Genomic DNA, 57,671 nt, shown 5'->3' on the forward strand with positions numbered 1-57,671 from the left:
CGAGGTAGATAGGCTGGGGGTGGAAGTGCAGCAATGCATGGAGCTGACCAGTACTAATCGGTCGAGGGCTTATCCAATAGCAAGTTGTAATTCGCATGTTTCGTTTCGAATCTAGTTTTCAGGGAGCAATCCTTGAATGATGTTGAAGATTGTTATTTGGAGAGATACCCAAGTGGCTATAAGGGGACCCTCTGCTAAGGGGTTAGACTGCGTAAGCGGTGCGAGGGTTCGAATCCCTCTCTCTCCGCCATCTTTACCTAAAGGTGGACAAGCAATCGAGACACAATTAATATGGCGGTGTAGCTCAGCTGGCTAGAGCGTACGGTTCATACCCGTAAGGTCGGGGGTTCGATCCCCTCCGCCGCTACCATATTACCCAGGAGGCTTAGCTCAGCTGGGAGAGCATCTGCCTTACAAGCAGAGGGTCGGGGGTTCGATCCCCTCAGCCTCCACCATATACGCCGGTGTAGCTCAACTGGTAGAGCAACTGACTTGTAATCAGTAGGTTGGGGGTTCAAGTCCTCTCGCCGGCACCATTAATGCCTGGAACCGTGGTGTAGTTGGCCTAACATGCCTGCCTGTCACGCAGGAGATCGCGGGTTCGAATCCCGTCGGTTCCGCCATTAATCCTAAAAATTAAATATGGCTCGGTAGCTCAGTCGGTAGAGCAGAGGACTGAAAATCCTCGTGTCGGCGGTTCGATTCCGTCCCGAGCCACCTTTAATCCCTGGAGGATTAGCGAAGTGGCCAAACGCATCAGACTGTAAATCTGCTCCCGTACGGGTTCGGTGGTTCGAATCCATCATCCTCCACCAGTTTTATGAGTCATTAGCTCAGTTGGTAGAGCACCTGACTTTTAATCAGGGTGTCGAAGGTTCGAGCCCTTCATGACTCATCTTTAAGAAAAGAGTGATTAATCATTAATTTGATTAGTTGCTCTTTTTTGTTATGTAATTTTCACGGAATATGGATATTTATTAATGCTGTGCAAGATATGATAAACTAATAGAAAACATGCAGAGTGGTGACGTTCATTATATGAAGCTCATACCTGATCTAAAACAGCAAATTGAAGTCATTATAGGCACAACTTTGGACGAATATGAAATTACAATAGAAGAATGGATGCAATCCGTTGCCAATCTGGTTGGTAATCATGAAAATTCAGAGACCGTTGGTCATAAAGGTGAGCGTCAGGAGGTATCTGATCAATCTGCAACTCCAATTTCATCCGATGTGATCAGTCTGAATACGGGAAAGCGTATATTTTTTAAGGTTCGGATGAATGAGCAAGAAGAGACTGTTGTGTGTTGGGGATGCCCTGCAAAATCAATTACTGTGGAAACACGACAATTGATTGAGCTTTTAATCCGTACTAACACGGCTCTACCCGATGAGGTACAACCTGTTGTATATGAGAATGATAGGGAGCAGTATTTGACTGAATTGGGTCTCTGGCTTAAAGAGCAGATCGAAGAACCAACCAAGCAGGAATCTGAAGCGGTTCCTGATCGCTTTGTGGTGCCCGCAGGATTAAATGCTGAGAAGATTCTATTTTTGCTGCAAGGGGATACACCGGATGCACATCGTTTACGATCCAAGGAACTCAACAAGTTGCTTGAGAGTTACTTTGGCGAGGAAATTGTCTTGATTCCTTTGGGGGAGCAAGAGTGGATTTTCATGGGTGATAAAGAAATTGTTACAGAAGAAGCCGAGGAAGATACAACGGAGGCCAAAAAGGATTCACTGAACGCTTTTTGTCTGGGGTTGCATGAATTGGTTGCCAGTGAGTGGGCTGGGGTGTTCCATCTGTCTGCATCTCTGCCATGTATTCCTGCACAACAACTTGTATCGGTCACAACTCTTCTTAGAGAAAGTGTTCACTTAGGGAGAGCATTCCATGTTACGCAGCATATTCATCTCCCATGGGATCTGCATCTGGAACGGTTGGTAGCGAGCATTCCAGATGATCAACGTATACGTTTTATAAAGGAAACTGGCAAAGACACGTTAATCTTCAATGACAGTGAGACACTTGCTACGCTGGAGACTTTTTTTAGCCTGGACTGTAATGTCAGCGAGACAGCGAAACGACTTTTCATTCATCGTAATACGTTGGTATACCGTCTGGATAAGATCAAACAGGAGATAGGCTATGATGTGAGGCACTTCGAAAGTGCTGTTCTAGTGCAGTTTTTACTACTAATGTACAAAGTGACGAAAAAGCATTGATATTTTTGTGCAGTTTGCGAATAGTCAAACCTCACGTTGATAGGGTATTATAAAAATACAAATTGTATTCGATTACAAAATGATCTCTGAGGAGGCAACAATCATGGCTGGAGTACGTTTAGAGCATATTTTCAAAAAATACCCGGGTTCTGATAAAGCAACTGTAGTTGACATTAACCTGGACATTAAAGATAAAGAATTTCTGGTACTGGTAGGTCCGTCCGGTTGTGGTAAATCAACAACACTTCGTATGATCGCAGGCCTTGAGGAAATTTCTGAAGGTAAACTCTATATCGGTGACCGTGTCGTTAATGATGTTGCACCTAAAGACCGCGATATCGCGATGGTATTCCAATCCTATGCCTTGTATCCGCATATGAGCGTATATCAAAACATGGCGTTTGGTTTGAAGTTGCGTAAGGTTAAAAAAGATGAGATCGACAAACGTGTACGTGAAGCAGCTAAAATCCTGGATATCGAGCATTTGCTTGAGCGTAAACCTAAGGCATTGTCCGGTGGTCAACGTCAACGTGTCGCTTTGGGACGTGCGATTGTCCGTGATCCACAAGTGTTCTTGATGGATGAGCCTCTCTCCAACTTGGATGCCAAACTGCGTGGTCAAATGCGTGCAGAGATCACTAAACTTGCGAAACGTTTGGAAACAACTGTTATCTACGTAACGCATGACCAGATCGAAGCTATGACGATGGGTGATCGGATCGTTGTTATGAAGGATGGTATCATCCAACAAGCAGCTTCTCCGGAAGAGTTGTATAACCTGCCGGCTAACCTGTTCGTAGCTGGTTTCATCGGTTCCCCGACAATGAACTTTATCTCGGGTAAACTGGCTGAGCAAGGTGCTAACCTGCACTTCGTAGCTCCAGGCGTGGACGTTGAAATCCCGCAAGGTAAAGCACAAGTGTTGAAATCTAGAGGATACATTGGCAAAGAAGTGATTCTGGGTGTTCGTCCAGAAGACATTCACGAAGAGCCAGTATTCCTGGAAGCATCCCCGAACTCGGTATTCTCTACACACGTAGATGTTACAGAGAACCTGGGTCACGAAATGCTCCTCTACTTGAGCGGTGTTGGTAACGATACAACAATCGCACGTGTAGACGGACGTTCTAACACTCGTGATGGTTCGACAGTTAAAATGGCCATCGACATGAACAAGGTTCATATCTTTGACAAAGAGACTGAAGTGAACGTACTTCTTCAAGACTAATATTACTGGGATTCCTCGGTGACGATGGAACCTGACAGTTAATGCAATTATACATTGTAATGAGAGCCCCTTCCGTTATTGCTGGAAGGGGCTTTTTTAAGATTATTGGAACTATAAGTTTCGGCGGAGTTGAAGGATTAATAACCGTAAGAAAAACAGCCGCTAAACTACGAATGTAATATCCTAGAAGGTGCTTCGATCAGAGGACTTTTCTTACTAATGGTTGTCGGAGGCTGCGATTGCATTCATCCCGGAATTCATTTAAGATTATTTGAAGGTCTGTCTTCATATATTTGAGAGAATCGACTGTTGGAAGGGTATGCAGGCTGTACCCCATGTTGTGAATGCGCTAATAATGGAAATAACTGATACACGATCTGATGTACATAGAGGGACAGCTAATGCTGAAAGGAAGAGACAAATGGCGAAAAAAGTGAAAGTATCTGAACTCGTGCAGCAATTTCAGTTGGAGGTTGTTTCTGGATCTCACGGATTGAAAAGAGTCATTACGGTAGATGACCTGAACCGTCCTGGTCTGGAAATGGCCGGTTATTTTGAATACCATCCACAAGAACGGGTACAGCTACTTGGAAGAACGGAGTTAGCTTTCTTTGCAATGTTACCTGAGCAAGAGCGGCGCGATCGTATGCAACGTCTTTGTACGGAAGAGACGCCTTGTATCGTTGTCACGCGTGGACTGGAAGTTCCGCAAGAGCTGATTGATATTAGTGAAGAACAGAATCTGGCTGTACTTCGCAGCAACATGGCTACAACGATTTTATCGAGCCGGATTACGGGATTCCTGGAAAAGAAATTGGCACCAACAGCAACCATTCACGGTGTACTTTGTGATGTCTATGGCGTAGGTATGCTGATCACAGGTAGTAGCGGTATTGGTAAGAGTGAAACAGCACTTGAACTGGTGAAACGTGGACACCGACTGATTGCCGATGATGCGGTAGAGATCCGCCAAACGTCAGATTTTCAGCTGCACGGTACTGCACCTGAATTGATCCGCCACTTGCTCGAAATTCGAGGTGTCGGTATTATCAACGTCATGACATTGTTCGGAGCTGGTGCGGTTCGGAATAACAAACGAATTACTTTGGTTGTGCGTCTTGAAGCATGGCAGCAGGATAAACAATATGATCGTCTGGGTCTGGATGAAGAGACTACACGTATCATTGATACGGATGTACCTCTTGTTACGATTCCTGTTCGTCCGGGACGGAACTTGGCGGTTATCATTGAAGTGGCAGGTATGAACTATCGTCTGAAACAGATGGGTCTGAATGCTGCACTGCAATTCACAAACAAGCTGACAGCAACCATCTCGGAAGATATGGAAGACATGGATTAAGAAATATTTTATACAAGGAAATGAAGATAAATGGTTGACATGTACTGCTTCTCTTAAGGCGCAGTGTATGCCAACCATTCGTCATGCGTGCGATTGATTGAATAAATAGGAGTGTGAATGAATGGATACATTATTACTGTTGAACCCGATTGCGTTCTCTATTGGAGCGTTAAAGGTTCACTGGTACGGGCTTATTCTTGGTGCCGCGGCGCTTATAGGACTCCTGCTCGTAATCCGGGAGGGCAAACGATACAATATTCCACAGGAAGTGTTCATGGACATGGTCCTGCTGGGTGTGCCTTCTGCCATCATTGGTGCCCGCATCTACTACGTCGCATTTAAGTGGGAAGATTATAAGGATAATTTCTGGGATGTCTTTAAAATATGGAATGGCGGTATCGCCATTTATGGTGCCCTTATTGGTGCAATCATCTGTGCAGTTATTTTCTTCCGTCGTAAAGGGTATAACTTCTGGCGTATGGCCGATATCTGTGCGCCTGGACTGCTCGTTGGACAGTTGATCGGACGCTGGGGGAACTTTGTGAACCAGGAAGCCTACGGCGGTCCTGTAGAAGAATCATTTTTGAGAGACAAGCTTCATCTGCCGGACTTTATTGTGAATCAAATGAACGTAGAAGGCGTATTCCACCATCCTGCATTTTTGTATGAATCGATGTGGAGTCTCGTTGGTCTGGTCTTGCTCTTGGTTCTGCGTCGTCAGAAGTTTCTGCGTTCAGGTGAACTGTTCATGTCTTATTTCATCTGGTACTCTATCGGTCGCTTCTTCATTGAAGCTCTACGTACGGACAGTCTTGGCTTCCAGGCTCCGCAATGGGTTGCTTCATTAGTGAACGGGCTGTGGTCTCCAATGACTGCAATGGGCTTTGAACAAGGATATCTGGATCCTGCTTATGGTAATGTAAGAATCTCGCAACTGCTCGCGATTGGTATCATTATTGTTGCTGTTGTATTCATTGTGGTGAGAAGAGTGACAGGTAAAGCAGATGTTCGTTATAGTGATCCGATTGTATCGTCCAAAGTTACCTCAGATGATATGGAGCATACGGGAACAGTTGCTGGCAAAGAGAATAAGGTAACACCTCCAGCCAAAGATGATCCAAAGCAAGTTGATGATAAAAAGGAGTAATGCAACATGATTGACACGGTATTGTTTGATCTGGACGGAACGATTATTGATACCAATGAGTTGATTATCAGCTCATTCCAGCATGTCATGGGGGGATGGGATCATTCAGCGCCATGGACACGTGAACAGATTATTCCACATATGGGTGGAACACTGGAGCAGCAGATGCGCACCTTCTCTGGCCAGGAGGAAGTCTCCGAGTACGTGAAAGGTTACCGTGCTTATAATGATATCCATCATGAAGCAATGGTTCGACCTTTTCCGCATGTTATTGAGGTAGTAGAGGCGCTGCATCAGGCTGGCATTGTGATGGGTGTAGTCACAACCAAAATTCGTCCATCTACACTAAAGGTACTAGAACGTTTTGACCTACTGAAATATATGAAGACGATTGTAACAGTGACCGATGTAACGAATCCGAAGCCACATGCTGAACCGGTACTGAAAGCCATGACGGAACTGGGTGCAGATCCTGCCAAAACGTTAATGGTGGGTGATAGTCCGGTGGATATCCAATCGGCACAGAATGCGGGCGCTCTATCGGCGGGGGTTGCATGGTCTCTTAAAGGAGAAACGATCCTGAACGGATATGGACCCGACCATATGTTGCATGACATGAGAGACTTGTTGAAACTCATCCGTATTGAAACGGGACGTTCATGAGAAAAGTAACCCGCTATCCGGTAGAGGACCAGAATGCACTTTGGCATATCTACAAGACAGTGAGTCCGTGGAAGGGCGTTCGTAATTTTATCTGGATCCAGTTGTCACGCTACTGTCCGATTCTATCGGTGAAGAACTGGATTTACCGCCGAATGCTCGGCATGAAGGTGGGAAAACACACGGCTTTTGGCCTGATGGTGATGGTGGATGTGTTTTTTCCGGAGAAAATAACTGTCGGCGAAAACTCGGTCATCGGTTACAACACAACGATTCTCGCTCATGAGTATCTCATTAAGGAGTACAGGCTCGGTGAGGTGATTATCGGGGAAAATGTGCTGATTGGTGCCAACACAACGATTCTGCCCGGGGTAACCATAGGAGATGGAGCCGTTGTGGCTGCTGGAGCTGTCGTACATAAGGATGTTGCCCCAGGAGCTTTTGTTGGAGGTAATCCACTGCGTGATTTATCCCGTGCGGCAGCTTCTACGGAAGAGACTGTCTTTAACACGGATGATTCTTCTCAGGGTAGTGTGCATTAAGGCAATAAAGTAATGAATGAAGATGGTTGAAGTAAAAAGCTGCTTATGGCAGCTTTTTTCGTATATAAATACCGATTGGTGAGCGTAACGGTGTGTATATAAAACGATATGTCGATCCAAGGGCAATCAAGCTTGGGTATTGTTGACGGTAGTGCGGATTTCATGTTATCATATCCCATATCCTTTAGTTTGTTAGCACTTTACCATGTGAAAGCATTCTTGGAGAAATGAAGCATGATAAAGATTGAACTAAACCAATAGTTTGAAGGCTTATGCGATAATACTGTGATTCAAGTTTATAAGATAGAATGGGGATTTACACTACATAAATCCTGTTGAAATAGAACGAGTGCGACTCTTAAACTACTGACTCGGGGTGAATATTACCAATGTCCAAACCAAAAGGTTTTGAAAAACCGACCGGATTCCGCGACTATACACCACATGTAGTATCCAAGCTGCGGACGATTGAACGCAATGTACTGGAATGTATGGAACGCTGGGGTTACCGTCAGATCATCACACCAACGATTGAATATTACGATACGGTCGGTGTAGCAAGCTCTACATCAGATCGCAAATTATTTAAATTGCTAAACAGCCGGGGAACCACGCTGGTACTCAGATCGGATCTAACGGCTCCAATTGCACGCGTAGTTTCATCGATGCTTAAAGATGAGCAGTTGCCGCTGCGTCTGTCCTATCATGCGAACGTATTTCGTTCCATTGAAGAGGAAGCTGGGCGTGAGGCTGAATTTTTCCAGACGGGCGTGGAGCTGGTTGGAGACGACTCACCTGAGGCGGATGCAGAAGTTGTTGCGCTTGCGATTGCCTCTTTGCAGGCAGCGGGCGTGTCTTCTTTTAAAATAGCGATGGGTCATATGGGATTCCTGAACGGATTACTGGAGGAAGTGATTCCAGGCCAGACAACGGAGCAGGAGCAATTGAAGGAAGGGCTGCTCGGACGTGATTATGTGGGCTATCGCCAGTCCATCGAAGCATTAAATCTGGAGCCTAAGTTGAAAGAACAGCTTGAAGCGATCCTGCGCCTGCGCGGTGGCAAGGAAGTATGCACACATGCGGTAGAGCTAAGTTCAAGTGCTGAAGCGGCGCAGTCGATTGCACATCTGTGTGCGGTATTCGAAGTGTTGGAAGCGTACGGTGTATCCGAGCATGTGCTGATTGATCTGACGATGATCGGTGATTTCTCCTATTATACGGGCATGACGTTTGAAGGATATGCAGCAGAACTGGGATCTCCGGTATGTAGCGGCGGACGGTATGATAATCTCTTACAACAGTTTGGGCGCTCGTTGCCAGCTACAGGGTTTGCACTGAAAACCAACCGGATTATTGATGGAGTTCACGGCATTACCATTGAAGAGAAAAAACCGGTGCTTATCCAATATAGCCCGAAACGTCGGGCGGAGGCATTAACTGAAGCGGCAAGATTACGCAGTCTGGGACAAAATGTAGTGACACTCCTTCTTCCTGAAGACGGGGTTGGGGCAAGTGCTGTATCTGCTGGAGCAACAACCGTTCAGGCTGAGCAGGTTATTACTTACGGATCTGAAGAAGGAGGACGCTGAGATGTCGGATATTCTGAAGGTGGCCATGCCGAAGGGCCGAATCTATAAAAAAGCCTCCAAATTGTTTCGTGAAGCGGGGCTGGATATTCCAGAAGACGTAGACGATACACGCAGATTGGTCATTGAAGTGCCGGAAGCGGGAATGGAATTCATTATGGCGAAGCCAGTAGATGTTCCAACGTATGTGGAGTACGGTGTTGCCGATATCGGAATTGTTGGTAAAGACGTGCTGCTGGAGGAAAATCGCGACGTGTACGAACTGTTGAATCTGGGAATCGCCCAGTGTCGTATGTCTGTGATCGGACTTCCAGACTGGAAGCCAGGCATTCAGCAACGTGTTGCTACGAAGTACCCGAGGATTGCTTCACAGTATTTCCGGGAGCAGGGGCAGCAGGTTGAGGTTATCAAGCTGAATGGTTCCATTGAGCTTGCACCCCTGATTGGTCTGGCAGACCGGATCGTCGATCTGGTGGAGACCGGTCAGACACTGCGTGAGAACGGATTGGTGGAGATGACAGGCATTCTGGACATCACCAGCCGTCTTATCGCCAATCGGGTAAGTTATCGGATGAAAAATGCACGAATCCAGGCTTTGTGTGATGCACTTCAGCAGGTAATACCGGCATCGAATGAGATATCGGCGGGAAGCTTTCGGGGATAAACTATTGCGTCAGAAATATAGATGAGAAACATGTAGAGCAGAAGCAGAAGCAAAAGCAAGAGTAAGAGTAAGAGTAAGAGTAAGAGTAAGAGTAAGAGACATAACAAAGAAACGAATTGGCCATAAAAAGGCAGGCATTACAGGGGATAAGGAGGTTGTACGTATGAAAATTGTACCTGCACGGGAGTTTGATCTGAAGCGGGAAGTGGAGTATGGCACGCCAGAGCAAAATGAAACGGTACGGCGCATTGTCAGCGACATTCGCCGTGAGGGTGATGCGGCACTGCTGCGTTACACGGAGCAGCTGGACCGCACAAAGCTGACGGCCGCGGAATTGCGCGTGCCGCAGGAAGAGCTGCAGGCGGCTTATGCAGCCGTGGAGCCATCCTTTGTGACGGCGATTCGGCAAGCCGCCGCCAACATTCGTGCGTTTCATGAGAAACAGAAACGCAACTCGTGGATGGATTGGCAGCCGGACGGCAGCCTGCTGGGCCAGGTCATCCGACCGCTGAAGCGGGTCGGGGTCTATGTACCTGGCGGCAAAGCAGCGTATCCATCGTCTGTGCTGATGAATGTGATTCCGGCACAGGTGGCAGGCGTGCCGGAGATTGTTCTTGTGACACCGCCGTCTACGAACGGTGGCGAAGGTATTAACCCGTACATCCTCGTTGCTGCTGCGGAAGCAGGCGTGAGCGAGATGTACCGGGTTGGCGGCGCTCAAGCTATCGCCGCCCTGGCTTACGGCACGGAGAGTATTGCACCGGTCGACAAGATCTGTGGACCGGGCAATATTTACGTGGCGCTCGCGAAGCGCGAGGTGTACGGTGCGGTCGATATCGATAGTATCGCCGGACCGAGTGAGATTGTGGTGCTCGCCGATGATACGGCGAATCCGGTGTATGTCGCCGCCGACCTGTTGTCGCAGGCGGAACATGACGAGATGGCATCGGCCATTCTCGTCACGAATTCGGCCACGCTGGCGGAAGCCGTGCAGGGCGAAGTGCAGCGGCAGCTTGAAGTGCTGCCGCGGCGCGATATCGCTGCTGCTTCGATAGAGCAGTATGGCGCGATTATTGTGGTTGATTCCATCGATGAGGGAATCGATGTGGTGAACCGGCTTGCACCGGAGCATCTGGAGATCATGGTGCAGGAGCCTATGGCTTACGCTGGCCGGATCGAAAATGCCGGCGCGATCTTCCTCGGCCCGTACAGCTCGGAGCCAGTAGGAGATTATTTTGCCGGACCAAACCACATTATTCCGACCAATGGAACTGCACGGTTCAGTTCACCGGTGGACGTGGATGATTTTATCAAAAAATCGAGTCTGATCTATTATAGTAAAGAAGCGCTGCTGCAGAACGGAGCGGCTATTATAGAGTTGGCCCGCCATGAGGGTCTTGAAGGGCATGCCCGTGCAATCGCTGTACGGTTAGAACAGGAAGGAAAGGCGGAATCGGACAATGGATAAGCAAAATAATGGTGTGGAACTTGAAAACAAAGGTGCAGTGCGCCAAGCAGAGGTGGACCGCAAAACTAATGAGACCAATATCCAATTGGCCTTTACTGTAGATGGCGCAGGACAATCCACGATTGAAACGGATGTACCTTTCCTGAACCATATGCTGGATCTGTTCACGAAGCACGGACAATTCGACCTGAACGTGCAGGCCCGTGGAGATATTGATATCGACGATCATCACACGGTTGAAGACATCGGAATCTGTCTGGGACAGACATTGCGAGAAGCGTTGGGTGACAAACGCGGAATTAAGCGTTACGCCAGTGTTTTTGTACCGATGGACGAGGCACTCGCTCAGGTTATTATTGATGTGAGCAATCGGCCTCACTTTGAATATCGTGCAGAATACCCTTCCCAACAGGTAGGCAGTTTCTCCACGGAGCTGGTACATGAATTCCTGTGGAAATTGGCGCTGGAAGCTCGGATTACGTTACATGTCATTGTACACTATGGTCAGAACACCCACCACATGATTGAAGCGATCTTTAAGGCATTGGGACGTGCACTGGATGAAGCTACGATGATTGATCCACGTGTAACGGGTGTGCCTTCCACGAAGGGAGTGCTGTAGACGATGGCGATTGCAATTGTCGATTACGGTATGGGTAACCTGCACAGCGTCGGCAAAGCGGTCGAACGTCTTGGCTACGAAGCGCTGGTCACGGGTGACCGGGAAGAGATTCTTGGTGCAGATGGTGTTATTCTGCCAGGCGTAGGTGCTTTTGGTGATGCGATGGTTCATCTGCGGGAGAGTGGACTGGATACGGTGGTGAAAGAAGCCGCTGCCGGGTCCAAGCCACTGCTCGGGATCTGTCTGGGGATGCAGTTGTTGTTCAGCTCAAGCGAAGAGCATGGCGAGCATGAGGGACTGGATATTTTGCCAGGTAAAGTGGTGCGATTCGCACCAGGAGAACTGAAGGTTCCTCATATGGGATGGAACCGTTTGGAGTTCCTGCACGCGGAAAACCCGCTATTTACGGGGCTTGAGGCAGGTCACGTCTATTTTGTCCATTCCTATCATGCGCTTACTGAAAACAGGGACGATCTGCTGGCGGTAACGGATTACGGACATCCGGTGACAGCCATTGTAGGCAGAGGGTTCAACTTCGGCATGCAATTCCACCCGGAAAAAAGTGGAGAGCTTGGCATGAAGCTGCTCGGCAATTTTCTGGCTCTGACAGGAGCGCCTGTACAAAGGTAAAGCATCATCTCTTCTTAACTATAGAAAGCGCACAAATCTAATTCATATTCAGGAGGCCTTGTATGTCATCTTTTATCCTATATCCGGCGATTGATATCCGGGACGGCAAATGTGTAAGACTGGTGCAGGGAGATTATAATCAGGAGACCGTGTATAACGATGACCCGGTTCAAGTGGCTCTATCCTGGGAGAAGCAAGGCGGTACATACGTTCATCTGGTGGATCTGGATGGTGCGAAAGCAGGGCATCCTGTTAACGATGAGCTGATCGGGCGGATTGCCACAGCTGTGAACGTACCTGTTCAGGTGGGCGGCGGACTTCGTACAGTAGCGGATGTAGAGCGTTTGCTGGGTCTGGGTGTTAGCCGGCTGATCATTGGAACAGCAGCGATTGAGGATCGTGCTTTTACAGAGGAAGTATTGGGACGTTACGGCGATAAAGTGGCAATTGGCATCGACGCTCGTAATGGTTACGTAGCAACCCGCGGATGGCTTGAAACATCGGAAGTACAGGCAGAGGTACTCGCGAAGGAATTGGCGGCGTATGGGGCAGAAACGTTTATCTTTACGGATATTTCCCGTGATGGCATGATGCAGGGTCCTAATGTGGAAGCGATTGTGTCTCTAGCCAAGGCAAGCGGACGGACGGTTATTGCTTCCGGCGGTGTGAGTGTAATGGATGATCTGCTTCGTCTGAGTCGTCATGCGGATGATGGTGTTGGTGGAGCAATCGTGGGTAAAGCATTGTATACGGGAAGCATCGATCTGTCTGAAGCGGTACGTGCAGTAAATAAGTAAGGGATATTCGGATAGAGAGGAAGAGGTAGCATGCTGGCAAAAAGAATCATCCCCTGTCTGGACGTGAAGGACGGCCGGGTCGTCAAAGGCGTCAACTTCGTTAATCTCCGCGATGCGGGTGATCCGGTAGAGCTGGCGGCGCTATATGACCGCGAGGGCGCGGATGAATTGGTATTTCTCGATATCTCCGCTTCGGTAGAAGGTCGTGAAACGATGGAAGAAGTCGTGCGGCAGACGGCTGGCGAGATCGCTATCCCCTTTACGGTAGGTGGTGGCATCTCCAAGGTGGAGGACATGAAGCGGATTCTCCGTGCAGGAGCGGATAAAATTGCAGTGAATACAGCCGCGGTACTTAATCCGCAGTTGATCGCAGATGGTGCACGTCGCTTTGGCTCGCAGTGCATCGTGGTAGCGATTGATGCCAAGTATAACGAAGCTTGGGGCGAGTGGGAAGTCTATACCCATGGTGGACGGAAACCCTCCGGGATCAAGGCGCTGGAATGGGTTAAACAGGCTGAGAGCTTGGGCGCGGGAGAGATTCTTCTCACAAGTATGGACGCGGACGGAACAAAAGACGGTTTCGATCTGAAGCTGACGGCAGCAGTATCCGAATCTGTGCGTATTCCAGTCATCGCATCGGGCGGTGCGGGTAAGGAGTCTCATTTCTATGATGTATTCACCACAGGCAAAGCGGACGCAGGGTTGGCCGCAACGATTTTCCATTACAAAGAAATCGCCGTACCGGCGTTAAAACAACATTTGAGAGAACAAGGGGTGGAGATCCGTGACTAAAGTGAGCGATGAAATCAAGGAACAGTTGTCCTTGGAACAGGTTGTGGAACACATTCGTTGGAGTGATGGTTTGGTTCCTGCCATTGTGCAGGATGTGAATACTCGGGAAGTCTTAATGATGGCTTATATGAATCGCGAATCTCTGAAGTTGTCGCTTGAATCCGGTGAGACGTGGTTCTGGTCACGCTCGCGTCAGGAGTTGTGGCATAAAGGGGCAACATCTGGCAACGTGCAGACGATTACTTCCCTAAAATATGATTGTGACGGCGATACCTTGTTGGTTGAGGTGAAACCGAACGGTCCAGCTTGCCATACAGGGGCGGTAACTTGTTTCCATAATGAGATTATTGGTTTGCCAGAGAAGTCGGCAGATAAGGTTTCGGATGAAGCGGGTGCGGCATCTGCTTCGGCAAATTCCGGTTCCGAAAGTCGCTTCGAGGTATTGGCTGAACTGGAATCCGTTATTGCAGAACGTGAACGTGAACGCCCTGAGGGTGCATATACAACATATCTGTTTGATAAAGGTGTAGACAAAATACTGAAAAAAATCGGTGAAGAAGCGTCCGAGACGATCATCGCCGCCAAAAATAAAGATAATGACGAGCTTCGTCTGGAAGTCAGTGACCTGATGTATCACCTGCTCGTCCTGTTACAAGAGCGCAAGCTGCCGCTGGACGACATTATGTCAGAGCTGAGCCGCCGTCATGAACGGCCTCGCCGCGATTAGGAGGCGAGTTTCGTGCGTATAGACTATCATACACACCATGAGCGGTGTGGACATGCCGTTGGCAAACTGGAAGAGTACGTGCAGCGTGGTGTGGAGATCGGACTATCCCAGATTGGATTGTCCGATCACATGCCCTTGTTGCATGTCGATCCGGCTCAATATTATCCGGAAATGGCGATGCCTATGGATGAACTGCCGCGTTACGTAGAGGAGTGTTTCTCCCTGAAAGAACGTTACCGTGGGCAGATTGACGTACGTGTTGGTCTGGAAGGTGACTATATTGAAGGCTGGGAAACAGAGATCCGTGCGATCATTGAGCGTTATCCATGGGACTATGTGATTGGCTCCGTTCATTTCCTCGGGGAATGGGACATTACGGATTTCCGCCAGACCCATCACTGGGAGGGCAAAGACATCCTTGAAGTATATCGTCAGTACTACGATGCCGTAAGCAAGGCAGCCGCCACGGGCATGTACGATATTATGGGCCATACGGATGTCATTAAACGCTTCGGTTTTGCTCCTTCAGCGGAGCAGACAAATGAACGTATCTCACTGGAGAACGCAGCGTTGCAGGCTATTGCCAAAAGTGGCTGCGCCATGGAACTGAATGCTTCCGGGTTATCGAAGCCTTGTGCCGAGATGTTCCCTAGTCGCAGAATGCTGACAGAAGCCATTCGCTTGGGTATTCCATTAACCATGGGCTCTGATGCACATGACCCAATGAAGCTGGGGGATTATTTGCCTGAAGCTGAAGCACTTTTACATGAGTTGGGCTGTACGGAAGTCGCTGTTTTTGAAGGCCGTCATCGCTCGTTCATTCCTTTAAATGTATAAGCCATTAGAGTATAATGAGGGTAGGAAATAACCTTTTAGATAAGGGATTATATAGGGACTTCAACCCTCGGGAGGGCATTATGCAGCATTCGTTACGTATTTTTTCCGGTTCATCGAACCCTAAGCTGGCAGAACAGGTATGTGACAAGCTGGGTGTACAACTGGGCAAGATCAAGCTGTCCAGGTTCAAGAGCGGAGAAATATACGTTCATTATGAAGAAACGATCCGTAATTGTGATGTGTTTCTGGTACAGTCGTTGTCTCATCCGATCAATGAGCTGTTTGTCGAGCTGTTGGTGATGATTGATGCTGCCAAGAGGGCTTCAGCGCGCACTGTGAACATCATTGTTCCGTATTACGGTTATGCTCGGCAAGAGCGCAAATCCGCTCCACGGGAACCGATCTCGGCCAAGATGGTAGCAGATGTATTAACTACGGCTGGCGCCAATCGAGTGGTAACGATCGACCTACACGCAGCGGCCATTCAGGGATTCTTCAACATTCCGGTTGACCATATGACATCACTGGATCTGATTAGTGATTATTTGTTAAGCAAAGGAATCGAGAACCCTGTTGTCGTCTCCCCGGATGCGGGACGAGCATCGATGGCAGAGAAGCTGGCGAACCGTCTGGATTCTCCATTTGCCATTATGATCAAGAAACGTCCAAGCCATAATGAATCGGTGATTACCCATGTCATTGGTGATGTAGAAGGACGGACACCTATTATTATTGAGGATCTGATCGACACCGGAACAACCATTCTGAATGTTGTGGAAGGGTTGAAGGAACGTGGCTCCAAAAATGTATATGTATGTGCAACACACGGATTGTTCTCGGATGGGGCAGTAAGTAAATTGAATCACCCGTCAATTGAAGAGGTGGTAGTTACGGACTCGATCGCACTGCCAGATGACCACCCTGAATGCTTCAAAGTGTTACCTGTTGCACCAATGCTGGCCCGCGCCGTACGCATTATTGTGGATGGTGGCTCTATGGCCACATTGTTTAAAGATTCTGGCATTTAGAGCATCGAGGATATAACGGTGTGCTGCCAGATGAACTGTTCCGTGTCTGAGTTGTTGTCTGCTCAGCACGGTTTTTTTGTTTTGGCTCTTTGAATTCAATTCTTGCTTTGCTGCTCAGAGGCTTGTGCTATAATAACATAAAATCAGTTATGATAGCGTTATCATATAGTATTCAGCCCCTAAGGTGAGATGGATGCTGAACAGTAGAACCACGGCTGAGAACATTGGCATCGTGGAGTGAGGAGTGGGGTCTATTGTCTCGTAATTGGTACTACCGGTTATTGTTCTCGTATTTCCCAATTTTTTTTCTTACGGTGACCATACTCATTTTCATCGCGTTTGTTTTCATCAATGACATCTCTAAAGAGGAAACTAAAAAAGCAGACCGGATCTCCTCCAGTTATATGATAGACACAGTGGATCGTACAATCAGGGATATTGAACTATCCATCCTGGAAACGGTACAGAGTCAGCAGGCATACAAACTCTATTTTAATAACACAAACCTGACCAGCTCGGACACGGTGTATGCAATTGCGCAGAATTTACGTGAGCTATCCAATTCGTCCTCATGGATTCAATCCATCTATCTATATGACAAGCGAAATAAACATGTTCTGACTGTAAGTGGTTCCAGAGAAGTGGAAGGTTTCTCGGATAAGGCATGGATTGATCAGATGGGTAACGGTTCTATCGGTTCAGGCTGGCAGCCGGTCCGGGAATTCGATGCGGACTCTGTTCAACGTACCCCTATTCGCGTATTAACCGTGAACAAGGACATGCCTTTGCCTTTTGGCTCTCAGGGCACATTGGTCATTAATATCAAGATGAGCAGCATTGAACAGAGTGTAGATAGTATGGTTAATGGTCAGCTCTCATTCCTGACGATTACGGATCGGGAAGGTAAGGTTGTGTATAATGCACACTCGGACCAAGAGGGCTCGATAGACGGTCAGGAACTGAATAGGCTAGCGCTAGAAAGACTGGGCTGGACAATATCCAGTGGAATTAAGGCCGGCAACTTATTTGGCTGGGTATCTGTCATATCTTATGTATGGGTAGTCATTGCTATTGTGACTGTCATCTGTGCGATTGTATATATCGTGTACATTACTCGCCGTAACTATAAACCCATTCAGATCATCATGAACCGGATTGAGTCTCATCAGATTCGGGCGTTCGAACACTCAGGTGCTCGCACGGATGAGATGAAGATGATTGACGGTGTTCTTGAGAATCTGATTAATCATATGATGGATTATGACAAGAAAAGTAGGGAAAATGTACTCATGCAGCGCAGCAAGTTGTTCAATGCCCTGTTGCATGGTGAACAGATGGATAATGCAGCAGAGCAATTAAAAGAGCTCTCTCCACTGAATGACGTGCATGACTCGTCGCGTTTTGTCGTTGTTGTTGGAGAGATTAACCGATATGAGAAGGGATTTCAGGAGAGATACACGAGAGGTGAACAAAATACTCTGAAGTTTGCCTTGATGAACGTTTTGCAAGAGCTGTCACGTAATACGGGAGTCCAATGCTGGACGGAATGGATTAGTGTGGATCGAATTGCAATCCTTTTTGTGTTCAAAGAACAGAATGATAACAACTTGGATATGTCTGGGCAGATTCGTGTTGTAGCTGAGGAATGCAAATCTTGGGTAGAACAAAATCTACGCATTTCCTTAAGCTTTGGCATTGGACCTATGGCTCAGGGAATCGGTGCAATACGAGATTCCTATGCGGCCGCAGAAGCGGTAATGCAACGCAAACTGTTGATGAATGGAGATGTCGGCCAAGCCGACTGCGGTGAACCACAGCATCCTTTGCTGGATACCTATACTTATCTTCAGATGATTGCGGACTTTGTTAAGCGGTTCCGGATGTCGAGTGGACAGTGGCGGGAACAGTTGGAGGAGATCTTTACAGCATTTGAACAGAACAAATTACCGGATGACGAGATTCGTTCTCTGATTCAGGCCATGTTACAGATGCTCAGCCGAGAGGTGGCCATGATGTCGGAAGGACTCCAGGAAGAGCTGTCTGAGGAAAACATCAACAGATGGTTGAGTGCTGTGGAAGAGGCAGAGACGCTTGCGGATGTGAAAAGTCTTTTGTTTGATGGTCTGACGGACTTGTTCAGAACGTATGTAGCGGTAACGGAAACCAAGAGTTACAAAGCCATGGTCAACGAAATGAAAAATTATATCGAAGAACAGTTTGCGAATCCGGATCTTTCATTGAAACATCTGAGCGATCGATTCCAGATTACGGGCAAACATGCGAGTTATTTGTTCAAGACAGAATTCAACATGAAGTTTGTTGATTTTGTTACAGAGCTTCGCATGAAGGAGACGGAGCAGCTTCTGCTCAATACCGATTACTCTTTGCAGGATATTGCCCTGAAGGTTGGGTATGCAAATGGAATTACGTTGGGACGTGTATTTAAGCGGGTAACGGGTATTACACCAGGAGATTATCGTCGTTTGAAACGTGAACATCGAGAACCCGAAGAGTAACGCAAAAGTGAACATATTCTGAGATCTGTACATCAGGATAACACAGGGTGAATTTCATGCAGTCACTTTCCACTTAGGAGAGAGGCTTGCAGAGGTTCGCCCTGTTTTCGTTGAACAGTTCTCTGCTGCCCGAGATCGATGTAACTGTTTTCGCAGGATAGCAAGCTAATATTCCTGTTTTTTCACCGTTTACGAATATAGGCAGTGTGTGAAAATGGTTTATTCGACTTGGGACAGGCAGTTCCGATCCTTGAGGCGAAGAGAGCCGCCAAAGCCTAGAGCAGCGCAGCTTTGGGAAAAGAATCAGTCTGCGAAAATAGGCTTAGCATATAAACCATAATCCGTTTGTAAGCGCTTCCGAAAGTGGTTTATTGCAGGATAACGGAAAAATGTGAAATACTCTGGGCAAGCTTTAAACATTCACGCAAAGCCAAAGGGGATGACAAAATGAGAAGCAAAGCAACCAAAGGGAGTCTAAAGAAATGGATGGGTTTGGCGCTGACGATGGTAATGGGCGTTTCTTTACTTGCGGGATGCTCATCAGCATCAGAAGAATCAGCTGAAGGCGGAACATCAGGCAATGGCGAGCGCGTTACCTTAAAGGTGGAGATTTTCGACCGTGGTAACAGTCCTTCACCGTACACAATTACGAACAACTATCTATCTAAAATGATTCAGGAGAAGTTCGGTGATCCCAACAATATTGATGTACAGTTTGTACCCGTTCAGCGTTCTGAGGAAGTTACCAAGCTGAACGTCCTGATGGCTAGCAATACGGATGTCCCTGATATTGTCTTTGTTTATGACTCAAGCGTGTTTTATCGGTATGCCCAGCAGGGTGGTTTGACTGATGTTGGAGAGTTGATTGATCAGCACGGTCCGAACCTGAAGAAGTTCCTGGGTGAAGATACTTTGAAGTTCGGGCAAGTGGAAGGACAACAGTTTGCTGTTCCGGGTAAACGTGCGATCACAGGCCGATACAGCTCTTACATTCGTCAGGATTGGCTCGATAAGCTGGGATTGCCAGCGCCGAAGACCACAGATGAATTATATACAACTTTGAAAGCGTTCAAGGATAAAGATCCTGGTGGTCTTGGAAGCAAAAACATCCCAATGGGTATGGCTCTTGCACCAGCTCAATTCGAAACGCTCATCTACTCATTCATTAAGCCAGTTAGTGGCGACCTGACCTATGGTCAAAGGTATGAATTGCCGTTGCATGAAGGATTCAAAGAATCGATGCAGTTCCTGAACAAACTGTACAACGAAGGTTTGATCAGCAAAGACTTCAGTTTGGATGAAGACAAAACGCAGTTAGGGAAAGACATTCAAAACGGTAACGTAGGTTACTGGTCTGAAGATGTGGATGCCATGTTCTACGGAGATGGCACACTGGATAATTTGCGTAAAAATGTGAGTGGTAGTGAAGTGTTGCCGGTTGATGTATACACCAATCCAAATGCAGACAACAAACATATCAAGTCACGCTACGGAACAAATGGTATGTACATTATGATTCCGAAGAGCAGCAAACGTTCTGTCGAAGCGATCAAATATCTCGACTGGATGGCATCTGACAACAATCTGATTGATATCTACAGTGGTGTGGAAGGCGAGAACTATGATCTGGTAGACGGCATTCCGGTTGTGAAAGAGGATGCATCCCAGGAAGCGCAGGATCGTCTGTTTAACGCAGGGGATACAGCCATTATCTCGAACGGTAAAAACATTGGTGATCAAGCGACGAATGAAAAAGCATGGATTATGGGCTTCCCGCAAAATAATCAGGAGATGCTGAAACAATCCATTGATATTGCTAACACCGATACGGTAGGACCGATCATTTTCGACAAACCGATTGAAGCAGAGATGAAGTACAGCACAGCTCTCAAAGACAAATTAAATGTCATTATCGTAAAAACAGCGATGGCTAAGCCAGCGGAATTCGATGCGGTATATGAAAAAGAAATGGCTGATTTCATGTCTCTGGGTGGTACTGAACTGAAAAAAGAACTTGAAGAAGCGGTTCAGGCACTCCCTGCAAAATAAGTAACTCTACACTTCAAGATCAATGACAGATACCCATACTACGGCTTAACTAGAAAGGAACGTGTGCCGCCGGACTGGCGGCACAGCCGTTTCCTTGTTGATAGGAGGAAACCGACTTGACCACCACATACTTGAAGAGGTATTGGCAATTATACGCTCTGATTTCGCTGCCCATTATCTACTTTTTAATCTTTCGTTATGGACCGATGTACGGTGTACAGATCGCCTTTAAGGACTTTAACCTGTTTCAGGGAATCAGCGGCAGTGAGTGGATCGGTTTTGATGCTTTTCGCGAAGTATTTGGAATGCGGGACTTCTACACGACATTGCGCAACACCTTTATGCTGAATTTTCTTGATCTGGTCGTTTCATTTCCAGCTCCTATTATTCTGGCGATCATGCTCTATGAAGTTCGATTCAAGTGGTTCAAAAAAATCTCACAAACGATATTGTACATTCCTCACTTTATCTCATGGGTAATCATCGGGGGAATTGTGTACCAATTGTTCGGTAATCAATCCGGTATGGTTAACGGTGTACTGGAAAGCATGGGCTTAAATTCAATACCATTTTTGACAGAAAAAAATCCATGGCTTGTGACGTATCTCTTCACAGGTGTCTGGCAAAGTGCAGGATGGGGAACCATTCTATATCTGGCCGCATTAACCGGCGTCAACAAGGAATTGTTTGAAGCAGCTGAGATTGATGGAGCATCGCGGCTGAAGAGAATCTGGCATATTACATTGCCAAGTATTAAACCAACCATTGTGACCCTGCTCATTCTTAATCTTGGACATATGGTCAGCATCGGTTTTGATCGGCCTTATATCATTGGTAATACGGCCGTGCGTGAATATTCCGATGTACTCAGTACCTTTGTATACAGAGTTGGTCTTGAATCAGGACAATACACGCTGGCAACTGTCGTCGGACTGTTCCAGGCAGTGGTGGGACTCATATTCGTGCTAGGATCTAACTATATTTCGAAGAAAGCAACCGGTGAAGGTATTTTGTAGGTTGTGGATGAACGGAAGAGACGCCAATCGGCTTGTTTGTATAGACCATCAGTAAAGGAGCTGTGCGCATATGAGTGAACGCACCTCAAACCGGATTTTTGATATCGTTAATATCTCCTTTATCACCTTGTTTGTTATATTCTGCCTGGCTCCATTTCTGCACACGATCGCGATTTCATTCAGTTCTAACCGTGCGATTACGTCAGGCGAAGTGACCATATTCCCGAAAGAATTCAATTGGGATGCGTATATTCAGGTGTTCTCTGATCAGTCGATGATCTACTCGCTGGGTTACACGACAGTTCTGACAATTGCTACTACTGTCCTGTGTATGATGTTCACACTGGCAGCTGCATACCCGTTAACCAAGAAAAAATTGAAAGGGCGCAAGCTCTTCATGTATGTCATCATCATTACGATGTTCTTCAGCGGGGGGATCATTCCCGAGTACTTGCTCATTCGTGACTTGAACTTGCTTAATTCCGTGTGGGCACTGATTCTGCCAGGACTGGTCAGTCCGTTTAACCTGATTATCCTGATTTCTTTCTTCAGAGGCATTCCAGAAAGTCTGGAAGAGTCCGCTGAGATTGATGGCAGTTCCCATGTACACACGCTCTTCAAAATCATATTGCCACTATCCATGCCAGTACTGGCTACATTAGCTCTTTTCTATGCGGTTGGACGCTGGAATGGGTTCCAGGATTCCCTGATGTATATTAATGATCCGAAGCTGTACCCGCTTCAACTGAAGTTATTCCAAATGGTACAGAACAATATGGTCAGCGAGCTTACCCAGATGGAGGGTGCTAACCGTACGCCATTGACTCCCGAGAGTCTCAAGGCCGCGACCGTTATTTTTGCAACCGTTCCAATTCTGCTCGTTTATCCGTGGCTGCAAAAGTATTTTGTCAGCGGTGCGATGCTTGGCGCGGTAAAAGGTTGAGTTAAGGCTGATGTAAAAAGTTTAGCTAGAGGGAGGAGAAGGGAAGCAGATGCAGCACATAAATAAGGGTATATATTCGTTCTCCACATGCTGGAATATCCGAAAACATGATGTCGGGGAAGATATGATTCGGGAGATTTCGGATCTCGGCTTTCGTCGGGTGGAGCTCAATTATAATGTGACGAAGGAGATGCTCACGACGATTGAGCCCATGATTGAGCGTGGAGAGATCGGAATTTCTAGTGTCCACAACACTTTTCCACATGACCCTGATCCGGACTACGGTACGGATTCCATCTTGCTCGGCTTCGAAGATGAAGTGAAACGTAAGCGGGCGATCGAATTGCTGGTAGAGTCGGCTGAATATGCCCAGCGTTATGGGGGAGAAGCTGTTGTTGTACACCCGGGAGAGGTACCTTTTCCTGAGGATATCAGCAAAGACCTTGGAAAGATCTATAACGAGGAAGGTCCGGATTCACCGAAGTATCGCAGCAAATGGGCTGAATTGATGGAGCGGCGGGAAGCCCTCAGTTCAGGGTATGTGGAGAAAATTATCGCCAGTCTGGATGAGGTATGCAATTGGGCGGCAGCTAAAGGTCTGGATGTTCGTTTTGGTATCGAGACGAGATCCCGACCACAACAGATTCCTACCCTTGCCGAAGCCAAGACCATCATCACGGCCCTCAAAGGGGCTCCGGTTGGTATCTGGTACGATACCGGTCATGCCATCATGATGGACCGAATGGGCCTTTATGACAGTGTGGGAGAAATGCAAGGCCTGATGGATGATATCGTTGGGGTCCATATCCATGAGACACTCGGTCTCTCTGATCACTGGTGCCCGTATGTACACAGTAAGGATATGAACTTCTATGATGCCTATCTGCCGATGATTCGCCGCGCACAGGTGAAGGTGTACGAGTTGAAGTCTGCCTGTAAGGCAGAAGAGATCCATGAGAGTCATGACTTGCTTATGAAGAAGCTTGGAGTGACAGAGTAGGCGCGGTGATGTGGAAACAGTTTGCATGTTCACAGCATGTGTTTCATGACTGTTTCCTCAGTGACGGAGACCCATAAATATGTAGTAAAACAAGCACAGATTTTCTAGCGACTTTTGTAGAAATATGATATATACTGACGAGAAAAATGAACTCACCTACGGGCGGTATGAGTAAGCTTCCGGTCTGAATTGAAGGCGCTGAAGCAACATACTCCGCACATCGGGAGAATGCATTGGTATGGAGGGGACTGCACATGTACAAACAACTGGTGGACAGTAATGACAGAGCGGTAGAAAGAGGCATATCCCGGCAGATGCTTGACCCGGAAAGCCGTTACTATGGAGGGACAATTGATCCCTTCACAGGTGTTGCCTGGGTCAACCATACGACTGGAACGCCCACGGATATGTGTTACTGGGGAGCTGCGCTCTCCAATCCGGACTCTATCTATTACCGGGATGAATCGTTGTTAAATCGACTGCTGTTAGCTACGGAATTTGTACTCCGCTTCCAGCATGAAGACGGTTCAATATCGCCTGGCTGGACCAATTACCATTCCCCTCCGGATACTGCATTTGTCATTGTAGGGTATTCACAGTTGTATCAGCTTCTTCAGCAGCAAGAATGGGAGCCGCTTCAACCCGTATTGAACAATATGAGGATATTCTTGGAACGTACAATCCCAACCATGCTTACGGGAGGTTGTCATACGCCTAATCATCGCTGGGTGCTATGCGCGGCGCTTGGTTTCCTGCATGAAATATTTGATCTGGAGGAAGCTGTGCAGCGCGCAGAGCAGTGGATGGATGAAGGCATGGATATTACACCCGATGGGGAGTGGACAGAACGGAGCAACGGGATATACAGCGCAGTTAGCGACATCATGTTAATTCATGCTGCGCGCCTGCTCAATCGTCCTGAACTGCTGGAACCAGTGAGGCTAAACCTCCGCATGATGGTGTATCTGGTCCATCCAACGGGTGAAATTGTTACGGATTATTCAGGGCGACAGGATCTGGGCAGTATTCATGATCTGTCACCTTACTATCTGCCTTATGCCATTTTGGCTCGGCTGGACGGTGATCCACTCTTTGCAGGTATGGCAGCCTGGGCTGGAGATACATTGACCGATCCGGGAGTATGTTCGGTGAATACACTCATTCGATTAATGCTTGAGCCGGAGCTTCAACAGGCGAATGATACACGTGATGCATTACCGGAACAGTATGAGGTCATGCTGAATGAACATTTTGTACGTGGAGAATATCTGGAGCAGATGGACTCAGTAGGGCATCACGGACGTATCTCGCACAGTCGGATGCATACGGACTTTGGTGCTCCGGTAGCCCGAATTCGGGATGGTGCTACAAGTGTGACTGTGATGACAGAAGTTCCTTCTTTCTTCGCTCTTCGTCATGGCAAGGTGCGCCTGCTGGCTGTGCAACTGGCCTCTTACTTTAATCCAGGGTATGTACCTATGCAGCAAATGACGAGGCTGTCCGAAGGGTATCGACTAACTGGTGAGCAGAAAAAAGGTTACTACGGCCCAATCCCTGCGAACCTGCTGCCAGAATCGGCTGCATCAGCCATCAGTCCATGGTACTTGTTGCCTCATCAGAGTCGTCAGCTTACTCATGAGCAGACCTTCCGTGTAGGAGCAGAATTACAGCCAACGGAAAATGGATGGAACATGCATCTATCTGGACAGGAACCGGAAGACATTATGATGCAGTTGTCCTTTGTATTCGGAAGCGAAGGTGAACTGACCTGTGAGGACGCAATTGAAACGAGTGAGGGTCATTATTTGTGGAAAGGCGGTACATTACGCTATACCTGCGGAGAAGACTGGCTAGAAATCACCGGGGGCGAGCTTGGGCATCTGGCGGCAACGGTACGTGAGGCAAAACTGCCGGACAAGTGTAAGGTTGTGCTGGTCAATTTCATGACGCCGTTTGATAAAACCATTCAAATTTCACTTTCTCCTTCGATGGGGTTAAAGCTTTAAATCTGTTGGATCTTTAAAGCCATAACATTAGAAGACCGAGCCTATGGAATCGGTCTTCTTTTTTTTACGAATGACGAATGACTGCAATTAACGTCCTAAAATGATATTCCCACTGTCGAGCTCAGTCCAGTAATGTATGAACTATTATCATTTCAGTTGCTTGAACGCAGTTTCGATTGGTTTAGTGAACAGAGGATTATCTTTGGTTTTGCTCCAGTAAACGCCAAGAACATTTCCTTTCTCATATAGAAAAGGGAATGTTGTGAATTGGGCGCCTTCCATGTGTCTATTGAATTCTTTTGTCCCGTTGATGCGATCCTTTTCAGAATTGAAAATATAAAAATGTATAAACTCAGGGCTATAGGGTTCTTCTTCCACGGGCACTTCAACAGAATACACCTCAGGTACAACATCATTTAATTTCAAAGGATACCCGGTTATACCAAAGGACACTAAATCCAGTTCTTGAGACTCGAGCGCTCTCAGTACATCATCTAATGTGAACTTATTTTCTATGTTTTCTATATCTTTTGAACATCCATTCAAAGCAAACAAGCAGATTAAGATGAATATAAGTGGTTTTATCTTCGAGATCATCAATATAACATCTCCTTAAAATAATAATGATGTGTCTTTATTTTTAATTACATACGCAAAAAAAGGCTGACGGACAGAGCTAATGTACGTTTGATTTTTAATGGAGATAAACCACTAAAAAGGACAATAAGGATAATAATACCATAGACTACACTCATCTCATCATAACTGGACCAAATCCAGTTAGACGACGCATAACCGACAAGAATGGATTAATGTAATACTGCAAATAGATCCTTGGCAAGCGAGTGCAGGAGTCTCTAGGAAAAGATGGGTTTCCTTTGAAAAAACAACTGAATAAACAACGCTCCAAGGTGATAGGTTTCCGCAAAATGGAATATCACCTTCTTTTGCATTTTTTTCATAAACGACATGAAACTACATATTGAGAAGTGGGCCTTAAGATGTGGTATACTGAAGAGTATGAATGAAATGCAAAGAGGAGGTGCCTTGGAAGATGAAGGGCAAGCTAGTGCGGGCTGAGGGACACCTTGCCAATATTATACCGATTCACTTGGATGCTTCTTTCTTCTTTGAAAGAGCTGTCCGCTCGCTGGACCGAAATCATGTCGACAAGGCATTAAAATATTTTCGCAAAGCTGTTGAATACGAACCGGAAAATCCGGTAAATCATTGCAATATGGCGGGTATATTATCGGAGAAGGGGGATTACGAAGCCTCCAATGCCATTCTGGCTAACGTGCTGGAAGTGGTAGATCCGTCGATGACGGAATGTTATTTCTATATGGCGAACAATTATGCAAATATGGATCGGTTTGAGGAAGCCGAGCAAGCACTTGTTACCTATCTGGAGGAGGACACCCAAGGTCAGTTCATGACGGAAGCCGAAGAGATGATGGAGCTTCTGTACTATGAGCTGGATCGTCCGACCAAACTGAATCGAATCAAATCACGCAAAGGTGTAGTGGAGCACGATCAGGCACGGGAACTGCTGGAAGAAGGAAAATTTGCACAGGCTGCTGAATTGCTCGAGGGCATGTCTTCTGATTATCCTGATTACTTGGCTGCCCGTAACAATCTGGCACTCGCCTATTATTATATGGGTCTGTTTCCCAAAGCAAAAGAGACCATTGCCGAAGTGCTTGAACAGGAACCAGGTAATCTGCATGCACTCTGTAATCTGGCCATTTTCCATCAAAATGAGAACCGGGCTGATCAAGTGCTGCTTCTGATCAAAAAATTGCGGGTCATCGTGCCATTCCAGCACGAACAAGTCTACAAACTGGCGACAACGATGGGAATTCTGGGCCAACACGATACGGCTTATGTTCACTTCCGGCGTTTGCTCAAGGACGAAGAGACAGCTGCTGATCCGGCACTTGCTCACTATGCAGCCGTGGCGGCTTATAATACAGAACGGTATGATGCTGCTGAGCGTTTATGGCATCACGTGTCCAAGCTTGATCCGGGTTCCGAAGTATCCCGGTATTATCTGTCAGGTCTTGAGGCTGTAAGACAAGGCGAGCAAGATCCAGAGAAGCTGAGCTATCACTATCATCTGCCATTTGATGAGCAGTTCAGACAGTGGGAGAACTATGGTAGTGGCATACCTGAAGAAATGAAAAATGATCCACTGATTCGCTCATCCTTCTTCTGGGCATTGCGTCATGGTGATCGGGCAACCAAGCTACAGGTTATTCATGCGCTTGGGATGATCGGTGACTATGAGGTGCAGCAGGCTCTGCAATCCTTTATTGAAGAGCCTGGAGAAGAAAAGGATCTGCTTGAGGCAGCACAAGCTGTACTGAACGGGTTGAAATCGGCTGAACATGAGGATCGGAATTCTCAGGTGGTTCGACCCTTTTCTCCTGTAGCCTTGAAGTCTATTGGGAAGGTTCCATCCACATCAGAGCAATCGGACACTGGATCAACCTCCCATTGGCAGGCTGTTGTTGATCGTGCGTTACAGATGTCTGAAGCAAAGGCTGAGTTGCAGCAAGAGATGGAACGGCTCTGGACGGATTATGTATCCCGGGTACATCCGGAGGTTCCAGGTACGAAGCAGATTGAGGGTTGGGCTGCAGGACTTGAATATTTGGCAGCGAAGAATCACAGTCGGCCCGTTACCTATCAAAGCATTGCTGAGCGGTATGGGATATCGGCATCAACGGTTAGCAAGTATGCTAAACAGATTCATTCGGTTTGTAACAGCAAGCCACCACTTGTATAGAAAGTTCGCTTCAACTCGTTTTCAGAAAGACATCATCAGGTGAAGGATACAACAACCGGGAAAACGGGTAAACTTAACGAATGGGCCTCGTAAACGCCTGTAGGATATCATCTTGGCAAGTTCATCGCTAGTACAACACATTCTCACCTTAATTAAGGAGGCTGTATCTATATGTCTAAATACAGAACGATTGTGATCGGAACGGGACCTGCGGGTCTGACAGCAGCGATATATCTGGCTCGTGCTAATCTGAAACCACTGGTTATCGAAGGTCTTCAGCCGGGTGGTCAATTGACGACGACAACGGAAGTTGAGAATTTCCCCGGTTTCCCGCAAGGTATCATGGGTCCGGAACTGATGGACAACATGCGTAAGCAAGCTGAACGTTTTGGAGCGGAATTCAAAAACGGTTGGGTGGAAGAGGTTGATTTCAGCAAACCGCCCTTCAAGGTCAAAGTTGGAGGAATCGGTGAACTGGAAGCTGAATCGATCATTATCTCCACAGGTGCTTCCGCTCGTTATCTCGGTATTCCGGGTGAGCAGGAAAATGTGGGACGTGGTGTAAGTACATGCGCGACATGTGACGGCTTCTTCTTCCGAGGCAAAAAAATCGTGGTCGTGGGCGGTGGAGACTCTGCGATGGAGGAAGCGAGTTTCCTGACTCGTTTTGCAACAGACGTGACATTGGTTCACCGCCGGGATGAATTGCGTGCATCCAAGATTATGCAGGATCGGGCTCGCAGCAATGAAAAGGTGAAGTGGGCGCTGAACCGTACTCCACTCGAGGTCGTACCAGAAGCTTTGGGTCTCAAAGGACTGAAGGTGCGCAACAACGAGACGGGGCAGGAAGAGTTGCTTGAAGCAGATGGCGTATTCGTTGCCATTGGTCACACACCGAATACCGGATTCCTGGGTAATGCGATTGCACTGGACGAACATGGCTATGTTGTCGTTAAACCGGGAACAACGGAGACCAATATTCCGGGTGTATTCGCCTGTGGTGATGTTCAAGATACGAAGTATCGTCAAGCTATTACGGCTGCAGGATCAGGATGTATGGCCGCGATGGATTGTGAGAAGTTCCTTGAAGGAAGCATTGTCCATGATTGGAGCGAAACGTTGGATAAATAAGCATTACATGTGTGAGGTTAGGCATATGCTGGGAATAAGAGACAACGGGAAGTCTCATGAAATGAGAGAAGCCGGAAGGCTTCTCTTTTTTTGAAACTACAGTGGGCATGAGTTCGTATACATATAGGGCATATTAGCTGTGAGGTGAAGATTTTGGGGGAAATGATAAAAGATTGGTTACAGAATGCGACAGTGAGACGATTTTTGATCCTGCTCTTGTTCTGTTTAATTTTGTTCAGTATGGGGAGTATGCTGCACATGATTCTGCTGTTGTTCCTGGTGACGTATGTCATGAACAGGTTACAGCATTTCATTACAGGTGGTTTGAATCGGTTGTTTCCGATCAATTATAAAGTTGTGGTCATCCTGCTCTATATGATTGTGATCGCAGTCATTGTGCTTGGCATTTCCAGATATTCACCACGGATCGTGGATCAGGTCGTTCAGTTGACGAATGAGATTATGAAATTTCTGGATAGTGCAGACGGTGATAATTTTGCATCCAAAATTGCGGGTTATCTTCAATCCTTCGATATTAAAAATTACACCAATGATGCATTGAAATATATTTTCGCTTTGAGCAAGTGGCTGGAGTTTATTCTGCTCGTTATCATTCTGAGTCTGTTTTTCTTGTTGCAGAAGCAGGAGATATCGAAGTTCACGTCCAAGTTCAAAACAAGTAAAATTGGATGGTTCTACAATGAAGTGGCTTATCTGGGAGACAAATTCGTGTCTTCTTTCGGTAAAGTCATTGAGGCACAGCTTCTTATTGCGGTGTTTAATACGGTGCTGACGATCTTGGGCTTATGGATTCTGGGTTTCCCGTATCTGTTCGCTCTGACCATTCTGGTGTTCATGCTCAGTCTGGTTCCCGTTGCGGGGGTTATCATCTCACTTGTACCGCTCTGTCTGATTGGGTATCAGATGGGTGGACTGAAATTAAGCATTATTGTGATCATCATGATTATTGTTATTCATGCTTTGGAGACGTACTTCCTGAATCCAAAACTGATGGCACACAAGACCAAATTGCCAATGTTCTACACCTTTATCGTACTAATTCTGTCGCAACACTTCCTGGGGATCTGGGGACTGATCATTGGTATTCCGATCTTTGTTTTCCTGCTTGATATTCTGGATGTGAACAAGATGGAAAAGACAGAAGAGCCGGTACGTGTGGAATCGAAGTTATAACGTAGAAAATCGACCGAGTTTAATCGAGCTCAACCAAGTTAAATAACATCAGATTTTGTTGAAAAAGTAAGGGTGTCTTCCAACTATGGAAGGCACTTTTTTGTTGGCAATACCGCCATTATATAGCTTTCTGCATGACAATGACAGGTGGCGGTGTGCATAAGATGAGTCACCATTATGAGGGGACAATGATCATCTTTTATGAATGGAACGAGTGAAGATGCAATATCATGAGTTGAGGCTTCCTCGGCTATGGAGGAAGGAATAAAGCGTGCGTTAATAAATAAAGGTAATGAGATTGTATACGTATTCAAAAATGCTATGTGATGTGGTTCACAACCCTAACGGAGCATGGTGTATCCGAGTTCTTATCGTCTTGACCCAGGCGTATCCTTCAATTATAGTTGGTACGTAGGACTTAAACTATTTTAGATAGATAAAGGTGGCTTGCAGCATGTCTGAGAAAATCTACGTTGGGGTCGATCTCGGCGGAACAGCAATCAAGGTCGGTATATGCGATGAACAAGGTCAGCTAATGCATACGTATGAAGGACCGACTGAAGTGGATAAGGGCGTAGACACGGTCATCGCCAACATCGAGAAGTATGTCCGACATATCGTAGCCGAATCACCTTACAGTTGGGAACAACTTGAGGGTGTAGGTGCTGGAGTGGCCGGTTTCACGAATGTACGCGAGGGAATTATCGTTCATGCCCCTAACATCGGATTTCGGAATGTGGCCATTCGTTCGATTCTGGAAGAACGTCTGGGCAAGCCAATCAAAATAGATAACGATGCAAACGTGGCTGCACTGGGTGAAGTCTGGGCAGGTGCCGGCAAAGGCGTAGACAACTGCGTATGTTATACACTCGGTACGGGTGTTGGCGGGGGCTTGATCCTGAATGGCAACATCTATCAGGGTTTCTCCGGTATGGCGGGAGAACTGGGTCATATCAGTGTTGTACCTGATCTGGAGGCCATCAAGTGCGGTTGTGGTAAAATGGGATGTGTAGAAACAGTATCGTCTGCAACAGGAATTATCCGTATGGCGAAGGATGCCGTAGAACGTGGTGATCATACGTCACTGGCACTCGTTGACAAGATTGCAGCCAAAGAAGTATTTGATGCTGCCAAGGCAGGCGATGAAGTGGCACAGCGCATTGTAAACCGTGCGGCCTTCTACCTGGGCAAGTCCATGGCTACTGTAGCTGCTGTCATTAACCCGGAGATGTTCATCATTGGTGGTGGCGTATCCAAAGCGGGCAACTTCTTGTTCGATGAAATACGTACCGTATTTGCTAAGCTGACACCGGAACCGCTGCAAGAAGGGGTTCAGATTCTGGAAGCTACACTTGGTAATAATGCAGGTATTGTGGGTGCGGCAGGTCTTCTCTTGCGTTCCTAGTAACCTCGTAACAATATATGAAGACAGCAATATGATAAGGAGGGGACATTTATGCTTGAAGGTGAAGGCTCACCAGGCACAGGCGCCACGCTCATTATCATTACGGGCATGTCCGGGGCAGGTAAAACCATTGCAGTACAAAGCCTGGAGGATCTGGGTTTCTTCTGTGTGGATAATCTGCCACCGGTATTGATTCCGAAATTTGCGGAACTAATTGAACAGTCAAACGGCAAGATTGGTAAGGTTGCATTGGTTATCGATCTGCGCGGGCGTGAATTCTTTACGGCTCTGTCCGAGTCTTTGAACTATATTAAAGATCATTTTACCATTCATTGCGAAATTTTATTCCTGGATGCTACAGATTCTGTCCTTGTTCAGCGTTACAAAGAAAGCAGGCGCAGACATCCTCTGGCTCCTGAGGGCATGCCACTTGACGGCATCCGACTGGAACGCAAGATGTTGGAGGAACTCAAAAATTCTGCGACTCAGGTACTGAATACAAGTACAATGAAACCTGCTCAACTGAAAGAACGCATCATATCCCGTTTTTCTCATCTGGAGAGCCAAATGCTGTCGGTGAATATTACGTCGTTTGGATTCAAGTATGGCATTCCGATTGATGCTGATCTGGTGTTTGATGTACGTTTTTTACCGAATCCGCATTATATTGATCATTTGCGACCGAATACGGGACAGAATAGTGATGTGTACGAATATGTTATGAAGTGGCCAGAGACACAGGCGTTTCTGACCAAGCTGCTGGATATGCTGCATTTCCTGATTCCGCAATACCGGAAGGAAGGCAAAAGCCAGGTTATTATTGGAATCGGCTGTACCGGAGGCAAGCATCGTTCGGTAGCAATATCGGAATATTTGGGCAAGATGTTGGGAAGCAGCGAGACAGAAGCTGTCACCGTGAGCCATCGCGACGCTGACCGGGACCGTCATTGAAGAGGGTGAAGGGATGAAAGAGGCCGGACCACGAAGAGAACGTCCGAGAATAGTTGTAATGGGCGGCGGAACCGGATTATCCGTGATGTTACGCGGTTTGAAAGAGAAGCCGCTGGATATCACGGCCATCGTCACGGTTGCAGATGACGGTGGAAGTTCAGGCATCCTGCGCAATGAGCTACAAATGCCGCCTCCGGGTGACATTCGCAACGTGCTTACGGCACTGGCTGATGTAGAACCATTGCTTTCAGATATGTTGAAGTACCGTTTCAATACAGGCGCGGGGCTTGCAGGCCACAGCTTGGGGAATTTGATTTTGGCTGCAATGACGGATATTTCGGGCGACTTTGTGACCGCAGTGCGGGAGCTTAGCCGCGTGTTTGCCGTTCGAGGTGAGGTATTACCAGCCGCAGGCCAGGCCGTTGTGTTGCATGCCGAGATGGAAGATGGGACAATTATTACAGGTGAGTCCAAAATCCCTGAGGCGGGTGGACGCATCAAACGTGTTTTCCTTGAACCGGATCACGTGGAGCCGTTGCCAGAGGCGGTAGAGGCCATTCGTCAAGCTGACGCCATTCTGATCGGGCCAGGCAGCCTCTATACAAGCATCCTTCCCAATCTGCTCGTACCAAAGCTGGCTGAGGCTGTGGTAGAGGCTGATGCGGTGAAGATGTTTATCTGTAATGTCATGACACAGCCGGGAGAAACAGATAACTATACGGTAAGTGACCACCTTAAGGCGGTACACGAGCATATAGGTCATCAGCTCTTCGACTATGTTATCGTAAATAATGGTGATATTCCGCTGCAAGTGCAAAATAAGTATGCGGAAAAAGGAGCAAAACCGGTTGTACTGGATATGAATGTACTCGAGAGTGCCGGCTATCAGGTGGTTGCAGATACTCTTGTTCTGTTCAAAACCTATCTGCGTCATGATGCCGACAAGTTAAGTCATCACATCTACCAACTGGTACAAAATTGGATGTTACGGAAGAGGTGAAGTCCCATGTCGTTTGCAGCACAGACCAAAAAAGAGTTAACCATGATCGAGAGCGAACCGTGCTGCGAAAAGGCGGAACTTTCAGCCCTCATCCGTATGCTTGGTGCAGTGCAGTTATCGAATAAAAAAGTGATCTTGGATATTTCGACGGAGAATGCCGCCATTGCAAGACGGGCATACTCTCTGCTTAAAAAGCATTTTCAAGTGCATACGGAATTACTGGTCCGCAAAAAAATGCGGCTGAAAAAGAACAATGTATATATTGTTCGTATTCCAACCATGGTACAGGAGATTCTCAATAGTCTTCATATTGTTTCGGAAGGTTTTCTGTTTACGCCAGGGATCAATACGGAGTTATTTCAGCAGAACTGTTGTAAACGGGCCTATCTTCGCGGTGCATTTCTGGCCGGTGGATCGGTTAATAATCCGGAAGGTTCCTCGTACCATCTGGAGATTGCGTCCATGTATGAAGAGCACTGTCAGGCACTAGTTGACCTGGCCAATGAATTTCATCTGAATGCCCGGTGTATAGAACGGAAAAAAGGATTCATCCTATACATCAAGGAAGGCGAGAAAATCATTGAGCTGCTCAGCATCATTGGTGCTCATCAGGCCTTGTTCAAGTTTGAAGATGTACGAATTATGCGAGACATGCGTAACTCCGTTAACCGGATTGTCAATTGTGAGACCGCCAACCTGAATAAAACCATTGGAGCGGCGGTAAGACAAATCGATAATATCCGGTTGTTACAAAAGGAAGTTGGTCTGGAATCGCTGCCTGAGAAACTTCGCGAGGTGGCGGAGGTTCGACTTGCTCATCCAGATATCAATCTGAAGGAAGTGGGCGAACTCCTTAAAGGTACAGTTAGCAAGTCGGGAGTGAATCATAGGCTTCGTAAAATTGATGAGCTGGCTGAGAAAGTACGCACAGAACGTTATGGTTAAGACGGAGTAGGGTAAAGTAACAAGGTCGACTGTTTCTGCTGAACAGAAAGGTCGGGAAAGTCAACCGTTAAGGATCTAGAAGACTTACTTAGGTCATTGGATGTGCTGTTCAAAAGATGAAATAGGGCAAGATAACGTCCGTCAAAGCACCCTGAGTTTTTTCTTCTAGTGTCCTGCACGGGTTAATGGTATAATGTTGTATAAATATAATTGTGTATTTAATGTCCAGATTTCATAATAGGGGGTAAGTTTCCATGACAAAGCACCCGGTAGTTGTCCGTTTGAAAACGGGTCTCCATGCCAGACCTGCGGCACTGTTCGTTCAAGAAGCGAATAAGTACTCGTCTGAAGTGTTCGTCGAGAAGGACGACAAAAAAGTTAATGCAAAAAGTATCATGGGGATCATGAGCCTTGCAATTAGCACAGGTACGGAAATCCAGATTAGTGCAGAAGGCGCGGATGCCGAACAGGCTGTAAACGCTTTAGTTAGTCTGGTAAGCAAGGAAGAGCTCGAAAACCAATAAGATATGTTCAATCCAATGAAGAAGTCCCGAAAGGGGCTTTTTTGCGTTATTGACGTATTTACTATCGTCAAGTGCAACATTATGGAATTTGTCCCGTCTGTTAAGGTATCAAATCGATTAAAGTTTGAGATGTTAAGACATAAGGAGGCTATCGTGATGGGTAAACAATGGATGAAACCGTTTGGTGCGGTGCTGGTGGCAAGTACGTTGCTTGTTGGAGGAACGGCATGGGTTGCACCAGGTGACTATGCTTACGCTGCAGAGGTTCAGGGAGTACAACAGAACGTGATTAATGTTGTGGGTAAAGGTGAGATTCAGGTGAAACCTGATATCGCGTATCTGTCCATTGGTGTGAACAGTACTGCAGAGACAGCTGCATCTGCTCAAAAAGCGAATGCTGCGAAAGTTCAAAAAGTATCCAATTTGCTGAAGAACACGTGGAAGATCAGTGCAGACGACATTCAAACGAGTCAGTTCTCTGTACAACCCAACTATACGTATAGCGAAAAAGACGGACAGCAAATTAAAGGATATACAGCGCATCATACGTTGACTGTCACATATCGTGAGATGGACAAGATTGGCGAGTTGCTCGATGCTGCTTCGGGGGCAGGTGCCAACAATATTGAAAACGTGCGCTTTACTGTAGAAAATCCGGAAAGTTATGAGTCCCAAGTGATTGAGAAAGCTGTTGCCAATGCAGATGTGAAAGCTGGCGCCATTGCAAAAGCAGTTAAACGTCAACTCGGTGCTGTTCTTTCCGTGAGCCAAGGTGATGCCAATGTGCCTGTATTCTATGCAAGCGAGGCGTTGATGTCCAAAGCACAAGATACAGCAGGTGGCACTGAGATTGAAACAGGCCAGGTTAAAGTAAGCACAATCCTGAATATCACGTATGAAATGAAATAAACAAGAGTGAACTAGGATTGTAAACTCAAGTAACCTTTTCATGAGTCATTTGAAGGGGTACAACGAAATAATGACAAAGACTTTGTCCTGTGGACAGAGTCTTTTTTGTTGGATAAGCAAACTTTGATGAAGTTGGATAGGAGGGTACCCTTTTGAAGCTACATGAAATGCTGGTTATTGGTATCTTTTTTGTATAGTTGTTCGTGACAAAAAGGTCATATCCCCTTATATTTTCGGTCTGATATTCATCAACATTGTAACTCGAGCTGTAAACCTTTCCGAAATCGGGTTAATTATAATAGAGAGGTGAGGGTATGAGATATGCGATCAGATCAGGATTACATACGCAATGATCCCTAATTGTGAATTTTGAGAGGAGTTTTATATATGACATCATGGAAAAAATGGACAAGTGCATTGCTTGCAGCAGGAATTATTGTAGGTAGCGGTTCGGTATGGCAGGATAGTTCGGTTCAGGCAGCATCGGTATCCTCGAAAGTGACAACCCCGGCTGAGGTAACTCTGAAATCGGGTGGAAAAACACTGACTCAAAAAGGACTTCTTCAAGGTGGCTCAACTTGGGTCTCTCTTACGGCAGTTAAAGATGTGGCAGGTGGATCCCTGAAATATGATGCAAAAGCCAAGTCATATACGGTAACAGCAGCCAACAATGCGATGACCGTTAGCCTGATGGATGGACAGCCAAACGTTTATATTAACGGTTATTATCCTCAGGTGGAAGCGAAATTGATTCAGGGTCGATTGTATATTCCATTCTCGGCAATGAGAGATTATCTGGGTGTACAGGGGAATTGGGATGGCAAAACCAAAACGTTGACACTTAGCAAGGTGAAACAAAATAACGTGAAAATTAAAGCGGCAACAGTTAATGTCACTGTGAAAAACGCTGAAGTAGATGTTCAATATCCACAGGTGAGTGGACTTGCCAGCAAAGAAGCTGAAGCGGCGATCAACAAAGTGCTCAAAGACGAAGTGGATGCTTATGTAGCTGACTTCAAGAAACAGACATCTGAATTCGGCGGTGCAACAGCCAACCGTCCATATGCATTTGAGAGCTCTTATGTAGTGACGTACAATGAAAAAGGCGTGTTGGGACTTATTACACAACGATACGAAGATTATGCTGGCGCTCATGGTATGACATACCGTACGGGCCACACCTTTGCACTGGACACAGGCAAGGAGCTCACGTTAGATGATGTGCTGCAAAATAATAAAACCATGCGCGAAACGTTGGGTAAAAAAGTGGGCGAGCAACTGAAAGCCCGCGGTGGATACCTTGATGGGTATAAAGGGTTAAATAAAGATCAGGATTTCTATGTGACACCAACGGGTGTGGTTGTGTTCTTCCAGCTGTATGAGTATACGGCGTACGCAGAGGGATTCCCTGAAATGCCATTTACGTATAAAGAGATTCTCCCTAAAGGCACAGAACCATTTAGCAATGTAACGGGAACCAAATAAAGAATCATTATTGTGCACTGATCAGTTATCTTTCTTATAAAATGAAAAAAAGAAGCCCACATCATGATTATGATGTGGGCTTCTTCTCGTATAGACAACACAATGAGGTGTTGCTGATTACGTTAGGTGTTATTATGTCAACGCGTAGACCGTGGTCTACGTCACACTTAGATACCTTGGGAACCTACGTTTTCAATAACTTTATCAATGATACCGTAATCGGCAGCTTCAGCAGCGCTCATGAAGTAGTCACGATCTGTATCTTTCTCAATCCGCTCAAGCGGTTGACCTGAACGCTCAGAGATGATGCGGTTCAAGGTATCACGCATTTTCAGGATGCGGCGAGCACGAATTTCGATGTCTGAAGCTTGACCTTGAGCACCACCAAGTGGTTGGTGAATCATGATCTCACTGTTAGGCAACGCAAAACGTTTACCTTTTGCACCGGCATTCAGCAAGAATGCGCCCATGGAAGCCGCCATACCTACACAGATGGTAGATACATCCGGTTTGATGAATTGCATTGTATCGTAAATGGCCATACCGGCTGTAATCGATCCGCCTGGGCTGTTAATGTATAAGTGAATGTCTTTCTCCGGATCTTCCGCAGCCAGGAACAACATCTGTGCCATAATGGCATTAGCCACTACGTCATTAACATCGCTACCAAGGAAAATAATACGATCCTTCAGCAATCTGGAGTAGATGTCGTAGGCGCGCTCACCCCGGTTGCTCTGTTCAACGACCATTGGAATAAAACTCACGTGAAAAACCTCCTTGGAATGTAAATGTTATTGGTGTTTATAATTAAACTGTTACCGTATTACCCACATAATAAACAATTCCAAACAAAAAGTCAAAGAAAGTCAAACTAACTTACAAAAAAAAGAAACCTTTCCGGTTTCATTGGTTAAATGGGTTATGAGCTGTTAAATAAAAATGGCGCGCCCGCCAAGAATCGAACTTGGATCTCAGGCTTCGGAGGCCTACGTCATATCCATTGGACCACGGGCGCACATTATGTGACAGCAATATTGATTATAGCTCATGAAATATTTAATTGCAAGCAGTTCGTTGTGGTATTGGTTTGGATTAACCCAAAAATGATCATGATGAAGAAGAGTGGATAAAGAGTGCATTTAAGTAAATGCTATTAGAGGTTTTGGACATGCCGTATGAAATGTGTTTCTGAGCGATATGTAGATGGAATTCTTTCGTTTCTTCTATATATGGTATGTATGAGCTAGTCCTTGATCATGGAAGTCTAGGATTGTGAAAATAGGCGCGTACAAACGCTGAATACGTGTCGAAATAACACGTTGAAACACTTGCATGTCACGTCAGTTTTAGGTAGAATAGACGTGGGACTTAAAAAGTTAACCCGGGACGTTTTAGGGCCACGAAAGAGAGCTTAGAACGAGAACTTGCGGGAGTGGAAAGCATGCGAACGATTTTAGAAGTACAAAAGCAGCTTCTGCCTGATCTCATGGATATCTTAAAAAAGAGGTATACGATTCTGCAACAGATCATGTTATCGGATGTGATCGGACGGAGAACGTTAGCTAATTCCATGCAGATGACCGAGCGGGTTCTGAGGGCTGAGACCGATCTGTTAAAGGCTCAGGGACTTATTGAAATTGACAGTGCAGGGATGAAGATCAGCGAGGCAGGGTATGATTTGCTGCAGCAGTTAGAGCCCGTAGCCAAAGAGTTGTTCGGATTATCCGAGCTGGAAGAGCGCATCAAGCAAGCCTACGGTCTGCAAAAGGTAGTTGTGGTTCCTGGTGATTCGGACGTTTCTCCATTTGCCAAAAGGGAACTGGGCAGAGCCGGAGCGAAGGCTCTCGGCAATATCATGAGTGACAACGACGTTGTCGCCGTTACTGGCGGATCAACAACGGCCGAAGTCGCAGAGCAACTGACTCCGCCAACATCGCTCAAAGGTGTCTGGTTCGTACCGGCACGCGGTGGACTTGGAGAAAGCCTTGAAATTCAGGCAAATACGATTGCATCCACAATGGCAAAACGGGTAGGAGCGCAATACAAACTCCTGCATGTACCGGATTTGCTAAGTGATCATGCCTATGAATCATTAATCCAGGACCCCAGTGTTCAGGAGATTCTGCAGCTGATTCGGCAATCGCGCATTGTTATTCATGGAATTGGTGATGCCGTGGAGATGGCGACAAGACGTAAACTTGCGACGGAGATTATAGATGAACTTCAGGAGCAAGGAGCCGTATCTGAATCTTTCGGTTATTACTTTAACGATCAGGGTAAGGTGGTACATACCATGCTTACACTGGGTATGCGACTTCAGGATATTGAACGAACCGATGTTGTGATTGGAATTGCAGGTGGCAAAAGCAAAGCTGCTGCTATACATTCCGTGTTGCGATTTGGTCAGGAAGATATTCTGATTATTGATGAGGCTGCTGCCGAAGTCATCGTTGCTGAAATGGAATAAGGGTTTACTTTGCAACACAACAATTGTTGTCTTGACGGACTTCACCGTCTGTCTTGAATATATAAGTTTCATAAAAAATTAATCAAAACTTGGGAGGAACTTACTCATGATTAAAGTAGGTATTAACGGTTTTGGACGTATTGGACGCTTGGCATTCCGCCGTATTCAAAATGTAGAGGGCATCGAGGTAGTAGCAATCAACGACTTGACTGACGCTAAAATGCTCGCTCATTTGCTCAAATATGATACAACTCAAGGTCGCTTCGATGGCGATGTTGAAGTACACGATGGCTTCTTCAAAGTGAACGGCAAAGAAGTTAAAGTATTGGCTAACCGTAACCCAGAAGAACTTCCTTGGGGCGACCTGGGCGTAGATATCGTTCTGGAATGTACTGGTTTCTTCACAACTAAAGAAGCAGCTGAGAAACACTTGAAAGGTGGAGCTAAGAAAGTTGTTATCTCCGCACCAGCTACTGGCGACATGAAAACCATCGTTTACAACGTAAACCATGAAATCCTCGACGGTACTGAAACTGTAATCTCCGGCGCATCTTGCACAACAAACTGCCTGGCACCTATGGCAAAAACACTGCAAGACAAATTCGGAATCGTTCAAGGTTTGATGACTACAATTCATGCTTACACTGGCGACCAAAACACGTTGGATGCTCCACACCCTAAAGGTGACTTCCGTCGTGCTCGCGCAGCAGCTGAAAACATCATCCCTAACACAACTGGTGCTGCTAAAGCAATCGGTCTGGTAATTCCAGAACTGCAAGGTAAATTGGATGGTGCAGCTCAACGTGTACCAGTAGCTACTGGTTCCCTGACTGAACTCGTAACAGTTCTGGGTAAAAAAGTTACTGCTGAAGAAGTTAACGCAGTAATGAAAGAAGCTTCCGATCCACAAACTTTCGGATACACTGAAGACGAAATCGTATCTTCCGACATCCAAGGTATCACTTTCGGTTCCCTGTTTGATGCAACTCAAACTAAAGTTCTGACTGTTGGCGACCAACAATTGGTTAAAACTGTAGCTTGGTATGACAATGAAATGTCCTACACTGCACAATTGGTTCGCACTTTGGAGCACTTTGCAAAAATGATTAAGTAATATCTGCAATAACATAGAGCGGAAACAGATGCTATATTGTTTCCGCTCTTTATATATCAATATTTTGCAAATTTCTCAAAAACACCAGGATTGACAAGGGATTTCAGCCCTTGATGGGTCCACCAAATACATGGGTGCGGAGGAAATACAGATGAACAAAAAAAGTGTACGCGATATCGAATTGACAGGAAAACGGGCTTTTGTCCGTGTAGATTTCAATGTGCCGCTCGAAGATGGTAAAATTACAGATGACAAACGTATTCGTGCAACGCTTCCTACAATCAACTTCTTGATTGAAAAAGGCGCTAAAGTCATTTTGGCAAGCCACATGGGTCGTCCTAACGGCGAAGTGGTTGAATCCTTGCGTTTGACTCCAGCAGCTGAGCGTTTGTCAGAATTGCTTGGTAAAACAGTTGTTAAAGCTGACGATTCTGTTGGTGACGCTGTTAAAGCTCAAATCGCTGAACTGAACAACGGCGACGTATTGTTGCTTGAAAACGTTCGTTTCCACGCAGGCGAAGAGAAAAACGATGCAGAACTCGCAAAACAATTTGCTGAACTGGCTGACGTTTTCGTTAATGATGCGTTTGGCGCGGCACACAGAGCACACGCTTCGACTGAAGGAATCGCTCACTTGCTTCCAGCAGTGTCCGGTTTGTTGATGGAGAAAGAACTTGAAGTGTTGGGTAAAGCAATCTCCAACCCTGAGCGTCCTTTCACAGCCATCATTGGTGGATCCAAAGTTAAGGACAAAATCGATGTAATCGACAACCTGCTGAACATTGCAGACAACGTGATCATCGGTGGCGGTCTGACTTACACGTTCTTGAAAGCACAAGGACATGAAATTGGACAATCCTTGTTGGATGATTCCAAACTTGATGTTGCTCTCGGTTTCATCGAGAAAGCGAAAAAACTGGGCAAAAACTTCTACCTGCCGGTAGATATCGTAGTGTCTGACGATTTCAGTGCGAAAGCAAACACACAAATCGTTGACATCGACGGCATCCCAGCAGATTGGGAAGGTATCGACATCGGTCCTAAAACACGTGAGATCTATGCTGACGTAATCAAAAACTCCAAATTGGTTGTATGGAACGGACCAATGGGCGTATTTGAAATCGAGCCATTCTCCCACGGTACTCGTGCAGTAGCGGAAGCTTGCGCTGAGACAGAAGCTTACACTGTAATTGGTGGCGGTGACTCCGCAGCAGCAGCAGAGAAGTTCAAATTGGCTGACAAGATGAACCACATCTCTACAGGTGGCGGTGCATCGCTCGAGTTCATGGAAGGTAAAGTACTTCCAGGCGTAGTGGCATTGAACGACAAGTAAGTTTTAGTAGTCTATAGCATGAAGGAGTTGAAACCCATGAGAACACCGATTATCGCAGGTAACTGGAAAATGTTCAAAACGGTTTCCGAATCCAATGACTTCATTCAGGAAGTTAAAGGAAAAGCGGAAGTTGAAGGCGTGGAGACTGTAATCTGCGCACCGTTTACAAATCTGCCATCCCTGGTAGAAGCCGTTAAAGGCACAAACATCAAAATTGGTGCACAAAATCTTCATTTTGAAGATAACGGTGCATTCACAGGCGAAATCAGCGGTGTAATGCTGAAAGACCTGGGTGTGGATTATGTCATTATTGGTCACTCGGAGCGCCGTCAATATTTTGCGGAAACCGATGAGACTGTCAATAAAAAGTTGCATGCAGCATTCCGTCACGGATTGACTCCAATCTTTTGCCTTGGTGAGACGCTTGAAGAGCGTGAAGCGAACCAAACAAAAGACGTATGCAAAGTGCAAACAGTAGCTGCTTTTGCAGGTCTGTCTGCAGAGCAAGCGGCACAAGTTGTTATCGCTTATGAGCCAATCTGGGCGATTGGTACAGGCAAATCCTCGACTTCCCAAGATGCGAATGAAGTTATTGCTTACATCCGTACGCTGGTGAAGGATCTGTACAACGAGACGGTTGCGAATGCAGTTCGTATTCAATACGGCGGCAGTGTTAAACCGGAAAACGTAACAGAATACCTCGGACAAAGCGACATCGACGGCGCACTTGTTGGCGGTGCCAGCTTGCAGCCGGCTTCGTTCATCGCGCTTGTTGAGGGGGCGAAGTAAGATGACAGCTCCAAAACCTGTAGCACTGATCATCATGGATGGCTTTGGTCTGCGTAACACGGTGGAAGGCAATGCGGTAGCGCAAGCCAAGAAACCGAACTACGACCGTTTCATGAGCCAATTCCCACATACAACGCTCACTGCTTGCGGTGAAGCTGTAGGTTTGCCAGAAGGGCAAATGGGAAATTCCGAGGTGGGTCACCTGAACATTGGTGCCGGCCGGATCGTATACCAGGATTTGACCCGTATCTCCAAATCCATTCGTGACGGCGAGTTCTATGACAATGAAACACTTGTCAAAGCTGTTCGCGAAGCGAAACAAAGCGGCAAAAAGCTTCATCTCTACGGTTTGTTGTCCGATGGCGGCGTACATAGTCACATCGACCACCTGTTTGCTATGCTGGATCTGGCCAAAAAAGAAGGAATGAATGATGTATATATTCATGCCTTCATGGATGGCCGTGATGTTATGCCAGACAGTGGTAAAGACTTCATGCAGAAACTGATCGCTAAGATTGAAGAAGTCGGTGTAGGTAAAATCGCAACGGTTCAAGGTCGCTATTACGCGATGGACCGTGACAAACGTTGGGAACGGGTTGAGAAATCATACCGCGCCATCGTTTATGGAGATGGACCAAAATACACTGACCCACTCAAAGCGGTTGAAGAATCGTATGAGAAGTCCGTATTTGATGAATTCGTTGAACCAACGGTTATCGTCAAAGCGGATGGTGAGCCGGTAGGTTTGGTAGAGAGCGGCGATTCCGTTATCTTCCTCAACTTCCGTCCTGACCGTGCGATCCAGTTGTCGCAAGTATTCACCAACCAGGATTTCCGCGGTTTCGATCGTGGTCCGAAGTTCCCTGTAGGCTTGCACTTTGTATGCTTGACTTTGTTCAGTGAGACTGTTGAAGGTTATGTGGCTTATTCGCCGAAGAACCTCGACAACACTCTGGGTGAAGTTCTGGTACAAAACAATAAAAAACAACTGCGTATTGCAGAAACTGAGAAATACCCGCACGTTACCTTCTTCTTCAGCGGCGGTCGTGATGTGGAGCTTCCGGGCGAAACTCGCGTACTGATCAACTCACCAAAAGTTGCAACGTATGATCTGCAACCAGAGATGAGCGCGTATGAAGTGGCTGACGCATGTGTTCGCGAGATCGAAGCAGACAAACATGACGCCATCATTCTGAACTTTGCTAACCCTGACATGGTTGGACACTCCGGTATGCTGGAGCCTACCATCAAAGCGGTTGAGGTAACAGATGAGTGCATGGGCCGTGTTGTGGATGCAGTACTTGCCAAAGGCGGCGTTGTACTGATTACTGCGGATCATGGTAACGCGGATATGGTGTTCGATGAGCAAGGACGTCCGTTCACAGCTCATACAACGAATCCAGTTCCATTCATCGTTACGGATGCCAATGTAACCCTGCGTGAAGGCGGAATCCTGGCAGATATCGCGCCAACGATCCTTGACCTGATGCAATTGCCTAAACCGGAAGAAATGACAGGTACATCCGTCATCGCTACCCGTAAATAAGTTACGCAACAACATATATGAAATTGGGAAGTTTGGAGTTTACCCCCGAACGAAGGAAGCAGAAATTGTCCGAAGAAGCAAAGCGTTCGCCTTTATCACATGATTCCAACTTATGAAAATAAGTTCAAAGGAATCAGGGGATAACAGCGATCAGAGGACGATTCTGCTGACGTAGTGGAAAAGGGAAAACACAAGTGGTCCTAATTTATAATAAATTTAAATTTAAAGGAGATTATCACAAATGACTATTATTTCTGACGTGTACGCTCGCGAAGTCCTCGACTCCCGCGGTAACCCTACAGTAGAAGTTGAAGTATACCTGGAGTCCGGCGCAATCGGACGCGCAATCGTTCCATCTGGTGCATCCACTGGTGCCCACGAAGCAGTTGAGCTTCGCGATGGTGACAAATCCCGTTACCTCGGTAAAGGCGTTCTGCAAGCTGTTAAAAACGTAAACGAAACAATCGCTCCAGAAGTTATCGGTATGGATGCATTGGATCAACTGGGTATCGACAAATTGATGATCACTTTGGATGGTACGCCAAACAAAGGTAAACTGGGTGCTAACGCAATCCTGGCTGTATCCATGGCAGTAGCTCGCGCAGCTGCTGACGCTCTGGACCTGCCATTGTACGTTTACCTGGGCGGATTCAACGCTAAAGCACTGCCAGTTCCAATGATGAACATCATCAACGGTGGTGAGCATGCTGACAACAACATCGACGTTCAAGAGTTCATGGTTCTTCCAGTTGGAGCACCAAGCTTCAAAGAAGCTCTTCGCGTAGGTGCAGAGATCTTCCACAACTTGAAATCCGTATTGAGCTCAAAAGGCTTGAACACAGCTGTAGGTGACGAAGGTGGTTTCGCACCGAACCTTGGTTCGAACGAAGAAGCAATCACTACAATCATCGAAGCTATTGAAAAAGCTGGTTACAAACCAGGTGTTGACGTATTCTTGGGTATGGACGTTGCTTCCACTGAGTTCTACAAAGATGGTAAGTACACACTTGCTGGCGAAGGTAAATCTTACACTTCCGCTGAGTATGTTGACCTTCTGGCTTCATGGGTTGAGAAATACCCAATCATCACAATCGAAGACGGTATGTCCGAAGATGACTGGGATGGTTGGAAATTGCTCACTGAGAAATTGGGAGACAAAGTTCAACTCGTTGGTGATGACCTGTTCGTAACAAACACTGAGCGTCTGGGCAGAGGTATCGAAGAAGGTATCGGTAACTCCATCCTGATCAAAGTTAACCAAATCGGTACATTGACTGAAACATTCGATGCAATCGAAATGGCTAAACGTGCAGGATACACAGCTGTAATCTCTCACCGTTCCGGTGAGTCCGAAGACAGCACAATCGCTGATATCGCTGTTGCAACAAACGCTGGCCAAATCAAAACGGGTGCTCCTTCCCGTACAGACCGTATCGCGAAGTACAACCAATTGCTCCGCATTGAGGATCAACTGGGTGAATTGGCTCAATACAATGGTCTTAAAGGATTCTACAACCTTAAAAAATAAGCTGGATATCCAGCTTTTACAGGCAAGCCGGGTAACCGGCTTGTCTTTTTTATTGCAACGAAGTAATGGGATACGTAATGATCACGCAGATGGTGAAATTTAGGGCATTGTATAAACTGTACTACTTGTAGTACAACCATAGCTATGTTACAATTAAAGTAACTGTTTTTATGGTGAGATGTATGCCCACATGGGTAGGAGGTGGAAAGAATGGATATTGCTTTGAAATTGCTGCTCGTTGTTTTCTCGATCGGTCTAATCACTGTAGTATTGCTGCAGCACGGGAAAAGCGCTGGTTTGGCGGGTGCCATCTCCGGTGGTGCGGAACATCTTTTCGGTAAAACGAAAGCGCGCGGATTGGATCTCTTCCTGCAACGTGCAACGGTGGTACTGGGTGCAGGATTTATGATTTTGTCTATTATTGTTACGGTGGTTTCCAAGTAAGAATTGGAACTGCTGTTCAATGAATAGCTCTAAGCTAATGGCTTAATTGATAAACCTTCGTTTCGTGTAGAAACGGGGGTTTTTTAATAAATTCTTACGCGTCCAAACTTTTCCAACAATCTAATCTATAGACTCCATGATTTTCGGTCTTCTTCTCACTTCTGGTCGGTTTTCCTTCCTTAACATGCAACACACCCCTATCATGTATGGTATGTCCCTCGCTTATTCGTTACGCGAACTCACTCCCTATAATGAATGTCATGTGTACAGAAAATTTTCGGATGTAGTCCTTTGCCAGATGCGTACAGCACGTGTATCGCATAAAATGTCTGTAGAGATCCGTGAAAGCGTGATTTTAGAGGAGCGCCCGGCAACTGTGGTTTTTTTGCGAGGTACGGATGGGCTGGATTGAATTCGTGTATACTAGGGTATGAGATAGTATGGTTGCACTACTACGCTCTTTACAACAGTGAAATTGCATTGCATGAAAATGGTAATAATTCCGATACATAAAGAGATGAGACTTGCTTACACTTTTATGTTTCCCGAGGTGAATATACTAATGATAACAGAACAACAACTGCTCGACTTCATGCGGGAAACCGCTTATAAACCTATGACTTATCAGGAGTTGGAACAGCACTTCGCTATTGAAGATGCAGCTGATTTCAAAGCCTTTTTGATTATGCTTAATACGCTGGAGGAATCCGGTAAAGTTTTGCTGACCCGTAACAATCGTTATGGCATGCCAGAGCGAATGGATTTGGTACGTGGACGTTTACAGGCTCACGCCAAAGGTTTCGCTTTCCTTATCCCTGAGGATCGGGAGCACCCGGATGTGTACATTCACGCCAATGACATGAAGAGTGCGATGAATGGTGACACGGTACTGGTTAAAGTCACATCTCAAGGACCTTCTGGCGGTCGCCTGGAGGGTGAGATCGTTCGTATTGTTACTCGTGCTGTGACACAAGTCGTTGGTGTGTTCCAAAGCCATGAGGTGTACGGATTTGTCATTCCGGATGACAAACGGATTAATCGCGATATTTTCATCCCGCGTACCAATTTTGCTGGGGCGGTTGATGGACAGAAGGTCGTGGCAAAAATCGTCAGCTATCCGGAGGGCCGTGCGGCGGCTGAGGGTGAAGTGATCGAGATTCTCGGTCATAAGGATGAGCCGGGTATTGATATTTTGTCCGTCATTCGCAAGCATCAGTTGCCTGAAGCTTTCCCCGATGAAGTGGTAGAAGAGGCGGAAAAAGCACCTGAATCCATCACGGATGAAGAGATTGTACAACAGGGTCGCCGTGATCTGCGCGGACTTAACATTGTCACAATTGATGGCGAAGATGCCAAGGATCTGGATGATGCTGTTAACGTAGAGAAACTGCCTAACGGTAACTATCGCCTGGGTGTTCATATTGCCGACGTTGGCTATTATGTACAGGAGAATTCCAAGCTTGATCAGGAAGCTTACAACCGCGGATGCAGTGTGTATCTGGTGGATAGGGTTATTCCGATGTTGCCACAGCGTCTGTCCAACGGGATCTGTAGTTTGAACCCACAGGTAGACCGCCTGACCCTGTCTTGTGAGATGGAATTTAACGACCAGATGAAGGTTGTGAAACATGACATTTTCACGAGTGTGATCAAAACCAAAGAGCGGATGACTTACTCCAACGTCCGTAAAATCCTTGAAGGTGAAGAGCCGGAATTGCTCGAGCGTTATAAGGATCTGGTAGATGATTTCCATCTGATGAAAGAAATCGCCTTGAAGCTGCGTGCTATGCGTATGCGCCGTGGTGCGGTTGACTTTGATTTTGAAGAATCCAAAATCATTGTGGATGCAGAATGCAAACCAATAGATATCGTAAAACGGGAGCGTTCGATTGCCGAGCAAATCATTGAGGAATTCATGTTGGCAGCGAATGAAACCGTGGCAGAGCATTTCCACTGGTTGAAGGTTCCGTTCATTTATCGTGTGCACGAAGATCCCGATCAGGAAAAACTGCAAAATTTCCTCGCCTTTGCGGCGAATTTTGGACACCAGGTCAAAGGACGTGGCAATGCGATTCATCCACGGGCGCTTCAATCGTTGCTTGAGGATATCAAAGAAACAAAAGAACAAACCGTTATTAGTACGATGATGCTCCGTTCCATGAAACAGGCGAAGTATGATTCTGAAATGTCAGGTCACTTTGGCCTCGCGGCGGAATTCTATAGTCACTTTACGTCTCCAATTCGTCGTTATCCCGACCTCGTCATTCACCGGGTGATTCGCGAAGTCATTGAAAATAATGGTGCTTTGCCGGAGAATCGTCAGGAGTATTTGGCAGCACGTATGTCCGATATTGCGCAGCAGTCTTCGGAACGTGAACGTGTGGCGGTAGAAGCTGAGCGGGATACGGAGAAAATGAAAAAAGCCGAGTACATGCTCGACAAAGTAGGCGAAGAGTTCGAAGGCATGATCAGCAGTGTGACCAGCTTTGGTATGTTCATTGAACTGGAGAACACCGTTGAAGGCCTGATTCGCTTGAGCGCGCTCACGGACGACTACTACCATTTTGACGATCAGCATATGGCCCTGATTGGTGAACGTACCTCAAAAGTCTTCCGCATCGGTGATGAAGTGAAGATCCGTGTGGCACGTGTAAGCATGGAAGAGTATACGATTGATTTTGAAATGGTGGATATGAAACCTCGCGCTGAACGTCCTGGCGGCTTCGGTGGCGGACGTGGCGGTAAAGGTGGGCGTCCTGGTAGCGGCGGCGGACGAGGCGGTGCCAAAGGTGGACCAGGTGGATTCAGCGGTTCACGTGGCGGCAAAGGCGGCTCATCTGCTGCAGGAGGCAACCGTGGTGGCAGATCAGCGGAAGAGAGCAGCAAAGCTGGACGTGGAGGTCGCGGTGGAGCAGCGAGTGCAGGTGCGGGCACAGGTTCCTCCGGTGGCTACGCAGGTAAAGGCGGCGGCAAACCAAAAGGTGAGCGTCGTGCCGGTGATGCTGGAGGATCAACTGGCCGGGGCAAAGGCGCGGTGAGCTTTGGTTTTGGCTCAGGTAAAGGCGGATATAGCTCTACATCGGGTGGATCGGATACTAGTTCAACCGGTGGACAAGGAAGTGGCCTGAACAGCGGCAGCGGTCGCGGTGAAGGAAGCTTTAAGTCCGGCAAGGGCGGCGGTAAAGGTGGCAAAGGCGGAAGTGGACGCAAAAACACTTCGCCAAGCGGCGTATTTATTGGAGAGAATGCAACTCCTGGTGGAGCTCAGGAAGGCGGAGCACCACGACGCAAGCGGAAGAAGAGCAAAGGTGCAGCTGGTAACGGCACGGCAGCTTTTGTACGGAAAAAGAAAAAATAAAGTTAACGTAACTTGGAGAGATGAATTACAATTCGTTCCTCCGGTTTAGCGTTGGAGAAAATAGTCACTTCAGCGGTGTGTTGTTTCGCACAGTCTGAAAGTAGTGTAATGAGGAGGGGCGGCAGAGGTCGCCTCTTTCTTGATTTTAACAGCCGTACTTGCTACAATTAAGGTCTGGCACGTGGTACCTTGGTGCAACATTGGGTGCGCTGCTATAGAGCATGGTACCGGCTTATTTTACGGAGAAGGAGTGAGGACATGGGCAAGAATGATGGACAGAGTAAAGTGCTCGCACAGAATAAAAAGGCTTCCCATGACTACTTCATTGAAGATACGTATGAAGCGGGCATGGTGCTTACCGGAACGGAGATCAAATCTCTTCGTAACGGCCGTGCGAATATTGGTGATGCATTTGCCACCATTCGAAACGGTGAGATTCATATTCACAATATGCATATTAGTCCTTTTGAACAAGGGAACCGAAATAATCCGCTCGATCCGACACGTACGCGCAAGTTGTTGATGCATAAAGTGCAGATTCACAAGCTGCTCGGGCTGTCGAAACAGGATGGGTACAGCATTGTGCCGCTGAAAATCTATATCCGCAATGGTTATGCAAAACTTTTGCTTGGACTGGGTAAAGGTAAGAAGCAATACGACAAACGTGAAACTGCCGCGAAGCGCGATGCTCAACGTGATATCCAACGGGTACTGCGCGAGAAGCAGAAGGTTGCGCGTTAAGTGGAGCGCTGTGCGTGAAAAGCTTTACTTTAGGTGTATAGGTTGGTTTTTGCGATGGAGTCATGAAGAGTCATATATGAGTTAAGGAGTCTCAGGGCTTGTCCTGCAATGGGCAAGACTGAGGCTTTTTTATTTGTATTGGGGAAGGTGATTTGATGTGAGTTGCCGAAGTGTGCAGTGGGCTGGTTTTTATTGATATGGCTAGATGCAAGACACCGGGAGTATGAGCTTTATGCGGTGCTGGAATATAATACGTCAGTATGTTGCGTAGTTTGTCAGGGTCGTGGGTAAAATACTTAGGTGCAGTTGTTCGTAATCCGATCTGGGTAAACTTTACTTCCGATTGGTGACGCGGTATAATATGTAGACGATTGAGCCTGTTGTATTGGATAACCTTGTACACATGCTCAGCCTGCTGGAATGTCTTCCAGCAATCTGTACTATTTCGGTGATGTGTCCTGTGTTATGATTACTCATGTAGCAGACAGGAATGCCGAGTTTGAAAGAAGCATCTTTTTACCTTGGAGGAAAAAGATGTGCAGCACCTTTGCTCCGTATTCACGGATTAATCCTGGAGCCCTTCTTCATTGAGGGGGCGTTTATGGATTCGACGGGGATAGTTCGAGCATGGGTAGCGGGTAGTGGGGACGCGTCCGCTTTATCAACGCTAAAGCCTATTAAACGGCAAACAACAAACAAACTACGCTTTCGCAGCCTAAGAAACTGTGTGCGTGCTTCTACCCTGCATCGCCCATGTGACAGGGATAGGGGCTAACTAGTAGTGGGATACGCTGTCACATCTCCGCCTGGGGTGTGCTGAAGAAGACAATCAGGCTGACCCAACGTATAGCCGGTTACGGGGCGATACTCGGGTGACATCAAAACTGTGACTACACCCGTAGAAGCTTATGTGCCGTTATCTTCGGACAGGGGTTCGACTCCCCTCGCCTCCATTAGAGTCAAAAGCCATCAACCAGTGTTCTGGTTGGTGGTTTTTTAGTTTATGATATAATAAACAGAAATTTAAATTGGTTTTTTTAAATAAATTTATAGTACATACCTACGCAAAGAGATGGATGATAAAGTCATATCAATCGGGTTAATTCTGATGGGATTCTATAAGAAGTTAATTTTATTGAAAGGAATGTTAAATAAGTGAAAAAAAAGTTTTAGTCATTACTGGCGCCATTATATTGTTTATATCACTTATTATTGGAGTATCTATTGCTTGGAAAAGTAATATGGATTTAAAATTTGAAGAGGAAAATGAAATTACTGAAATCAGTCCTAATACATCTAAGGAAACACAAACACTAACTTGGGATTTGATGGGTGATCAAGTAGACCCTGTGAAAGATTATTTTGTTTCAATAGGGTATCCACACATTAAACTTAATGTAAAAAATACAGGAGTACACTCTTTTAGAGTAGAGGTAAAGCACAACATTAAGAATACAGTTATTTTTGATGAGAACGTTACAGCAGGAGCAACAGCAGAATTGATAAATAATGATCATATGCCGCTCGTTCCTTCAGGTGCCTATACAGTAACTATTTATGGTGGATTAGGATTACCCAAAGGACAAGTTCTTCTTACACAATCAAAGGAACCACTCTAAAAGATTGTGATCCTGTATTTTTAACATACAGATTAATATGTGGATATCCTATCTGTATTGTCCAATCACCATTAGGGTCAGCAGTAGTGTTTTTTAATAAATCCAATTCGAAGTTTTTATTTTGGATTGCATAAGGAGTAAATACATTATCCTTAGTCCCTACCTCAGATAATGCATTTTCATTTGCTGTTTGATGGCATTAGCTTTAAAAGTTCTGTATCTAATGGATATAACCTTGTATTGTTTGATGCTAATGTTTGTAAATATACAAGTGAAGAATCAGATGTTTTGTTATGTGAAGAGGTGAAGTACAGTATTCGCGGAATTAATGAGGATGTGGTATTTGACGAACAAGACTTTGAGGAGTATTAATTGTATTACAGGGCGATACTCGGGTGACATCAAAACTGTGACTACACCCGTAGAAGCTTATGTGCCGTTATCTTCGGACAGGGGTTCGACTCCCTTCGACTCCATTAGTAGTATCAGTGACAGCCACCATTTGGTGGCTGTTTTTGCATGTTTGGATTCGTGGTGGTAGGGTAAACCGCTTTGGCTCTAGGGCTTCGGGATTCTCTGACGTCGATTGCGATATATCTCTGATGATGTACATGGCGGTACTCTGTAAGTAGCAGGTTTTGATGTCACCATAGGTGGCCCCCCGCAACTGGCTTCTAAGCAGTTCAGCTTATTATTTTCTTCTGTTCACCTCAGGCAAAGAGGAGATTTGATTCACCTAGCTAGCAGAAAAAAACGATTTATTAAGTTTCATAGTATCCTGTTAAGGATACCGCTGTGATTGTAGGAGATAAAGTAGGCTAATTAATGTTGAAACGGTCGTGGATTTGGACAAGAATGGTGCGGTTGATGTGATGGCTTATAGTCTGTTTAAATATTCACTAAGAATATATTTTGTTATAATTAAATATGGGACTAACTATTATCTCAAAGAAATGGAGTCTAATTATATGCACTTACTGGATAAAAGCCAACGTGTTCTTTTAGGGGACGAATGCCTTTGTCAGTGATTAGAGGTGAACACTTACTAGTGGAAGGTGGAGTAAGTCCGTCTTACAGTGGTTGATACAAAACTTGAAAATCAATCGTGGTCCGGATCAAAAGATGAAAGATGCTTTTGTGAAGTAGGAACTAGAAGTAATCGTTTTGCAAAACAAGACGGTGAATTTGTCACTTCCCTTTAAAAGCCTGAAACTATCTTGTGATAGGAAAACTAAACGGAACCCTTTCTTCAGATGAAATAATTCATCTTGGAGGAAGATACGTTGAGTAGAAAAACTGAAAATACAAGTTTCCGTTGTGAAAACTGTCATGCATATGTTGAACCATTAACAAACGGAAGCTTTAGAAATCATTGTCCAATTTGCTTATTTTCTAAGCACCTAGACAATAGACCAGGCGATCGTTTAAGTAGTTGTAAAGGATTAATGAAGCCCATTCAACTCGAATATTCTAGTAAAAAAGGATATCAAATTGTACATGAATGTACATCTTGCAAAAAAATGCAGCGTAATAAAATCGCTGTTGATACGAAACAAGAAGACGATATTTTAAGCTTCATGGCTTAAAATCTTCCATATTAGAGTATTAGATGATGGTTAGTCCCACCCCTTTTAGATTCAGAACTGAAAGGGGTATTTCTATTGGAAATCTATTGACCTGGATAGTGAGACAGACAAGTGTAAGTATCAACGGTAAATCGCAACGGGGTGATACAACGACAGCTGATCCACGCAGTGAGAATTTAATCTCAGGGTCTTTCATATGAAAAACTAATTTATAATGTTTAACATTAAATATCATATTGTTGATGCTAACTGAGTAAAGGAGTAGTTATTTTGGATCCGTACTTGAAAGAAGCGGGTTCTAACTTTATTGAGGGAAAATATGATGGAAACCTTCATATCTACAAAGAAACCACCAATGGTCAGTGGGAGGAAGTTATACCGCAATAGTTTGCTACAGCTTCTATCCACCACTAACCAGTGTTCTGGTTGGTGGTTTTTCTGTTTATGATATAATAAAACATAAATTTAGATTGGGGGACTCAAGATGGTTGAAAATCGAGAACAGCTCCAAGAAATTTTAAAAAAAGCAAATCAACATGCACGGAAACAAGCTAAAGAATCAGGTGCCTCTATTTATTATATAAAGAACAACAAACGCGTTCGTGAGGATGCTGCCGGTAATAAATTCGAAATTACATTTGATGCTACTGGAAAACGGCAGGAGTTTAAATATCATGAGTGAAATCAGACCAGTCATGACTGTGTTTGCGGGTACAAATGGAGCAGGGAAAAGTACACTCGCATGCAAATGAGAGAGTGGCTTGGTGAACTTGTTGATCCAGATCAAATTGCAAGAGAGTTGAAGCCAGAGAATCCACGCAGTGCTGACCTGTCTGCTGGCAGGGAAGCTGTAAAAAGAATCCGATCACTCATTAAAAGTGGTGTAAACTTCGCTATTGAAACGACATTGTCCGGATCATTTGTTTTAAAACATATGGAAATAGCAAAAGAAAACAATTATGAAATTGTCGTTTATTATATCGGTCTTGAGGATGTTCAAATGCATATAGATCGTGTAGCTTCTCGTGTTGAACAAGGTGGACATTGGATTTCAGAAGCAGACATTCGTTATCGATATGGTGAGTCATTGAAGAACCTTAAACCGGCTCTAGCCATCGCAGATCGGGTTATCATCATTGATAATACATACGAGCCTTTAATTGTTGCGGAAATCATCCAGAGTAATTTGATCTATTGTGTTGAGTCCATACCTGCGTGGGCTAATCCTGTTCTTGTGGGTTACTGATACTTGGCTGACATCAAAACTGTGACTATACCCGTAGAAGCTTATGTGCTGTTATCTTTGGACGATTGTTCGATCCCCTCGCTTCCATTAGAGCGAAAACCATCAACCAGCGTTCTGGTTGGTGGTTTTTCTGTTTATGCTATAATCTTTGTAAAATAAGCTGATGCAAGCCTGATGTACTCTGGAATCTCCCAAAGGAGGCAAAAAAGCATGAGCCAAACGCAGCAAGAGATCCGCGAGTTTGTTGCAGGGATACAAGCATATGTGTCGCCAGTAAATGTGATTAATCCTTGGAGAGATTATGTGACGGGCTATGATATCGGCCCCGAAGCGGTGAAGATTCGCTCGGAACATTTGGTCAGGTATTTGGAACCAAGAATGTCCAAGGCTCGGTACATTTTTATTGCTGAAGCCGTGGGATATCAAGGGGCGAGGTTCTCCGGCGTACCTTTGACGTCCGAGCGAATGGTTACCGGTAATCACTCGCTGGTGAATCACCAGATGATTTTTGCAGGTGAGCCGGGTGTTCGAACAAGCCTGCCCAATATCGCCAAACCTAACCAGACTCAGGCACTATATGGATTCGCAGAGCCGACAGCATCTATTATATGGGGTGAAGTGTTATCCAGTTCAAGGTGGAAACCAACGGACTTTATATTTTGGAACATCTATCCCTTTCATCCTTATCACTCTTCTGAAAACAGGATGACGAATCGAACACCGACTTTGGCAGAGTTGGAGGATGGTTTGCCATTTGCCAGACAGCTTATGCAACTGAATCCTGATGCTCAGATCGTGGCTATTGGCAGAAAGTCAGCAGACACGTTAAGCTCCCATCTCATTAAACATCACCATGTTCCTCATCCTGCAAATGGAAGGGCAGTACAATTCCAAAAAGCAGTAAGGTCAATGATCTAGCCCATTTTGAACTGGAGGAGTGTAAGGCTGAGATATGAACTCTTATCGTCTAAGTGTCCGCACATAACGTAATGCCCTATCATATAAAGATTGGTTGGTGAAGCTAAATGAGTGAAAAATACTGGCTTGTGGTGCAATATCCACTGAAGAGCGCGCAGGGCAGCAAACGAGATCATTGGTTGAAGGAAAAGGTGATGGAATATCTGGAAATCGTTCTGACCCAAGCTGAGTTGGGAGAGGTGGATGGATGTGATATGGGTGGCCGTGTGGCTGATCGAAAGGAATATGTAATGAACATTTTCTGTGTGGTAACGGACGAGGATCGGAGCATAGCGCTAGTTAAAAAAGTGCTGAGAGAGAGTCGATTGGATTACACCCGCATCCAAATCGCTACGATGCCATATGGCACAGAAGGAAGCTACACGCTGAAATATACCTCCAAAAAAGGCGTTACCGAATTCTCGCTTTGATCACGATTCGCTGTATCCTACCATAACTAACTCTGTGCTTGTCCTGCCCGAGGGCAGGATGCCCCGACATTTTCCCCACTTCAATTCATCATACGAGAAAACGATAATTGGATTTTCCCAACCTTAACCACTCGATCAACACACTGTCAGTTGCAAGAATTATGCTCGTATACATATCAATTTTGCTCAAAAGTATGCGCATCTCAAGCTAGATGTTTATCATCGTCTTTTGTGTATCAAGATTCTCCGCGTGTCCCGCTTCACTCTCCATCCGGAACAAACTACAACTTTTTATCTGTACCTCCAACATTTTATAAAGCAGTACTCCTT

The 57,671-nt window shown here is 46.0% G+C and carries 49 protein-coding genes, 9 tRNA genes, 1 rRNA gene and 1 other RNA gene; 57 read left to right on the forward strand and 3 right to left on the reverse strand.

The annotated features are described in order from the left end of the window. From BLS69_RS28630 to BLS69_RS28780, 31 genes are all read left to right on the forward strand, one after another. Positions 1-77 (forward strand): 23S ribosomal RNA (locus tag BLS69_RS28630); the annotation flags it as partial. Positions 78-158: 81 nt separating this feature from the next. Continuing rightward, positions 159-250 (forward strand) — tRNA-Ser (locus tag BLS69_RS28635). A gap of 43 nt (positions 251-293) precedes the next feature. Next, positions 294-370: transfer RNA gene (locus BLS69_RS28640), tRNA-Met, on the forward strand. 9 nt (positions 371-379) lie between these two features. Beyond that, positions 380-455 (forward strand) — tRNA-Val (locus BLS69_RS28645). A 5-nt stretch (positions 456-460) separates the two neighbouring features. Then, positions 461-536 (forward strand) — tRNA-Thr (locus tag BLS69_RS28650). A gap of 9 nt (positions 537-545) precedes the next feature. Then, positions 546-623: transfer RNA gene (locus tag BLS69_RS28655), tRNA-Asp, on the forward strand. A gap of 21 nt (positions 624-644) precedes the next feature. Next, positions 645-717, forward strand: a tRNA-Phe gene (locus BLS69_RS28660). Positions 718-729: 12 nt separating this feature from the next. Beyond that, positions 730-815: transfer RNA gene (locus tag BLS69_RS28665), tRNA-Tyr, on the forward strand. A gap of 7 nt (positions 816-822) precedes the next feature. Beyond that, positions 823-895, forward strand: a tRNA-Lys gene (locus tag BLS69_RS28670). Between the two features lie 143 nt (positions 896-1,038). Further along, positions 1,039-2,232: a PucR family transcriptional regulator gene (locus tag BLS69_RS28675; protein WP_176873135.1), complete on the forward strand. Its 1,194-nt coding sequence runs from the start codon at positions 1,039-1,041 to the stop codon at positions 2,230-2,232. A 103-nt stretch (positions 2,233-2,335) separates the two neighbouring features. Then, positions 2,336-3,460 (forward strand): ABC transporter ATP-binding protein, encoded by a 1,125-nt coding sequence (locus BLS69_RS28680; RefSeq protein ID WP_062837775.1) that lies wholly within the window; start codon positions 2,336-2,338, stop codon positions 3,458-3,460. Between the two features lie 421 nt (positions 3,461-3,881). Then, entirely contained in the window at positions 3,882-4,820 is a 939-nt protein-coding gene (hprK, locus tag BLS69_RS28685) for an HPr(Ser) kinase/phosphatase (RefSeq protein WP_017691278.1), read from the forward strand. A 121-nt stretch (positions 4,821-4,941) separates the two neighbouring features. Continuing rightward, complete coding sequence (gene lgt / locus BLS69_RS28690) at positions 4,942-5,967, forward strand: prolipoprotein diacylglyceryl transferase (protein ID WP_091038611.1); 1,026 nt, start codon at positions 4,942-4,944, stop codon at positions 5,965-5,967. Positions 5,968-5,973: 6 nt separating this feature from the next. After that, the gene (gene ppaX / locus BLS69_RS28695) at positions 5,974-6,630 is read left to right on the forward strand and encodes a pyrophosphatase PpaX (protein WP_091038612.1); all 657 of its coding nucleotides are present in this window, start codon (positions 5,974-5,976) and stop codon (positions 6,628-6,630) included. Beyond that, entirely contained in the window at positions 6,627-7,169 is a 543-nt protein-coding gene (locus BLS69_RS28700; RefSeq protein ID WP_036616162.1) for an acyltransferase, read from the forward strand. The genes ppaX and BLS69_RS28700 overlap by 4 nt, the downstream gene beginning before the upstream one ends. 389 nt (positions 7,170-7,558) lie before the next feature. Then, positions 7,559-8,758: an ATP phosphoribosyltransferase regulatory subunit gene (locus tag BLS69_RS28705; RefSeq protein ID WP_091038619.1), complete on the forward strand. Its 1,200-nt coding sequence runs from the start codon at positions 7,559-7,561 to the stop codon at positions 8,756-8,758. Position 8,759: 1 nt separating this feature from the next. Continuing rightward, on the forward strand, positions 8,760-9,419 hold the full coding sequence (gene hisG / locus BLS69_RS28710; protein ID WP_076333453.1) for an ATP phosphoribosyltransferase: 660 nt from the start codon (positions 8,760-8,762) through the stop codon (positions 9,417-9,419). A gap of 163 nt (positions 9,420-9,582) precedes the next feature. Continuing rightward, entirely contained in the window at positions 9,583-10,887 is a 1,305-nt protein-coding gene (hisD, locus tag BLS69_RS28715; protein ID WP_091038621.1) for a histidinol dehydrogenase, read from the forward strand. Next, entirely contained in the window at positions 10,880-11,509 is a 630-nt protein-coding gene (gene hisB, locus BLS69_RS28720) for an imidazoleglycerol-phosphate dehydratase HisB (protein WP_143023637.1), read from the forward strand. Before hisD ends, hisB begins: the two co-directional genes overlap by 8 nt. A gap of 3 nt (positions 11,510-11,512) precedes the next feature. Further along, on the forward strand, positions 11,513-12,139 hold the full coding sequence (gene hisH / locus BLS69_RS28725) for an imidazole glycerol phosphate synthase subunit HisH (protein WP_091038622.1): 627 nt from the start codon (positions 11,513-11,515) through the stop codon (positions 12,137-12,139). Positions 12,140-12,201: 62 nt separating this feature from the next. Further along, complete coding sequence (hisA, locus tag BLS69_RS28730; RefSeq protein ID WP_091038624.1) at positions 12,202-12,936, forward strand: 1-(5-phosphoribosyl)-5-[(5-phosphoribosylamino)methylideneamino]imidazole-4-carboxamide isomerase; 735 nt, start codon at positions 12,202-12,204, stop codon at positions 12,934-12,936. 30 nt (positions 12,937-12,966) lie between these two features. Continuing rightward, the gene (gene hisF / locus BLS69_RS28735) at positions 12,967-13,728 is read left to right on the forward strand and encodes an imidazole glycerol phosphate synthase subunit HisF (RefSeq protein WP_017691268.1); all 762 of its coding nucleotides are present in this window, start codon (positions 12,967-12,969) and stop codon (positions 13,726-13,728) included. Next, positions 13,721-14,455: a bifunctional phosphoribosyl-AMP cyclohydrolase/phosphoribosyl-ATP diphosphatase HisIE gene (gene hisIE, locus BLS69_RS28740; RefSeq protein ID WP_371129108.1), complete on the forward strand. Its 735-nt coding sequence runs from the start codon at positions 13,721-13,723 to the stop codon at positions 14,453-14,455. The genes hisF and hisIE overlap by 8 nt, the downstream gene beginning before the upstream one ends. A 12-nt stretch (positions 14,456-14,467) precedes the next feature. Then, positions 14,468-15,292, forward strand: coding sequence for a histidinol-phosphatase HisJ (hisJ, locus tag BLS69_RS28745; protein ID WP_091038627.1), 825 nt, complete (start codon positions 14,468-14,470; stop codon positions 15,290-15,292). 80 nt (positions 15,293-15,372) lie between these two features. Next, complete coding sequence (locus BLS69_RS28750; RefSeq protein ID WP_036616184.1) at positions 15,373-16,320, forward strand: ribose-phosphate diphosphokinase; 948 nt, start codon at positions 15,373-15,375, stop codon at positions 16,318-16,320. Positions 16,321-16,574: 254 nt separating this feature from the next. Then, positions 16,575-18,836: a helix-turn-helix domain-containing protein gene (locus BLS69_RS28755; RefSeq protein WP_091038629.1), complete on the forward strand. Its 2,262-nt coding sequence runs from the start codon at positions 16,575-16,577 to the stop codon at positions 18,834-18,836. A 447-nt stretch (positions 18,837-19,283) separates the two neighbouring features. Continuing rightward, positions 19,284-20,885, forward strand: coding sequence for an extracellular solute-binding protein (locus BLS69_RS28760; RefSeq protein WP_091038630.1), 1,602 nt, complete (start codon positions 19,284-19,286; stop codon positions 20,883-20,885). Positions 20,886-21,001: 116 nt separating this feature from the next. Continuing rightward, a complete protein-coding gene (locus tag BLS69_RS28765; RefSeq protein ID WP_036616191.1) occupies positions 21,002-21,901 on the forward strand; it encodes an ABC transporter permease in 900 nt (299 codons plus the stop codon). Positions 21,902-21,971: 70 nt separating this feature from the next. Next, entirely contained in the window at positions 21,972-22,844 is an 873-nt protein-coding gene (locus BLS69_RS28770) for a carbohydrate ABC transporter permease (protein WP_091038632.1), read from the forward strand. 49 nt (positions 22,845-22,893) lie between these two features. Then, entirely contained in the window at positions 22,894-23,844 is a 951-nt protein-coding gene (locus BLS69_RS28775; protein ID WP_091038634.1) for a sugar phosphate isomerase/epimerase family protein, read from the forward strand. 254 nt (positions 23,845-24,098) lie between these two features. Beyond that, positions 24,099-25,850 (forward strand): hypothetical protein, encoded by a 1,752-nt coding sequence (locus tag BLS69_RS28780; RefSeq protein WP_091038635.1) that lies wholly within the window; start codon positions 24,099-24,101, stop codon positions 25,848-25,850. A 147-nt stretch (positions 25,851-25,997) separates the two neighbouring features. Here BLS69_RS28780 and BLS69_RS28785 read toward each other — a convergent pair whose 3' ends face one another. Next, positions 25,998-26,447: a hypothetical protein gene (locus BLS69_RS28785; RefSeq protein WP_091038637.1), complete on the reverse strand. Its 450-nt coding sequence runs from the start codon at positions 26,445-26,447 to the stop codon at positions 25,998-26,000. A gap of 457 nt (positions 26,448-26,904) precedes the next feature. Between BLS69_RS28785 and BLS69_RS28790 the strand changes: the two genes are divergently transcribed. From BLS69_RS28790 to BLS69_RS28835, 10 genes are all read left to right on the forward strand, one after another. Continuing rightward, the gene (locus BLS69_RS28790; RefSeq protein ID WP_091038638.1) at positions 26,905-28,638 is read left to right on the forward strand and encodes a tetratricopeptide repeat protein; all 1,734 of its coding nucleotides are present in this window, start codon (positions 26,905-26,907) and stop codon (positions 28,636-28,638) included. A 171-nt stretch (positions 28,639-28,809) separates the two neighbouring features. Next, positions 28,810-29,769 (forward strand): thioredoxin-disulfide reductase, encoded by a 960-nt coding sequence (gene trxB / locus BLS69_RS28795; protein ID WP_091038640.1) that lies wholly within the window; start codon positions 28,810-28,812, stop codon positions 29,767-29,769. 162 nt (positions 29,770-29,931) lie between these two features. After that, a complete protein-coding gene (locus BLS69_RS28800) occupies positions 29,932-30,963 on the forward strand; it encodes an AI-2E family transporter (protein WP_091038752.1) in 1,032 nt (343 codons plus the stop codon). A 454-nt stretch (positions 30,964-31,417) separates the two neighbouring features. Continuing rightward, positions 31,418-32,368, forward strand: coding sequence for an ROK family glucokinase (locus tag BLS69_RS28805; RefSeq protein ID WP_062837749.1), 951 nt, complete (start codon positions 31,418-31,420; stop codon positions 32,366-32,368). A 51-nt stretch (positions 32,369-32,419) separates the two neighbouring features. Continuing rightward, the gene (gene rapZ / locus BLS69_RS28810; protein ID WP_017691251.1) at positions 32,420-33,319 is read left to right on the forward strand and encodes an RNase adapter RapZ; all 900 of its coding nucleotides are present in this window, start codon (positions 32,420-32,422) and stop codon (positions 33,317-33,319) included. A 13-nt stretch (positions 33,320-33,332) separates the two neighbouring features. Next, complete coding sequence (yvcK, locus tag BLS69_RS28815; protein ID WP_017691250.1) at positions 33,333-34,319, forward strand: gluconeogenesis factor YvcK family protein; 987 nt, start codon at positions 33,333-33,335, stop codon at positions 34,317-34,319. A gap of 6 nt (positions 34,320-34,325) precedes the next feature. Then, positions 34,326-35,264 carry a DNA-binding protein WhiA gene (whiA, locus tag BLS69_RS28820; RefSeq protein ID WP_091038642.1) on the forward strand — a complete coding sequence of 313 codons (939 nt, stop codon included), beginning with the start codon at positions 34,326-34,328 and terminating at the stop codon, positions 35,262-35,264. A gap of 254 nt (positions 35,265-35,518) precedes the next feature. Further along, positions 35,519-35,788 (forward strand): HPr family phosphocarrier protein, encoded by a 270-nt coding sequence (locus tag BLS69_RS28825; RefSeq protein ID WP_017691248.1) that lies wholly within the window; start codon positions 35,519-35,521, stop codon positions 35,786-35,788. A 156-nt stretch (positions 35,789-35,944) separates the two neighbouring features. Further along, entirely contained in the window at positions 35,945-36,697 is a 753-nt protein-coding gene (locus BLS69_RS28830) for an SIMPL domain-containing protein (RefSeq protein WP_091038645.1), read from the forward strand. Between the two features lie 387 nt (positions 36,698-37,084). After that, positions 37,085-38,182: a stalk domain-containing protein gene (locus BLS69_RS28835; RefSeq protein WP_091038646.1), complete on the forward strand. Its 1,098-nt coding sequence runs from the start codon at positions 37,085-37,087 to the stop codon at positions 38,180-38,182. A gap of 167 nt (positions 38,183-38,349) precedes the next feature. Here the strand turns inward: BLS69_RS28835 and clpP are convergent, their stop codons facing one another. Both clpP and BLS69_RS28845 read right to left on the reverse strand, forming a co-directional pair. Then, positions 38,350-38,946, reverse strand: a complete 597-nt coding sequence (clpP, locus tag BLS69_RS28840) for an ATP-dependent Clp endopeptidase proteolytic subunit ClpP (protein ID WP_017691245.1) — start codon at positions 38,944-38,946, stop codon at positions 38,350-38,352. Positions 38,947-39,122: 176 nt separating this feature from the next. Further along, positions 39,123-39,197 (reverse strand) — tRNA-Arg (locus BLS69_RS28845). Between the two features lie 426 nt (positions 39,198-39,623). On the opposite strand from BLS69_RS28845, the gene BLS69_RS28850 reads away from it, so the two are divergent. From BLS69_RS28850 to BLS69_RS28935, 16 genes are all read left to right on the forward strand, one after another. Further along, positions 39,624-40,649 (forward strand): sugar-binding transcriptional regulator, encoded by a 1,026-nt coding sequence (locus tag BLS69_RS28850; protein ID WP_091038648.1) that lies wholly within the window; start codon positions 39,624-39,626, stop codon positions 40,647-40,649. 106 nt (positions 40,650-40,755) lie between these two features. After that, positions 40,756-41,763, forward strand: coding sequence for a type I glyceraldehyde-3-phosphate dehydrogenase (gap, locus tag BLS69_RS28855; RefSeq protein WP_056695277.1), 1,008 nt, complete (start codon positions 40,756-40,758; stop codon positions 41,761-41,763). A gap of 151 nt (positions 41,764-41,914) precedes the next feature. Next, the gene (gene pgk / locus BLS69_RS28860; RefSeq protein WP_062837743.1) at positions 41,915-43,096 is read left to right on the forward strand and encodes a phosphoglycerate kinase; all 1,182 of its coding nucleotides are present in this window, start codon (positions 41,915-41,917) and stop codon (positions 43,094-43,096) included. A 36-nt stretch (positions 43,097-43,132) separates the two neighbouring features. Beyond that, on the forward strand, positions 43,133-43,885 hold the full coding sequence (tpiA, locus tag BLS69_RS28865) for a triose-phosphate isomerase (RefSeq protein WP_036616221.1): 753 nt from the start codon (positions 43,133-43,135) through the stop codon (positions 43,883-43,885). Position 43,886: 1 nt separating this feature from the next. Continuing rightward, positions 43,887-45,431, forward strand: coding sequence for a 2,3-bisphosphoglycerate-independent phosphoglycerate mutase (gene gpmI / locus BLS69_RS28870; protein WP_076333468.1), 1,545 nt, complete (start codon positions 43,887-43,889; stop codon positions 45,429-45,431). Positions 45,432-45,672: 241 nt separating this feature from the next. Continuing rightward, the gene (eno, locus tag BLS69_RS28875) at positions 45,673-46,959 is read left to right on the forward strand and encodes a phosphopyruvate hydratase (protein WP_076291983.1); all 1,287 of its coding nucleotides are present in this window, start codon (positions 45,673-45,675) and stop codon (positions 46,957-46,959) included. A 210-nt stretch (positions 46,960-47,169) separates the two neighbouring features. Then, positions 47,170-47,403, forward strand: coding sequence for a preprotein translocase subunit SecG (gene secG, locus BLS69_RS28880; RefSeq protein ID WP_062837740.1), 234 nt, complete (start codon positions 47,170-47,172; stop codon positions 47,401-47,403). A 562-nt stretch (positions 47,404-47,965) separates the two neighbouring features. Then, positions 47,966-50,761: a ribonuclease R gene (gene rnr / locus BLS69_RS28885; protein ID WP_091038649.1), complete on the forward strand. Its 2,796-nt coding sequence runs from the start codon at positions 47,966-47,968 to the stop codon at positions 50,759-50,761. 258 nt (positions 50,762-51,019) lie between these two features. Continuing rightward, the gene (gene smpB, locus BLS69_RS28890) at positions 51,020-51,502 is read left to right on the forward strand and encodes an SsrA-binding protein SmpB (protein ID WP_036674736.1); all 483 of its coding nucleotides are present in this window, start codon (positions 51,020-51,022) and stop codon (positions 51,500-51,502) included. 591 nt (positions 51,503-52,093) lie between these two features. Continuing rightward, positions 52,094-52,458: a transfer-messenger RNA gene (gene ssrA, locus BLS69_RS28895) on the forward strand. Positions 52,459-52,743: 285 nt separating this feature from the next. Then, positions 52,744-53,121 carry a hypothetical protein gene (locus BLS69_RS28900; protein ID WP_249913696.1) on the forward strand — a complete coding sequence of 126 codons (378 nt, stop codon included), beginning with the start codon at positions 52,744-52,746 and terminating at the stop codon, positions 53,119-53,121. A 1,283-nt stretch (positions 53,122-54,404) separates the two neighbouring features. Next, positions 54,405-54,707 carry an RNHCP domain-containing protein gene (locus BLS69_RS28915; RefSeq protein ID WP_082763030.1) on the forward strand — a complete coding sequence of 101 codons (303 nt, stop codon included), beginning with the start codon at positions 54,405-54,407 and terminating at the stop codon, positions 54,705-54,707. A gap of 484 nt (positions 54,708-55,191) precedes the next feature. Next, positions 55,192-55,389 carry a hypothetical protein gene (locus BLS69_RS28920; protein WP_062837736.1) on the forward strand — a complete coding sequence of 66 codons (198 nt, stop codon included), beginning with the start codon at positions 55,192-55,194 and terminating at the stop codon, positions 55,387-55,389. A 60-nt stretch (positions 55,390-55,449) separates the two neighbouring features. Further along, the gene (locus BLS69_RS28925; RefSeq protein ID WP_256332446.1) at positions 55,450-55,953 is read left to right on the forward strand and encodes an ATPase; all 504 of its coding nucleotides are present in this window, start codon (positions 55,450-55,452) and stop codon (positions 55,951-55,953) included. A 210-nt stretch (positions 55,954-56,163) separates the two neighbouring features. Further along, positions 56,164-56,871, forward strand: coding sequence for a uracil-DNA glycosylase (locus BLS69_RS28930; protein ID WP_091038654.1), 708 nt, complete (start codon positions 56,164-56,166; stop codon positions 56,869-56,871). 107 nt (positions 56,872-56,978) lie between these two features. Further along, entirely contained in the window at positions 56,979-57,341 is a 363-nt protein-coding gene (locus tag BLS69_RS28935; RefSeq protein ID WP_091038656.1) for a hypothetical protein, read from the forward strand. The last annotated feature ends 330 nt before the right edge of the window (positions 57,342-57,671 follow it).

Source organism: Paenibacillus sp. CF095 (assembly GCF_900101225.1).
GTDB lineage: Bacteria > Bacillota > Bacilli > Paenibacillales > Paenibacillaceae > Paenibacillus.

Excerpts from the sequence above, each read along its gene's own strand:
- tpiA (WP_036616221.1), top strand. The coding sequence starts at position 43,133 with ATGAGAACACCGATTATCGCAGGTAACTGGAAAATGTTCAAAACGGTT.
- hisF (WP_017691268.1), top strand. The coding sequence starts at position 12,967 with ATGCTGGCAAAAAGAATCATCCCCTGTCTGGACGTGAAGGACGGCCGG.
- hprK (WP_017691278.1), top strand. The coding sequence starts at position 3,882 with ATGGCGAAAAAAGTGAAAGTATCTGAACTCGTGCAGCAATTTCAGTTG.
- BLS69_RS28750 (WP_036616184.1), top strand. The coding sequence starts at position 15,373 with ATGCAGCATTCGTTACGTATTTTTTCCGGTTCATCGAACCCTAAGCTG.
- smpB (WP_036674736.1), top strand. The coding sequence starts at position 51,020 with ATGGGCAAGAATGATGGACAGAGTAAAGTGCTCGCACAGAATAAAAAG.
- ppaX (WP_091038612.1), top strand. The coding sequence starts at position 5,974 with ATGATTGACACGGTATTGTTTGATCTGGACGGAACGATTATTGATACC.
- hisB (WP_143023637.1), top strand. The coding sequence starts at position 10,880 with ATGGATAAGCAAAATAATGGTGTGGAACTTGAAAACAAAGGTGCAGTG.
- BLS69_RS28925 (WP_256332446.1), top strand. The coding sequence starts at position 55,450 with ATGCAAATGAGAGAGTGGCTTGGTGAACTTGTTGATCCAGATCAAATT.
- yvcK (WP_017691250.1), top strand. The coding sequence starts at position 33,333 with ATGAAAGAGGCCGGACCACGAAGAGAACGTCCGAGAATAGTTGTAATG.
- BLS69_RS28780 (WP_091038635.1), top strand. The coding sequence starts at position 24,099 with ATGTACAAACAACTGGTGGACAGTAATGACAGAGCGGTAGAAAGAGGC.
- BLS69_RS28835 (WP_091038646.1), top strand. The coding sequence starts at position 37,085 with ATGACATCATGGAAAAAATGGACAAGTGCATTGCTTGCAGCAGGAATT.
- BLS69_RS28785 (WP_091038637.1), bottom strand. The coding sequence starts at position 26,447 with ATGATCTCGAAGATAAAACCACTTATATTCATCTTAATCTGCTTGTTT.
- whiA (WP_091038642.1), top strand. The coding sequence starts at position 34,326 with ATGTCGTTTGCAGCACAGACCAAAAAAGAGTTAACCATGATCGAGAGC.
- BLS69_RS28760 (WP_091038630.1), top strand. The coding sequence starts at position 19,284 with ATGAGAAGCAAAGCAACCAAAGGGAGTCTAAAGAAATGGATGGGTTTG.
- secG (WP_062837740.1), top strand. The coding sequence starts at position 47,170 with ATGGATATTGCTTTGAAATTGCTGCTCGTTGTTTTCTCGATCGGTCTA.
- BLS69_RS28930 (WP_091038654.1), top strand. The coding sequence starts at position 56,164 with ATGAGCCAAACGCAGCAAGAGATCCGCGAGTTTGTTGCAGGGATACAA.
- BLS69_RS28770 (WP_091038632.1), top strand. The coding sequence starts at position 21,972 with ATGAGTGAACGCACCTCAAACCGGATTTTTGATATCGTTAATATCTCC.
- BLS69_RS28705 (WP_091038619.1), top strand. The coding sequence starts at position 7,559 with ATGTCCAAACCAAAAGGTTTTGAAAAACCGACCGGATTCCGCGACTAT.
- BLS69_RS28790 (WP_091038638.1), top strand. The coding sequence starts at position 26,905 with ATGAAGGGCAAGCTAGTGCGGGCTGAGGGACACCTTGCCAATATTATA.
- BLS69_RS28825 (WP_017691248.1), top strand. The coding sequence starts at position 35,519 with ATGACAAAGCACCCGGTAGTTGTCCGTTTGAAAACGGGTCTCCATGCC.
- eno (WP_076291983.1), top strand. The coding sequence starts at position 45,673 with ATGACTATTATTTCTGACGTGTACGCTCGCGAAGTCCTCGACTCCCGC.
- pgk (WP_062837743.1), top strand. The coding sequence starts at position 41,915 with ATGAACAAAAAAAGTGTACGCGATATCGAATTGACAGGAAAACGGGCT.
- BLS69_RS28920 (WP_062837736.1), top strand. The coding sequence starts at position 55,192 with ATGGTTGAAAATCGAGAACAGCTCCAAGAAATTTTAAAAAAAGCAAAT.
- BLS69_RS28900 (WP_249913696.1), top strand. The coding sequence starts at position 52,744 with ATGGATTTAAAATTTGAAGAGGAAAATGAAATTACTGAAATCAGTCCT.
- BLS69_RS28775 (WP_091038634.1), top strand. The coding sequence starts at position 22,894 with ATGCAGCACATAAATAAGGGTATATATTCGTTCTCCACATGCTGGAAT.
- BLS69_RS28805 (WP_062837749.1), top strand. The coding sequence starts at position 31,418 with ATGTCTGAGAAAATCTACGTTGGGGTCGATCTCGGCGGAACAGCAATC.
- lgt (WP_091038611.1), top strand. The coding sequence starts at position 4,942 with ATGGATACATTATTACTGTTGAACCCGATTGCGTTCTCTATTGGAGCG.
- BLS69_RS28700 (WP_036616162.1), top strand. The coding sequence starts at position 6,627 with ATGAGAAAAGTAACCCGCTATCCGGTAGAGGACCAGAATGCACTTTGG.
- BLS69_RS28675 (WP_176873135.1), top strand. The coding sequence starts at position 1,039 with ATGAAGCTCATACCTGATCTAAAACAGCAAATTGAAGTCATTATAGGC.
- rnr (WP_091038649.1), top strand. The coding sequence starts at position 47,966 with ATGATAACAGAACAACAACTGCTCGACTTCATGCGGGAAACCGCTTAT.
- trxB (WP_091038640.1), top strand. The coding sequence starts at position 28,810 with ATGTCTAAATACAGAACGATTGTGATCGGAACGGGACCTGCGGGTCTG.
- BLS69_RS28830 (WP_091038645.1), top strand. The coding sequence starts at position 35,945 with ATGGGTAAACAATGGATGAAACCGTTTGGTGCGGTGCTGGTGGCAAGT.
- gap (WP_056695277.1), top strand. The coding sequence starts at position 40,756 with ATGATTAAAGTAGGTATTAACGGTTTTGGACGTATTGGACGCTTGGCA.
- hisD (WP_091038621.1), top strand. The coding sequence starts at position 9,583 with ATGAAAATTGTACCTGCACGGGAGTTTGATCTGAAGCGGGAAGTGGAG.
- hisA (WP_091038624.1), top strand. The coding sequence starts at position 12,202 with ATGTCATCTTTTATCCTATATCCGGCGATTGATATCCGGGACGGCAAA.
- BLS69_RS28800 (WP_091038752.1), top strand. The coding sequence starts at position 29,932 with ATGATAAAAGATTGGTTACAGAATGCGACAGTGAGACGATTTTTGATC.
- BLS69_RS28850 (WP_091038648.1), top strand. The coding sequence starts at position 39,624 with ATGCGAACGATTTTAGAAGTACAAAAGCAGCTTCTGCCTGATCTCATG.
- gpmI (WP_076333468.1), top strand. The coding sequence starts at position 43,887 with ATGACAGCTCCAAAACCTGTAGCACTGATCATCATGGATGGCTTTGGT.
- BLS69_RS28935 (WP_091038656.1), top strand. The coding sequence starts at position 56,979 with ATGAGTGAAAAATACTGGCTTGTGGTGCAATATCCACTGAAGAGCGCG.
- hisG (WP_076333453.1), top strand. The coding sequence starts at position 8,760 with ATGTCGGATATTCTGAAGGTGGCCATGCCGAAGGGCCGAATCTATAAA.
- rapZ (WP_017691251.1), top strand. The coding sequence starts at position 32,420 with ATGCTTGAAGGTGAAGGCTCACCAGGCACAGGCGCCACGCTCATTATC.
- BLS69_RS28680 (WP_062837775.1), top strand. The coding sequence starts at position 2,336 with ATGGCTGGAGTACGTTTAGAGCATATTTTCAAAAAATACCCGGGTTCT.
- hisH (WP_091038622.1), top strand. The coding sequence starts at position 11,513 with ATGGCGATTGCAATTGTCGATTACGGTATGGGTAACCTGCACAGCGTC.